The following is a 54755-nucleotide window of genomic DNA, read 5'->3' as shown; positions in this document are numbered from 1 at the left end:
GACGTTCGTCGAGGGCGGCATCGACACCGACTGGCTGGAGCGGATTTCCACGGTCAGCGAAGAACTCGCGTCGACATCGCTGGAGGAGGCGATCCGGTGGATCAACTACACCATCGAGAGCGAGCTGCTGATGAACCAGATTTTGGAAGCGAGCAAGCGGATTTCGGCGTTGGTCGCCGACGCCAAGCAGTATTCGCAGCTGGACCGCGCCCCGTTCCAGGTGGCCAACATCCACGAATTGCTGCGCTCCACACTGGTGATGTTCGCCGACCGGTTGACCAAGGACGGAAGCAGGGGCACCAAAGCGATCACCCTGGTGAAGGATTTCGACCAGTCGCTTCCCGAAATTCCCTGTTACCCAGGTGATCTCAACCAGGTGTGGACCAACATCATCGACAACGCCATCGCCGCGATGCGCGACACGGGCGGCACGCTGACCGTCCGCACCGGCCGGGAGGGCGAGAACATGGTTCGCGTCGAGATCTGCGACACCGGGCCCGGGGTGCCCGAGGAAGCCCGCGAGCACATCTTCGAGCCGTTCTTCACCACCAAGCCGTTCGGCGAGGGCACCGGCCTCGGGCTGGACCTGGCGTTCAACATCGTCGTCAAGAAGCATCGCGGGGACCTGCGCGTCGAATCGGTGCCCGGCGACACCCGGTTCATCGTGCTGCTACCGCTGGAAGTCCCGCCGGTCGCGGACCCGGAGCCGGTCGAATCGGTGGAATAGGGCCGCCGCCGCGCCGGTTGGGAACAACCATGACCGATGCAGCGAGCAAGCCCAACCTCGGCCGGTTCGGATCGTTCGGACGCGGCGTCACGCCTGAACAAGCCAAAGACATCGAAGCCCTGGGCTACGGGGCCGTCTGGGTGGGCGGCTCTCCCCCCGCCGAGCTGGCCTGGGTGGAGCCCATCCTCGAAGCGACGACCACCCTGCAGGTGGCCACCGGCATCGTCAACATCTGGACGGCCGCGGCCAAGCCGGTAGCCGAGTCATTCCACCGCATCGACAAGGCCTACCCTGGCCGCTTCCTGTTGGGCATCGGCGTCGGCCATCCCGAGGCGCACGCGGAGTACCGCAAGCCCTACGACGCGCTGGCCGAGTACCTGCAACAACTCGACGACTACGGCGTGCCCGCCCACCGCCGCGTGGTGGCCGCGCTCGGACCCCGGGTACTCAAGCTGTCCGCGGAGCGCGCCGCCGGGGCGCACCCGTACCTCACCACCCCCGAACACACCGCGCAGGCGCGCGAGCTGATCGGCCCGTCGGCGTTCCTGGCGCCCGAACACAAAGCCGTGCTGACCACCGACGTCGAGAAGGCCCGCACGGTGGGCCGCAGGGCGCTCGACATCTATTTCCAACTGGCCAACTACCGCAACAACTGGAAACGGCTCGGTTTCACCGACGAGGAAGTCATCAAGCCGGGCAGCGACCGCCTGATCGACTCGTTGGTCGCCTACGGCACGCCGGAGGCGATCGCGGCCCGATTGAAAGAGCACCTCGACGCGGGGGCCGACCACGTGCCGGTGCAGGTCCTGACGAAGGATGAAAACCTGGTGCCGGCGTTGGCCGAATTGGCGGGGCCGCTCGGACTGAGCTGACAGACGCGGGAGGGGACGTAGATGACCGAGGCAGTAGCACTCAAACCCGACCTGGGCCGGTTCGGCGTCTGGCTGCCCAGCCGATCCATCACCGCAGAACTGGCGGCGCGGATCGAGTCACTCGGCTACGGCGCCGCCTGGATCGGTGGTTCGCCGGACGCCGAGCTGTCGTGGGTGGAACCGGCCCTGGCGCAGACCTCCTCGCTGCAGCTGGCCACCGGGATCATCAACATCTGGACGGCGCAGGCCGCGGCCGTCGCCCGGTCCTTCCAGCGCATCGAAAAGGCTTATCCCGGAAGGTTTTTGCTCGGGGTCGGCGTCGGGCATCCCGAGCACACCCAGGAGTACGTCAAGCCGTACGACGCGCTGGCCTCCTACCTCGACGAGCTCGACGCCGCGATGGTGCCCACCAGCCGCCGCGTGCTCGCCGCGCTCGGGCCGCGCGTGCTGCGGCTGGCGGCCCAGCGCAGCGCCGGCGCGCACCCGTATCTGACCACGCCGGAACACACGGCCAAGGCCCGCGAACTGGTTGGCAAGTCCGTGTTCCTCGCGCCCGAACACAAGGTGGTGCTGACCACCCCGGACCAAGAAGGGGCGGAGGCAGCCCGCGCCATCGGGCGCAGGTATGCCGACTTCTACCTGGACCTGAGTAACTACGTGAACAACTGGCTGCGGCTCGGGTTCACCGAAGCCGACGTCCGCAAGCCGGGCAGCGACCGGCTGATCGACGCGGTGGTCGCGTATGGCACGCCGGAGGCCATCGCGCAGCGACTCCGCGAACACTGCGACGCCGGAGCCGACCACGTGGCCATCCAGGTGCTGGACAGCCAGGACGACGACGCGCTCGTTTCGGCGCTCAGCGAACTGGCCGGGCCGCTGGGGCTGACTGCCGCAAGCTGACCCGTCCGCTCGGTTAGGGTTTGACCATGCGGTTACTGGTCACCGGCGGCGCGGGGTTCATCGGCGCGAACTTCGTGCACAGCACCGTCCGCGAACACCCCGAGGACTCGGTGACGGTGCTCGACGCCCTGACCTACGCCGGGCGGCGGGAGTCGCTGGCCGACGTCGAGGACGCCATTCGGCTGGTCGTCGGGGACATCTGCGACACCGAGCTGGTCTCCGGGCTGGTCGCCGAGTCCGACGCGGTCGTGCACTTCGCCGCGGAAAGCCACGTGGACAACGCGCTGGACGACCCGGGCCCGTTCCTGCACACGAACGTGGTCGGCACGTTCACCATCCTGGAAGCCGTCCGGCGCCACGGCGTGCGGCTGCACCACATTTCGACCGACGAGGTCTACGGCGACCTCGAGCTCGACGACCCCAACCGGTTCACCGAATCGACGCCCTACAACCCGTCGAGCCCGTATTCGGCCACCAAGGCGGGCGCCGACATGCTGGTCCGGGCGTGGGTTCGCTCCTACGGCGTGCGCGCGACGATCTCGAATTGCTCGAACAACTACGGCCCGTATCAGCACGTCGAGAAGTTCATCCCGCGCCAGATCACCAACGTGCTCACCGGCCGGCGGCCCAAGCTGTATGGCAGCGGCGCCAACGTCCGCGACTGGATCCACGTCGACGACCACAACAGCGCCGTGCGGCGCATCCTGGAAATGGGCGAAATCGGCCGCACCTACCTGATCAGCTCGGAGGGCGAACGCGACAACCTCAGCGTGCTGCGCACGCTGCTGAAGATGATGGGCCGCGAACCCGACGACTTCGACCACGTGTCCGACCGCGTCGGCCACGACTTGCGCTACGCCATCGACCCGTCGATGCTCTACGACGAATTGTGCTGGGCGCCAAAGCATACCGACTTCGAGGAGGGCTTGAGCGCCACCATCGACTGGTATCGTGCGAACGAATCGTGGTGGCGCCCTCTGAAGGACGCCGCGGAAGCCCGTTACGAAGAGCGTGGTCAATGAGATGAAGGTGCGCGAACTCGCCGTCCCCGGCGCCTGGGAGATCACCCCCACCCTTCGGGGCGATTCCCGCGGCATGTTCTTCGAATGGCTTACCGACCGCAGCTTCGCCGAGTTCGCCGGTCACCGGTTGGATGTGCGGCAGGCGAACTGCTCCGTTTCGTCCGCGGGGGTGCTGCGCGGCCTGCATTTCGCCGAGCTGCCGCCGAGCCAGGCGAAATACGTCACCTGCGTACGCGGCGCGGTGTTCGACGTCGTGGTGGATATTCGCGAGGGTTCACCGACGTTCGGGCAGTGGGATTCGGTGCTGCTCGACGACCAGGACCGCAGGACGATCTACATCTCCGAAGGCCTGGGGCACGGCTTCCTTGCTTTGCAGGACGATTCGACGGTGATGTATCTGTGCTCTGCGGAGTACAACCCCCAGCGCGAACACACCATTTGTGCGACCGACCCGGCGATCGGGATCGACTGGCCGCTGGTTAACGGCGTCGTCCCCAGCCTGTCGGACCGCGACGCGGCGGCGCCCAGCCTCGAAGAAATCCGCCGGGCGGGGCTTTTGCCCAAGTGGGACGAGACGCTGGAGTTTGTCGACGGGATGCGTAACGAATAATCATTACGAGCAATTGACGCTGACCAGGCGTTCGGTTGGTTATCTCATGCGCAAGACGCATCAGATCCAATTTTGGCAAAGTAGCCCCCACCCGGCCCCGATAAATGGTGGAATCGGTGATGCGGGGGGTGTGAATTGACCTTTGTGGTGGTCAGAGGCGATACGATGGCGTCGAGCAACGGCGCTCGGGCGAAGGGGGCCGATGAAGCTAGCGCAGGTCTTCGATCCGCGGAGCAACGCATTGAACGCGTGGCGCCTGCTGCTGGCGGCCGAGGTGATCTTTATTCACTCGTGGGGGGTCACGGGCCGCAACCCCACGAACAGGCCGGTTTATCAACTTCTACTCTGTGTGGGGGTTGACGGGTTCTTCGCGATCTCGGGGTTCCTGATCACCGCCAGTTGGCTCAGCAACCCGCGGGTCCGCGACTATTTCGCGGCCCGTGCGCTTCGCATCCTCCCTGGCTTCTACGCGTGCTTGATCGTTACCGCGTTTGTCTTCGCCCCGCTCGGGGTGGCAATGCAGGGCGGTTCGGCCACCAGGCTTATATCCTCCGGCGCGCCGTTGGAGTTCGTCTTGGAGAACAGCGCCGTGGCACTAGTCAAGTTCGATATCGGCGGGACGCCGCAAGGGGTTCCGGTCGCGGGTGTCTGGAACGGGTCACTGTGGTCCCTCGTTTGGGAAGTGATGTGCTATCTGATCGTTGCCGTCATCGGCGTGGTCGGACTTGCTAGTCACCGGTGGGTTTCTCCCGCCATTCTGGTGGCGGCGCTGATCGGGGCGTCGCTAATGCCGCCCCTGGCCTCTCCGGAGGAACTGGCTCACCAGCAAGGCAATGCGCTCGTCCCCCTCTTATTCTTGGCCTGCCGAACCGCCATCATGTTTTCGGCGGGCGCGCTCCTATACCAATGGCGGGACAGGATCCCCGCTCGCTGGTCCCTCGTTGGAGTGAGCTTGGTCATCGTTGCGTTGTCCAGCCTGCTGCCCGACTACCGTATGGTGGCCGCCCTTCCGCTGGCTTATGCCATCGTTGTGTCGGGCGCCTTGATCCACAATAAGCGCCTGAGATTGCGCACGGATCTCTCCTATGGCGTCTACATTTACGCATTCCCAATCCAGCAGCTGCTGGTCATCGGCGGGCTGAAATGGCTAAATCCGTTCGTGTTCTTCGTCGTTGCCACGGCAGCGACCCTGCCGCTGGCCGCGGCAAGCTGGTTTTTCGTCGAGAACCCCGCGCGGTCGCTCAAACGTCGTCTCAGGCGAAAGTCACCTGCCCTCCGAGAGCAGACAAAGCAAACGGTGCTCGTGGTGTCCACAGAGGTTCGAGGTACCGCACTTCCTCCTGAATTCCGGGGCACCGCCTAGTTGCAGCCCGATACGATGGCGCGGACGGCGCTGGGCATAGACGACAAGCGGAGGCGAATGAAGCTCGGACTGGTATTCGATCCGCGAAACAACGCGCTGAACGCATTCCGGCTGGCGCTGGCGGCCGAGGTGATGCTGTTCCACTCGTGGCCGATTACAGGACGCATGCCACCCGCGGCGATTCTTCAGCTGTTCTTCTCGGTGGGCGTCGACGGCTTCTTTGCGATCTCCGGCTTTCTCATCACCGCCAGCTGGCTCAACGACCCACGAGTCCGCGACTATCTCGTTGCTCGAGCCCTGCGCATTCTTCCTGGGTTTTACGTTTGCCTATTCGTGACCGCCTTCGTCATTGCTCCGATAAGTGTTGCGATTCAGGGCGGCTCGGCCCTCAAGCTCCTGCTGTCCAGCGACCCGCTCGAGTACGTCTGGAAGAACGCCGCAGTGGCCTACCTTCATCAGGGTGTCGGTGCCACACCGAGCGGGATCCCGGATGCGGGAAAATGGAACGCCTCCCTGTGGTCCCTCATCTGGGAACTGATGTGCTACCTGGTTGTCGCACTCATCGGCGTCATCGGACTCGCCAATCGCCGCTGGGTGTCCCCTGCAATTTTGGTCCTAGCGGTGTTCGGGGCGTTGCTATTGCCGCCCCTGACATTTCCCGGGGTATGGACCATCCCGCAGTTGGCTGTGCGATCGGCGATCATGTTTGCGGCCGGCGCGGTGCTGTATCAGTGGCGCGACGTGATTCCCGCCCGATGGTCACTGGTCGCGGTGAGCGTGGTGATTGTCTTGTTGGCAGGCCTGTTGCCCGATTACCGCGTGGTGGCTGCCCTTCCGCTGGCTTATGCCGTCATCGTCTCGGGCGCCTTGATCCGCAACAAGCGACTGAGATTACGCACGGATCTTTCGTACGGCGTCTACATCTACGCGTACCCGATGCAACAGTTGCTCGCGGTCTGCGGACTTATCTGGCTGCATCCGATTGTGTTCTTTCTCATTTCGGCGCTGGCCACCCTGCCCTTGGCGGCGCTGAGCTGGTTCTTGGTCGAAAAGCCCGCGCAGACTCTCAGATCTCGCCTCAAGCGGAAGTGGTCTGTTCGCGACCTCGCCGAAGTCGGCGAACTCCCCGATCCCGCCGAATCGCCAGCTCCCCCGCCCACAGCAGCACCGTCAACGCCTCCGCGGTCACCGTAATCGCGGCATACGGCGCCGGTTCCCAACCTCGCTCGACAAACCCCTGCAGCCCAACGGTCCTCGATAGCGCGAACGCGACCAGCGAGCCGCCCGCCACGGCGGCCGCGGCCCACCGCAGCCATTCGGGGCCCCCGAGCAGGATCAGCAGGGCGAGGGCGAACGAGGCGCTGGCCTGAACCAGAAACGCGGCGCCGATGTCCGGGATGTGGCGATAGCCATGGACATACAGGTAGGCGTGGCCGGCGGCGCTGACGACCAGTGACACGGCCAGGCCGAGGCGAATCAGCAGAGTCATTGCAGGGCCTGCTCTTTCAACGCCAGGACGGTCTCGCCCTTGGTGTAGCTCACCTCGCGGATGCCGAGCGCGTCGCGGAGCTTGCCCGCGGGCAGGGTGACCGGCTTGGGCGCGGGCCCGTCGCCGGGCTTCGGCAGCGGATACGCGGTCGTAGTCCCGCTGTAGAACGTCACCTTGCCCTCCGTCTTGGAAAAGAGTTGGTGCACATGCCCGTTCAGGCAGGTGACCGACGAGAACCGGCGCAGGTAGGACAGCGCCTGGGTCGCGTCGTCGGTGCCCCAGCCCCAGTTCGGGTACATCGCGAACAACGGGATGTGGCTGAACACGATGACGGGGGTGTCGCTCGACAGCCGCGCGACGTCCTTCTCGACGAACTCCAGCTGGTCGGTCCCCAGGTGCCCGAGTTTGTGCAGGTTCAACGTGTTGACCAGTGCGATCACGTGGACGCCCGCGGTGTCGAAGCTGTACCAGCCGTCACCGGCGGATCCGGCGCCGAAGGCGCTGCGGTACTTCTGGCCCGCGTCGTCGACGGAGTCGTGCTCCCCCGGAACGGTGAACACGTGCGGCGTCTTCAAGGCGGTCATCATCTGCTTCACCTGGTCGAACTGCTCGGGGCTGGACAGGTGCGTGAGGTCACCGGTATGCACCACGAAATCCGGTGTGTAGCCGAGGTTGTTGACCTGGTCGATGGCGTGGCCGAATGTGCCGGCGACGTCCGGGTTGGGTGCCCCGGTGAAGCCGATGTGGCTGTCGCTGATCTGCGCGAACCGCAGGGCGGGCCGGGCGTGGGTGTGCTCGGTGGCGGCCGCGCCGGCGACGTGCGAAATGACCTCGCCGCCAACCACGGAGAACCCGACCGCCGCGCCGAACCAAGCCGTGTGTCGCATCAGCTGGCGGCGACTCATGTTCGGGTTCACCGGGTCACCACCACGGTCCCGTGCATCATCGGGTGGATCGAGCACACGTAGTCGAAAGTGCCCGGGTCGGTGAAGGTGTGGGTGAAGGTGGCACCGGTCCCCATCCCGGGCGAGTGGAACGACCCGTCGCTCGCGGCCACGGTGTGGGGCTCTTCGTCGCGGTTGGTCCACGTGACCGTGGTGCCCGCGGTGACGGTCAGCGTCACGGGCGCGAATGCGAAACCGTCGATGTTGACCTGGTTGCCGGTCGCCGGCGCCGCCGGTGCGGTGACGGACGTGGAACCCATGGACACGCCGGGACTGGAGCCGGCGGCCGGCCGCGAAGCCGAGCAACCCGCCAGCACCGCGGCGACGGCCAGCGCGGCCGCCGAAAGTTTTGTAAGCGTCATGCCCATAGATAGGGCGACGCGTTACACCACTCAGGCGGGCTGGTCGGGACGCGGGGGCGCGAACACCTCGATGACGCCGTCGGCCTCGCGAACCAACAACGGCGGCAACGGCTTCGGGGCGATCGGCAACTGATGGGTGAGCACCTGCCCGGTCGGCGAGAAGGACGTCGAGTGACAGGGGCAGCGCAGCGTGTCGTCGGGCGCGTCGAACCACAACCGGCACCCCTGATGGGTGCACACGCCGGAGACGGCCTGGGGTTTGCCGTCGACACGGCGCACGAATCCGCTGACCGAACCCAGGTCGAACGGGTGCATGACCCCGTCGGTCACCTGCGAGCTGGCCGCCACGCGCTGCCACGTCCCGGCGTTGGGCGTGAGCGGCGCGTTGTCGGCGGCCGGGACACCACCGCTTTCACCGGTGACCAGCGCGCGGTCGATGGACAGCGCGGTGACCGCGGCGGCCGCCGCGGCGGACGTCCCGACGATGACCTGGCGGCGGGTGCTGCTGTGTTTGGGCGCCGCTTCTCCGCGGCCGTCGGACATCTGTTCGGCGATGCGGCGATGCAGATCGTCGAGGAACTCCGGGCGCGGCGCGTCGCCCCTGCGCCCGGCCGCGCGCAGTTCGATCGCCGTGCGCAGCTGCGCCGCCTCGAAGTCGTCGGGGGCGAACGGCCTGGGCCGGCGGCCCCGCAACAGGTCGTCGACGTATCGGCGTAACCCGCGGGCGTTCATGGTGCGCCCCCCTCGCTCACCTGTGCCGCCAGCCGCAGCGCGCGATGCTGTAGCACCTTGGCGTTGGCGACGCTGACCCCCAGCTCCGCGGCGGAGTCCTTGATCGAATGACCCTGCAGGAAGCGCAGTTCCAGGATGTGCCGGTAACGGTCCGGAAGGTTGTCCAGGACCCGGGCGACACGCTGCGGCGCCGTGCTGATCGCCTCCTCGCTTTCCGGTGGCTGTTCGATGTCGTCGATCGAGGTTATCTCCCGGCCCAGCGTCTCCCGCCAGTGCGCGGCCAGCACCGTTCGCGCGGTGACCCGCAGGTACGCGCGCACCTCGCCGACGCTCGCGGTCAGCCGGAGCGGCCGCAGCGCCGCCAGGAAGACCTCGGCGGTGAGGTCCTCGGCGTCGGCCCGGTTGCCGACACGCGCGAACAGCGTGCGATACACCCAGGACGCGTTGTCCTGGTACACCGCTTCCCAATCGGGATAGCCATCGTCAATGCCGCTGTCGGGCACCGCCCGCAGCGGCCGTTTGACGGGTTCGTTTCCTGCCGCCACGTGCCTCCTCCACCCGATGAATATCGAGCCGGGTTACACCGGGTATCACGGTGCCGCGAGCGAGGTTTGTTCACTGAGCAGTTCGTCGAGTTTGGCGGCGGTGGCCGAGAATACCGACTTGGCGATGCTGAGTATGCGTTCACGGACGCGGGGCTTCGCCGACGCCGGCGGCAACAGGTGGCCGATCAGGTGACCGAACAGGTCCAGGCGCGCCGCGGACATCCAGGCGGTCAGGTCCGGGTCGTCGAGCCAGCGCAACTGATTGGCGTAGTCGGCCCGCGCCAGCCGCAGCCAGTCCGTGTCGGTGTCGGGATGCGGCAACGGCACGCACAGCTCGTTCTTGACCGGGTCGTCGTGATACGCGGCTTCGACGTGGGCGATCAGCGCGGCGCTGAAGATCTGCTGGCAGCCGCGAACGGCTTGCAGCGTGATGTGTCCGGCACCGAAAATGGGTGTCGCCGGCCGCTTTTCGGCGCCGTCGGCGGTGCAGTCGATGTACAGGTCGTCACCGCCGCGCATCACCGTGCCGCCGTCGAGGACGATTCGGTCCGCGTCCACGCGCCGCACGTGGCCCATTCGGACCACGTCGCCGATGCGGCGGAGCTGATCGAGTTCCAGCCGGGTGACGGTCGCGCAGCGGTACATGGTGGGCCGGACCGCCGGGTCGACGCGCAGCAGCAGGCCGGCGTCCTCCTGCCTCGCGAACAGGTCCTCGACCGACGTGGCGTCCCAGATGGCCCGCAGCTGCGCGGTGAAGCTGTTCTTGATGACGTCGGCGAACAACGACCCGGGCTGCATCGTCGCCCGATCCAGCAGCCACGAGTCGCGGGGCACGATCCAGGTCAGCCGCTCCGGCGCGATGCCCTGGCCGAGCAGCCACAGGCACGTGTCGATGCCGGTCTTGCCGGCGCCGACGATCACGTACCGCTGGTGCGCGCCGAGCCGTGGCAGGTCGCCGGGGGGCACGCAGGCGACGCCGGGTGCGACCGCGTAGGGGGGCGGGCGCATGGCCGGCACCGTGACGCGCATGTAGGTGGCGTCGACGACGCGGCGCGCCACGGTGACGGTGTAGTCGTCGCCCGCGAGCGTGGTGAAGCGGCCTTTTGCGCCTTCCTGGCCGCGGTACTCGCTCATCGGGAAGTAGGTGACCCGCCCGGTCGCCAACAGCTGCCGGCGCATCACGTGGTCGTAGTAGGCGCACACCTCCCCGGCGGTGGCCAACTCGTAAAGCCCCTGATTCCAACCGATTCGGTCAATCGAGTCGCTGCCCAGCGGCAGCGAGTTGACGCCGTAGAACGCCGAGGGCTGATGCAGGCGGACGAACGGGTAGGCCATGGTCCAGTGCCCGCCCGGCTGGTGGTTGCGATCGACCAGCACCACGCGGGCGTCCGTCTCGGATACCAGCGTGTCGACGAACGCCATGCCCATGGCGCCCGCGCCGACCACCAGGTAGTCGGCCTCGATGGTGTGCATACGCCTGAAGGCTAGCGCGCTCAGCCGATGTCGGCCGCCGCGGCGCGGAGGTCATCGAGGGCCTTGAGGGCCAATTCGGCGAGGTCCTGGTCGTCGTCCCCGGCAAGCCATTCGGCGTAGGCCTCCTTGAACGCGAGCACGCCCAGCTCGGCGGCCAGGGCCGCGACCCTCTTCGGCACGCCCCGCGCGCGCAACGCGTCGGCCGTGGCCGCGGCGAGGCCGACCTGTTTGAGCGCGTCGCGCTCCTGCAGCTCGGTGCTGCTGGCGATGACGGCCTGCAGCCGGGGACCCAGCTCGCGATTGAACGGCGCCAACGGCCCGGCCGCCCGCTGTAGCCCGGCGGCGACCGCGGCGAGCGGGCTTGCATTCGGGGGCGCCGAGGCGATGCCCTCGGTCAGCAGTCGCGCGAGGGTCTCCTGGCCGGCCGCCAGCACCTCGCGCTTGTCGGGGAAGTACCGGAAGAAGGTGCTTTTCGTCAGGCCGGCCCGATCGGCGATCTCGGCGACGGTGGTCCGGTCGTAACCCTGATCGGAGAACAGCTGCAGGGCGGCGGCGACCAGCCGCGCGCGCGCATCCGGTTCCCAACGGGGCATCCGGTCATCGTAGCGATGCGACATTTGTCCCATCACTCTGCTAGCGTGATGAGACATAAGTCCCATCACTCGAGGAGATGCTCATGCGCGTGTTCGTCACCGGCGCCACCGGCGGGATCGGTTCGGCAGTCGTGCCCGAGCTCATCGGCGCGGGCCACCAGGTCTTGGCGTTGGCGCGCTCCGACGCGTCGGCCCGGGCCGCCCGAGCCCTGGGAGCCGACGTGCTGCCCGGCGATCTTGATGACCCGGACAGCCTGCGCACGGGCGCCAAGGAGTCCGACGGGGTCGTTCACCTCGCCTTCCTGCACTTCGACGATTTCGAGAAGGCGGTCGCCCAGGAAGCCGGCGCGGTCGAGGCGTTCGGCGCCGCGCTCGACGGGACCGGCAAGCCGTTCGTGATGGCGTCGGGCACGCCCCCCGTCCCGGGTCGCGCCTCCACCGAGCGGGATGCGCCACCGACGGAGGGCCCGATCGGCGGGCGTGCCCACAACGCGCACGCCGCCCTGGAACTGGCCGCCCGAGGCGTCCGTTCGGCGGTGGTCCGCCTCCCCCGCTCCGTCCATCGGGCCGGCGGCCCCTGCGGTTTCGCCTCCCTGCTCGTCGAGGCCGCCCGACGAACCGGGGTGTCCGGATACGTCGGCGACGGCACCCAGCGCTGGCCCGCCGTGCACGTCCTCGACGCCGCCCGCCTGTTCCGCCTGGTCCTCGAGGAGGCCACTCCGGGGACGGTGGCGCACGCCGTCGCCGACGAGGGCGACCCGATGCGCGCGCTCGCCGAGGCGATCGGCGGCCAGCTCGGTCTCCCCGCGGCGTCGGTCCCCGCCGAGCATTTCGGACCCCTGGGCGCCGTCTACGCCCTGGACCAGCCGGCCTCGAGCGAGCTGACCCGCGAGCGATTCGGCTGGCAGCCCACCCATCCGAGCCTGCTGGCCGACCTGGAGGCCGGAAACTACCCCAGCTGAAATACCGCGTCCTTGCGACGCCCGGCGGCGGTTACTAGGATATCCAAGTATCCGCCTCTCACGCGCGTACGAACCCGAGGACACCATGAGCACACAGATCCCCCACTTCATCGACGGGCAGCGCACCGCCGGCCAGTCCAGCGGCACCGCCGACGTCTTCAACCCCAGCACCGGCGAGGTGCAGGCGCAGGTGGCGATGGCCGGCAAGGCCGACGTCGACGCCGCGGTGGCCTCGGCCGTCGAAGCGCAAAAGGATTGGGCCGCATGGAATCCGCAGCGTCGTGCCCGGGTGATGATGCGTTTCATCGACCTGGTCAACGACCACATGGACGAGCTCGCCGAGCTGCTGTCCCTCGAGCACGGCAAGACGCTGGCCGACGCGCGCGGTGACATCCAGCGCGGCATCGAGGTCATCGAGTTCGCCGTCGGCATCCCCCATTTGCTCAAGGGGGAGTACAGCGAGGGCGCCGGCCCCGGCATCGATGTCTACTCGCTGCGCCAGCCCCTGGGCGTGGTCGCGGGCATCACCCCGTTCAACTTCCCGGCCATGATCCCGCTGTGGAAGGCCGGACCCGCCCTGGCGTGCGGGAACGCGTTCGTCCTCAAGCCCAGCGAGCGCGACCCCTCGGTCCCGGTGCGGTTGGCGGAGCTGTTCGGAGAGGCGGGCCTGCCGCCCGGCGTCTTCCAGGTGGTGCACGGCGACAAGGAGGCCGTCGACGCCATCCTGCACCACCCCGACATCCAGGCCGTGGGCTTCGTCGGCAGCTCGGACATCGCGCAGTACATCTACGCGACGGCCGCGGCCACCGGCAAGCGTTCGCAGTGCTTCGGCGGCGCCAAGAACCACATGATCGTGATGCCCGACGCGGATCTCGACCAGGCCGTCGACGCGCTGATCGGAGCCGGCTACGGCAGCGCCGGCGAACGCTGCATGGCGATCAGCGTCGCGGTGCCGGTCGGCGAGCAGACCGCGAACCGCCTGCGCGCCAGGCTGATCGACCGGATCAACAACCTGCGGGTGGGCCACAGCCTGGATCCCAAGGCCGACTACGGTCCGCTGGTCACCGAGGCCGCGCTGGCGCGTGTGCGCGACTACATCGAGCAGGGCGTGGCCGCCGGAGCGGAGATAGTGATCGACGGGCGCGAACGCGCCAGCGACGACCTGACCTTCGACGACGCCAGCCTCGAGGGCGGATTCTTCATCGGCCCAACGCTGTTCGATCACGTCACCCCCGACATGTCGATCTACACCGACGAAATCTTCGGGCCGGTGCTGTGCATCGTGCGCGCCCACGACTACGAAGAGGCGCTGCGGTTGCCGTCGGAGCACGAGTACGGCAACGGCGTCGCGGTCTTCACCCGCGACGGCGACGCCGCGCGTGACTTCGTGTCCCGGGTCCAGGTGGGCATGGTCGGTGTCAACGTGCCGATCCCGGTTCCGGTGGCCTACCACACGTTTGGCGGTTGGAAGCGTTCCGGCTTCGGCGACCTGAACCAGCACGGCCCGGCGTCGATCCAGTTCTACACCAAGGTCAAGACCGTCACGTCGCGGTGGCCGTCCGGCATCAAGGACGGCGCCGAATTCGTGATTCCCACGATGGATTAGGGCACTATGTTCACCCTGAACGACGACGAACGGGTCATCACCGAAACGGCGGCCGCGTTCGCCGCCAAACGAATCGCCCCGCACACGCTGGAATGGGACGCGGCCAAGCACTTTCCGACCGACGTGCTGCGCGAGTCCGCCGAGCTCGGCATGGCGGCGATCTACTGCCGCGAAGACGCCGGCGGCAGCGGGCTGCGCCGGCTAGACGGGGTCCGCATTTTCGAGCAGCTGGCCATCGCGTGCCCGACGATCGCGGCGTTCCTGTCGATTCACAACATGTGCGCGTGGATGATCGACAAGTTCGGCACCGCCGAACAGCGCAAGGCGTGGGTGCCGCGGCTGGCCGCGATGGACGTCATCGCCAGCTACTGCCTCACCGAGCCGGGCGCGGGTTCGGACGCCAGCGCGTTGAGTACGCGCGCCGTCCGCGAGGGCGGCGACTACGTGCTCGACGGCGTCAAGCAGTTCATCTCCGGCGCGGGGGCTTCGGACGTCTACGTCGTGATGGCCAGGACCGGCGGTGAGGGTCCGCGCGGAATCTCGGCCTTCGTCGTCGAAAAGGGCGCGCGGGGGCTGAGTTTCGGTGCGCTGGAAGAGAAGATGGGCTGGCACGCGCAACCCACCGCGCAGGTGATCCTGGAGGGTGTGCGAGTGCCCGCCGAGGCCATGCTGGGTGGCGCGGACGGCGAGGGCGCCGGCTTCGGCATCGCGATGAACGGCCTCAACGGCGGCCGGCTCAACATCGCGGCGTGCTCGCTGGGCGGCGCCCAGTCCGCCTTCGACAAGACGGGCGCCTATGTCCGGGAACGGGCGGCGTTCGGCAAAGCCCTGCTCGACGAGCCCACGATCCGGTTCACCCTGGCCGACATGGCCACCGGGCTGGAAACGTCGCGAATGATGTTGTGGCGGGCCGCGGATGCGTTGGACAACGACGACCCAGACAAGGTCGAGCTGTGCGCGATGGCCAAGCGCTACGTCACCGACACCTGCTTCGAGGTCGCCGACAAGGCCCTGCAGCTGCACGGCGGCTACGGCTACCTGCGCGAGTACGGCCTGGAGAAGATCGTCCGCGACCTACGCGTGCACCGCATCCTGGAGGGCACCAACGAGATCATGCGGGTGGTCGTCGGGAGGGCCGAGGCGGCGCGAGTGCGGGCGAGCGCGTAGAAAGGCGACCATGACGAGCATCGCTTTCCTCGGCCTGGGCAACATGGGCGGACCGATGTCGGCGAACCTGGTGGCGTCGGGGCACACGGTGCGCGGCTTCGATCCGGTGCCCGCGGCCGTCGCGGCTGCGGCCGGCAACGGTGTCACGACGTTCGACAGCGCGGCCGACGCCGTGGCCGGGGCCGACGTGGTGATCACCATGCTGCCCAACGGCGACCTGGTGAAGCGCTGCTACACCGATGTCCTGCCGGCCGCCAAACCGGGCGCGTTGTTCATCGACAGCTCGACCATTTCGGTCAACGACGCCCGCGAGGTACATGCGCTCGCCGAGTCGCATGGCGTGTCGCAGCTCGACGCGCCGGTCTCCGGGGGCGTGAAGGGCGCCGTCGCGGGGACGCTGGCGTTCATGGTGGGCGGCGACGACGACGCCCTGGAGCGGGCCCGGCCGGTGCTGGAGCCCATGGCGGGCAAGGTCATTCACTGCGGCGCGGCGGGCGCCGGCCAGGCCGCCAAGGTGTGCAACAACATGGTCCTGGCGGTGCAGCAGATCGCCATCGGCGAGGCGTTCGTCCTGGCCGAGAAACTCGGGCTGTCGGCGCAGTCCCTCTTCGACGTCATCACCGGCGCGACCGGCAACTGCTGGGCCGTGCACACCAATTGCCCGGTGCCGGGCCCGGTGCCCACATCTCCGGCCAACAACGACTTCAAGCCGGGGTTCGCGACCGCCCTGATGAACAAGGACCTGGGCCTGGCCATGGACGCGGTGGCCTCGACCGGGTCGGCGGCGCCGCTGGGCAGGCACGCCGCCGAGATCTACGCCAAATTCGCGGCCGACCACGCCGACAAGGACTTCAGCGCGGTCATCGAGATGCTCCGCTGATGGCTAAGAGCCGTCGTCTGACCGGTGCTCGGCCAGGGCGCCCCGGACGAAGGTGGCAAGGGCGCGCGCGGTCAGGTTGGCTTTCAGCGACCCGTTGGCCGCGCGTTGCAGTGCCAATCCGTGCGAGAGCGCGATTTGGGCGACACCGAATTCATACGGGCTGAGGGTCGATTCGATGCCGAGGCGGTCGAAGTGGAGGCTGATGAGCTCTCCAAGCCGGCGCCGATAGGACTCGTATATGGCACCGAACTCGTCGGCCTTGGCTCCACCGCGCATCGTATAGAGCTGGAATTCGGTGCTGAGTAGGCACCAGCTGCTGTCCTCGCCGAGAACCCGGTAGCGGCGTTCGATCGCCGGCGCCAGGTCGGAGGCGGACTTGATGCGATCAAGGGCGCGCCCCAGAGTGTCGATCTCCGCGTCGAGGTGGCGGCGGATCAGTTCGAGGAACAGGTGGTCCTTGGACTCGAAGTTGGAATAGAAAGCGCCGCGCGAGAATCCGGCCTCTTCGGCGATGACGTCGATCGGCGCCGCTTCGAAACCGACGCGGCAGAACACCCGGCCGGCGGATTCGATGAGCCGTTGCCTGGTTTGTTCGCGTTGCTCGGTCCGGGTCAAGCGAGCCACTCGCTACCTCCTGATCGCGTGTAGGCGCACCATCTGCAGTTGACACCGAGGTGACAGAGATGCATTCTCATACGCAAGTGTATCTTAATTTGCAGATGTATTCGCGCTTTCGGGCCCACCAGAGAGGGTGCACGCGTGATCGACCAGGATGAGGTCCCCCGGGCCGCGGAGTGGATCGAGCAAAACGAGACCCTGACCAGCCGGCGGGGTCACCGCATCGCCTTCCGGCGCCGCGGTGCGGGTCCGACCGTCCTGCTGCTGCACGGCTTTCCGACCTGGTCCTACGACTTCGCAGCCGTGGCCACCGAGCTCGCGCGGGACCACGAGGTCATCACACTGGACTTCCTCGGCTACGGTGCCTCGGACAAGCCCAACCCCTACGAGTATTCGGTGGCGGAATCGGCTGACATCGTCGCGGACCTCACCGCCCACCTCGGCGTGGCTTCGGTGAAGTTGGTGATTCACGATTACGGCGGAATCGTGGGGCAGGAACTCATCGACCGCGCCAATCGGGGCCGGCTCGGTTTCACCATCGACAGTGTCATCGTCTTGAACTCCGGGATCGTCTACAACGCGTATCGACCGACGCGGCTGCAAAGACTGCTGATCCTGCCGGTCGTAGGCCGAGTGCTGGCCGCCCGCGTCGACCCCGGGCGGGTCCGGTCCGGACTCGACGCCGTGCGCGGATCACGGCTCACCGACACCGAATTCGACGACTTGTGGCTGGGCATGTCGCGTGCAGGCGGTCACAAGCTCGCGCACCTTCTGATCAAGTACAACGCCGAACGGGCGGTCCATCACGATCGGTGGGAGGCCGCATTGGCGAATTGGCCGGGTCCGCTGCATCTGGTGTGGGGGCTTGAGGATCCGGTATCGGGTCGACATGTCCTCGACGCGGCGGCGAAAGTACTGCCCCGCGCCAGGGTGACCAAGCTTGCCGGTGTGGGTCACTACCCGCAGTCCGAAGCCGCACAACGCGTCGCCACGGCCATCCGGGCGGCCTGATCGCGCGACGTGTTCAGAAATCGCCGGCGTCGCGACGCAGCGACTCGATCGACGAAACCAGCGCCCGCGCTTCGCTTTCGGACATCCCGATATCGGCGAACACCTGCTCGTTGAGCGTGACGGTGGCGTCCTCGACCGTCGAGCGGCCCAGCTCGGTGATCTGCACCAGGGTGGTGCGCCCGTCGGTCGGATGCGGCACCCGCTGCACGAGCCCGTCGGCCTCCAGCCGGCGGATCGCGTGGGTCACGCTGGTGACGTGGACCTGCAGGCGGTCGGATGCCTTGGTGATCGGCAGCGCGCCGGTGCGGCTGAACGCCAACAGCCGCAGCAACTCATAGCGGGAGAAGCTCAGGTCGTAGGGACGCAACGCCGTCTCGACGCGGGCCAGCAGGATCTGGTGCGCCCGCATCACCGACGTCACCGCCACCATCCCCTGCGCGACGTCGGCCCACCCGGAGCGCTCCCAGTTGTCGCGCGCCGCGGCGATCGGGTCACGCTTCGGCGGTCGTGAGGCAGCCACGCCCCTTCATACCGCACTTGGCGCGCGAGCGCGGCCTTTCCCCAGCGCGGACAGCACCGCCAGCGTCGACGCGCGGTTGCCCACGGTGATCCGCGCGCCGCCGTCGGGGTAGCAGCGCACCCGCGGGCCGCCGCCGGCGAAGACCTCCTGCCACGGCCCACCCCTCGGGGGCAGGTACATGAAGTTCGCGTGCGCGTCGGTGGTGTAGACGCCCAGCGCGCTCAGCCGCATCCGGAGATAACAGCGCTCGGAGTTGATCATCCGGACCCGTTGCAGCAGTTGGCCTTCCGCGCCGTACGAGGCGGCGACCGCGACCAGACTGGTGATCGGGGCGCCGAACGGCGGTTGCTGGGACCACAGTCTGGCGGCCAGCTCCCGCGATGCCACCGCATATCCGACCCGCAGCCCCGCCAGGCCGTACGCCTTGGAGAAGGTCCGCACCACCACCACATTGGGAAAGCGGGCGAGCAACGCCGACACGGCGATGCGATGCTCGGGCGCGGTGAACTCGATGTACGCCTCGTCGAGCAGGACGGCGGTGTCGCGCGGCACGCGCCGCAGGAACGCCGAAACGGCAGCCGCGGACTCCAGCGTTCCGGTGGGGTTGTGCGGGCGGCACAGCGCCACCACCCGGGCGTCGGCGGCGGCGCGGGCCAGGCCATCGAGGTCGTTGTGACCGTGCTCGTCCAGGGGGACCGTCCGCGGCCGCAGCCGCGCCATCCGCGCCAGGATCGGGTAACCGTCGAAGGTGGGTGCCGACATCGCGATCGTGTCGCCCGGGGCGGTCAGCGCGTGCAGGGCCTGCTGCACGACACCCGTCGCGCCGGCGCCCGGCACCACCTGCTCGGCGGGCACCCCGATGTGGTCGGCGATCACGGCGCGCAGCCGCTCGGGCAGGAATTCCGGGTAGCGGTGCGCCGCCTGCACCGACCGCATCAGCGCCGATCGGACCTCCGGTAGCGGCGGGAACGGATTCTCGTTGAGCGACAACGCAAGCGGATCCACCGCGGCCGGTAACGGACCGCAGCTGTCGTCGGGGGCCGGGCTTGGGGCGGCCTGCATCAGCCCCGGCCCCCCCAGCGCACGGCCGCCGCACCGGCGAAGTCGCCGGCGTGCGCGAAGGCGGCCATCATGACGACGTCCCCGGCCGCGAGCTGCCCCTCGGAGATCGCGCGGTCCAGGTTGACCGGGATGCCGGCACCGAACAGGTTGCCGCACTCGTCAAAGGTGTCTCGATGCCGTTCGGGGGGCAACTCGAGCGCCTCACGCCAATTGCGCAGGAACACGCGGTTCGGCTGGTTGGTGACCAGCAGGTCGATCTCCTTGGCGGGCAGCCCGATTCGGTCGCACACAGCCAGCGCCACCTCGGGAACCTGGCGATTGCCGCGGGCCAGTACCTTGGTGATCTTGCTCTCGGTGAAGCCGATGCTGCCCTCGCCGGGGCCGGCCTGCCACCACTTGCGGGGCGGGTCGTAGGACAGGGTCATCTCACCGGCGTACTCGCCGTAGGTTCGGCACTCGACGTCGAGGATGGGTGATCGATCGCTTACCGTGACCAGGCCCACGGCCGCCCCGTCGCCGGGCACCGCGGACTGTGCCTTGCGGCGAATGGTCGGCTGATCGAAGAACTGCCCCGCCGCGTTCTGCGCGATGGCGATAAGTGCGGTGTGCCCCGCGCCGGAGGTGAGTAGTTTGCGAGCCACGTTGAGCGCCAACACGAACGCCGCACAGCCGCCGTTGTTCAGGTCCAGCACCCAGGACGGCCGCATGCCCAGCCGGTGCGCGATGCCGCCGCCCTGGCCGTAGAAGGCCATGTCCGGTACCTGGGTGTGGGTGATGAGCACGTCGGCGCCTTCGACCACGTCGTGGCCGTGCCGCTCGATCAGGCCCTGCGCGGCGCGCTCGATCATGTCGATCGAACTCTCGTCCGGCGCGACGTGATGCCGCAACTTCGGGGCGCGGAACATGACGTTCTCGCGAAGGGCGTCGGATTCGGCGAATTGTGCGTAGTAGTCGGCGCCGATCGGCTCGCCGGGCAGATAGGTGGACACGTCGATCAGGCTGACGCTCATGGTGTTACCTCATCCATTTCGGCGTCACCGGCAGGCCGTTGCGGTGGCGGTATTCGGCGATGGCCTTGAGATTCTGCAACTCCAGCGCGTGCCCGGCGCCGAACATGTCCCAGAAGTCGCCCACCCACACCGGGCGCTGTGCCGGCGCGGTCTCCGGGTAGGGGTTGCGGTCGTAGAACGGGTGGTGGCAATTGGTCCACAGCACAACCGATCCCGGCTTGTCCAGGACGACCTGCGCATCGATGACGCGCATCAGGTACACCATCCACAGGTGCTTGCCCTGATCCCACGCGCAGTGGTAGTCGACGGTCCGCGCCTGGGCGTTGGCGACGGTGCGCGTGTAGATCTCGGTCTCCGAACCCAGCCGGTCGTAGGCCAGCCACAGGCCGGGCTCGTCGGTGGTCGTGAAGCCGCGCAGGCTGTAGGTCCACTCCTCGAGGCTGCGGGTATCCGACATGTACTCGTAGAGCTCGTCGGGCGGGCACGCCACGTAATCGTTGACCGTGCAGTACTGGCCGAAGACCTGGTCGTGCGGGTACACCGACCGCATCATCTCCATGATGATCGGGGTCGCCTGCTCCCGCGGGCTGGTCTCGATGCGGACCACGCCGTCGATGGGGGTGGGAATATCCTCAAGCGCTGGCAGCGACATCGGCCCGGTTCTCCTTTACGGTCGAAACCTGTTCTGCAACCACCGCGTTGCTGGGCAGCGCGGCGAGAAATGGTGCGAACGGCGGCATTTCGTCGGCGGCGCACTCGACGCTGACCACAGCCGGGCCCGCAACTTCCAGCGCCACCCGAATCGCCGCGGCGAATTGTGCGGGTTCGCTGACATCTACCGATGTCAGCCCGGGAAACATGGCCGCCAGGCCGCTTCCCAGCGCGCTCGGCCGGAAACGGTTGTAGCTGTAGCGGTCGCCGTAGAACAGCTGCTCGCGGGTCACGCACATGGCGTGGGCGTTGTTGTTGAACAGGACGAACGTCACGGGAAGCTGGTATTGCACCGCCGTGTGCACCTCCAGGCCGTGCATGAAGAACGCGCCGTCGCCCGCGATCACCACGGTGCGTCCGCCGGCCCGACCGCCGTTCGCACGGCCGAACGCCATCCCGATCCCGGCCCCGAAGCTGTAACCCATGCCGCCCATGCCCAGCGCGGCCACGAACCTGCCGCCGCGCCGCGCCGGGAGGTAGTGGATGGCGGCGGCACCGGTGTTGCCGGCGTCGACCACGATGTCGACCGCGTCGGGAAGGGTCCGGTCCAGCACCGCCATGGCGTCGCGGTAACGCACGCCCGGGCCGGGGCAGGCCGGCGGCGTCAGCTCGGTGCGCCGCACCACGTCCGGCACGCGCAGGCCGTTCGGGCGGCCGTGACCGCGCAGCGCCTGGGTCAGCAGGCGCAGCGAGCCGCGCAGGTCGTCGGTGTGCACGTGGGTGCAGCGCGGATGGGGCCGCGCCGACCCGATCGACAGGGTTCGCACGCCGGCCAGGGCGTCGTCCAGGCCGCCGCGCGCGGTGACCGTCAGCCGGGTGCCGACGATCAGGCACACGGAACTGGCGGCCACGGCATCGGCCACGCTGGGGTGGCCCATCACGCCGGTCACCCCGAGCGCCGACGACGACCCGAATCCCGGCGTGCCGGCCACGTCCTTGGCGTCGGGGACGGTGGCCACCCGGGCGCGCAGCAGCGCGCGCAGGTGCTCGAGCTCGGCCCGGGCGTCGTCGCGGGCCACCTGCTCGCCGGCGATGATCGTGACCTGACCGGTGGCCCGGCGCAGTTCCGCGGCGATGACCTGCGGGTTGCCGATCGGCGCGCCGAGGTCGGCCGGACGCTCGGCGCCATCCTCGACGGGCACGTGGGCCTGCTGAATGTCCTTGGGCAGCAACAACACCGCGGGGCCGCCGGTGCGCGCGGCGGAGACCGCCCGGGGCAGCGCCGACACGATATCGGCCGGCGCGAGCACCCGCTCGCACGACACCGACACCGCCGAGAACAGCGCCTGGGCATCCAGGGCGCCGTTGCGCCCGCTGGTGTCCTGGAAGCTGCCCCGGCCGTCCATCGTGGTGGGGGCCTGGCCGACCAGGGCCAGCACGGGAACCCGGCTGGCGAACGACTCGCCCAGGCCGGCGACGAGGTTCAGCGCTCCCCCACCGGACGTCGACGCCACCACGCCGAGGCCGGCGCCGCTGCGGCTGTACCCGTCGGCCATGGTGGCCGCCGAGAACTCGTGCTTGGCCAGCACCGCGGTCACCTCGGGCCGGTAGTGCGCGGCGTCGTAGAGGTCCTCGATGTTGGCGCCGTCGACACCGAAGATGTGGTCCACCCCGAGCGCCGCCAGTTGGCCGACGACGTGATCGACCACCCGGTAGTTGCCGAACATGTCTTCAGACACGAACCGGGTTCTTGATCGGTTCACCCCGGCGCGTGAACCGTCTGCGGGCGGCGATCGTGGTGCCTAGATGACCATCGAGCTGCTGGACGTGGTGCGCGAGTACCGGGTCGGCGGTCAAGCGGTGCGGGCGATCGACGGGATCAGCCTGCGCCTCGCGGGGGGCGAGTTCGTGTCGGTGGTCGGGCCCTCCGGCGCCGGTAAGAGCACCTTGTTGCATCTGCTCGGCGCGCTCGACTCCCCGGATTCGGGCTCGATCACGTTCGACGGCGAGGAGATCGGCCGCCTGGGCGACGAACAGCAGTCGCGATTCCGCCACCACCGGATCGGTTTCATCTTTCAGTTCTTCAACCTGTTGCCGACGCTGTCGGCCTGGGAGAACGTCGCGGTGCCCAAGCTGCTCGACGGTGTCCGGCTGGGCAGGGCCAAGCCCCAGGCGATCCGGTTGCTCGACCGCGTCGGGTTGGGCAACCGCATCGAGCACCGGCCGGCGGAACTGTCCGGCGGCCAGATGCAGCGGGTCGCGGTGGCGCGGGCGTTGATGATGGATCCGCCGCTGATCCTCGCCGACGAGCCCACCGGCAACCTCGACTCGACGACGGGCGCCGCAATCCTGGAGCTGCTCGCCGAGGTGGCACACGAGGACGGCCAAGGGCGGCTGGTGGTGATGGTGACCCACAACGCCGACGCCGCGGCGGCGACCGATCGGGTGATCACGCTGCAGGACGGACGGGTCGGGTCCGACGTGCCGGCGGTCCCCGCGTGATGATCACGGCGGCCGCGAGCCGACTGCGGGTATTCAGCCTGCGTGAACTCGCCGTGCATCGCCGCCGCACGTTCGCGTCGGTCGCCGTAATGGCCGTGTCCGCAACCTATCTGGTCGCGATCTTCGGCATCTTCGGATCGATCACCGGATCGGTCAACCGGCTGGCCGACGGGATCGCCGGTGTGGCCGCACTCGAGGTCTCGGGCAGCACCGACGCCGGGTTTCCCGACACGATACTGGCCGACGTGGCCGCGGTGCCCGGAGTCGCCACGGCGGCGCCGATGATCCGGACCTCCGCGACCACGCCGACCGGTCCGGTGCTGCTGCTCGGCGCGGATGCGAGCACCGCCGCGCTGGGCGGTGCCCTGAAGGACGCGGTCGCACGGCCGGTGCAGGCGCTGTCCTCGGCGCCCGACGGGGTCCAGGTCGGGCCACGGGTCGGCTACACGAAAGGCCAGACGCTGCAACTGGGTTCGGGCTCGGTCAGGGTCAGCGAGGTGCTCGCGGGCAAGCAGTTCGCCGATCTCAACGGCGGGCATTACGTCCTCGCACCGCTCGCCCTGGCGCAGAGCGTCAGCGGCCGCCCCGGTCAGCTCGACTCGATACTGATCGCCACCAGGCCGGGCGCCGATGTGGCCGCCGTGCGCGCCGCGGTCACCGCGGCGGTGAACGGTCGCGCCCTGGTCGCCGCCCCGAGCGTTCGGGCCGCCCGCGCCGGCGACGGCGTCAAGCTGATGAACTACATGGCCCTGCTGGGGGCGGCGGTCGCGTTGGTGGTCGGAGCGTTCCTGATCTACACCACGATGACCATGGCGATCACCGCGCGCCGGCCGGTGATTTCCATGCTGCGTGCGATCGGCGGCCGGCGCGTGACGATCGTCGGCGACATGATCGGGGAGGCGGCGACCCTCGGCCTCATCGGCGGCGCCATCGGTTCGGGGCTCGGAATCGTGGCCGGGCACATCGCGATTCGCCGATTGCCCCCGGCGATGACCCAGGGGCTCGAGGCCAGGGTCGAGTATTGGCTGCCGGGCTACGCCATTCCGCTGGCCCTCGCGGCCACGGCGCTCACCAGCGTGGTCGCTTCCGCGATGGCCGCGCGCCAGGTGTACAAGGTCGCGCCGATCGAGGCGCTGGCGCCCGTCGGGGCGTCGGCGGCGGACGTCGTGCCGCGATGGCTGCGTGGCGTCGCCGGGGCCGGCGCCGTCGCCGTGTTCGCCGCGTCGATCTGGATCGTCATCGGCCAGCGCGGCACCCTCGCGTTCGCCGCGATGGCCGCTCTGCTGAGCGCCGAGATCGCGCTCGGCTTCGCGCTCAGCGCCGCCCTCGTCAAGGCAACGGCCGCCACGGCCCGCTCGTTCGGATCGGTCGGGGCGCTCGCGGCGGCCACGGTCGAGCGCGCACCGCGGCGGGTGTGGGCGACGGTGATGACCGTGTGCATCGGTGTGGTCACCACCGTGGTGATCACCGGCACCAACGCCGACATGATCCGCTCGGCCCGCGGCATGTTGTCCCCCGTCGCCGACGCCGCCGTGTGGGTGAGCGCGGATCCCCCCGACAGCTACCCCACCGATCCTCTGCCGCAAGGCCTTTCGGAGCGGGTCGCCGCAGTCCCCGGGGTCGCGCGGGTGACCGAGGGGGCATTCGGGTTCGCCGTCGTCGGGGGCACCCGCGTCCTGCTCGACGGCTTCTCCGGTGGCACCCATGATGCGCTCTTCCGCGCGCTCGACGAACGCCTGCGCGCCGACGTGCTCGCGGGCCGGGGCGTGGTGCTCACCCAGAATCTCGGTGCGACGCTGCATGTCCGCGCCGGCAACCGGCTGCAGTTGCAGACACCGCACGGCCCGCGCGAGGCCGCCGTGCTGGCCCTGGTGCCGTTCTTCTCGACCGTCATCGGCACCGTGGGTATCGATCTCGACCACCTGCGGGCGTGGTTCGACCGCCCGGCCGCGACGACGTTGCAGATCACCGCCGCACCCGGGACGGATCCGAAGCGGCTGCTGTCGGACGTCCGCCGGGTGGTGCCGGCGCCGAACCAGGTGTACGACGGCCGCGCGGCGCTGGCCGGGCTTGAGGCCCCGCTGCATCAGAGCATGTTCATCGCCAACGCCGTGTGGGTCATCGTCGTCGCGGTGGCCGCCGTCGCGCTGCTCAACACGCTGACCCTCTCGGTGACCGAACGCCGCCGCGAGATCGGCGTGCTTCGGGCCATGGGGTCCAGCCGCCGGTTCACCCTGCGGACCGTCCTGGCCGAGGCGGCTGGAATCGGTTTGGTGGGCGGCCTTTTGGGGCTGTTGTTCGGCCTGACCGACCAGTGGCTGTTCAGCCTGATCAGCGGGGACATCATGAATTTTCCGGTCGGCTTCCGCCTGAGCCCGATGGCCCTGGCCTTCACCGCGGGTGCGCTGACGATCTGCTTGCTCGGCTCGCTGCCACCGGCGCGGCGGGCGGCCCGGCTCAACATCATCGAGGCCGTCAGCGTGGACTGAGCGTGGCGAACCCCTGCAGATGGGGCTTGCAGGGGAAGGGGACCGGCGTGCGCGGGATGGTGTGCAGCGCGGTGGTGTCGAACCCGGCCGCGGCGATGGAATCCAGGGTCCGCCGGTTCGGCTCGCATCCGGCGGCCAGCCACGACCACGGCTTCGCGACCAGGTCCTGGAAGCGGCCGGTCGTGCCGTCCCCCCGCACATGCTCGAGGACGACGAGCCTTCCGCCGGGGGTGAGCACGCGGCGGATCTCACCCAGCGTGGCGGCCACGTCGTCGACCGAGCACAACACCAGACCGATGTGCACCGAGTCGAAGCTGTTGTCCGGGAAGGGGATCGACTCACCGGTCCCCTCCACGATGTCGACGGCGACGCCGTGGCGACCGGCGAGCCGGGACGCCATCCGCCGGAACGGCGCCTCCGGCTCCACGGCGGCGACCGACGTCACCGCCGCGGGCAGGAACCTCAGGTCGGTTCCCGGCCCGAGGCCGAGCATCAACAGCCGGCCGGTCGCGTTGCTCAGCGCCGCGCGCCGGTACCGGTGATAGAACAACCGGTCGAAGACCGGCTGGCCGAACCGATATACATAGGGGAACAACGGATTACGACGAGTCACCGGCCGCCCAGGTCCATCCGGAACGGCGGGTATTCGTCGCGCATCAGGGAAACGTACACGGCCACCCGATACCGCCAGCGGACGATGCCCAGCAAGAGATCGGACATGCCCCCCGGGATGGTCCCGGTGCACAACAGCGTCACCGCGGTGACCACGCACAGCAGCTGCAGCAGCGGCTCCATCGACCAGCAGAGCAGGACCTGCGGGATGGCCAGCAGCCATTTCACCAGCACGGCCCAGTTCTTCAGCCGCTCCGGATAGTCGACCTGCAGATCGCCCGGATAGTCCGGCCGCGACGAGAGCGTGAACGGCGGGTACCTGTCCGTGCTGTTCATCGGGAACCGGAAATTCATCACCCGCCACGACCAGCGCAGCACGCCGACGTTGAAGTCGAAGATCGGCCGCGGGTACCGCCCGGTGAACAGGATGGCGACGCCCGCGACGATTGTCGACAGCGGGTAGATCAGGTACAGCCCGATCAGGATCGGGTAGTGCGGCACCGCCAGCACGCACCACTTCACCAGCCAAAGCCAGCGTGACGGGGCGTCGAAATCGCCTCGCACCCTGACGGATTCGTCGTTCATGAGCTGGATCGGCTGGTCGTCGCCGCCCCCATCTCCCGGTCGATTTCCGCGGAAATCCGGCGGTGGCTCGTCCACAACAGAAACATCGTAAGCGCGCGGGCCTGCAGCCGGTCCGGGATCAGCGCGGCCGGCCGCAACACGATCTCACCGTGCGATACCGGCAGCGATGCGACCCGCGACACGGCCATCACCCTGCGCCGCCGGGTCCTCTCATACCTGCGCAGCGCACTCGATACGCCCGCGCCGGTCGCCCGATCCGAGAGGGCCTTGCACAGCACCATGGTGTCGAGCAGGGCCTGGTTGGTCCCCTGCGCCAAGGTCGGCGGCATCGTGTGCGCGGCGTCGCCGAGCAACGTGATCGGGCCGCGCCCCGCGGGCGGCATCGGATGCCGGAAATGCGGGTACGGCGAGGGCGCAAGGTCGTCGTCGGTCAGCGCCGCCAACACCCGATCGACGGCGTCGGACCACCCGGTGAAATGGGAACGGATCGTCTCGATCGGACGGTGCGGCCGCACGAACTCGTGCGACCACGGCAGGTCGAACCACCACTGCACGTCGGAACCCCCGGCCGGCCACAGGCCCAGGTTCCCCCGCTCGCCGACGACCATGAGCGCGGTGTCCCTGTCCGGGATCTCCGCGAGGCTGATCAGCCCCTGCCAACTGCACCAGCCGGTGGGCTTGGCCGCCCGGCCGCCGACGGCGTCGCGGACCATCGAGTGCAGGCCGTCGGCGCCGATCACCACGTCACCCTCGACCGAGCCGCCGTCGCCGAACTCGACCCGGACGCCGCCGTGCGTGCCGGCCAACGCCACCGCCCGGCAGTCGCAGCGGACGCGGTCGGCCGGAAAGCCGTCCAGCAACCGCTCCAGCAGCACCCGGCGCGGAACCATCCGGACGGGTCCGCCCAGCCGGTCGGCCAACGCGGTCACGTCCAGCGTGGCCAGCGGGCGGCCCGTGGACGTCACGGCCCGCACGGTGGACAGCAGCTGACCGGCCCCGTCCATGTCGACGCCCAGCTGACGGAGCACCGTATCGCCGTTGGACCAGATCGTCACCGCACCGCCGGGCGCCCGGAGCTCGGGCCGCCGCTCGAAGACCGTGACGTCGTGCCCGTCCCGCAGCAATCCCCGGGCCACCGAGATGCCGCCCACACCGGCGCCCACCACCAGCACCCGAAGGGAGCGCCCGTGGCCAGACACGTCAGGGCCTTACATCGAGCGCTGCAGCAGGACTTGGCCGCTGTCGGCGGCGACCACCTGCACGGCGGCGATCTGGTCGACCGGCGTCGAGATGCTGCCCGCGGGCGTCGCGGTGTGCCCCGGCACGGCCACCCAGGTCGCCAGCCGCGTCTGGCTGCCGTCGCGACCCACCACGACCATCGCCAGCGTGTCGTGGTGCGCGTTCAACGGCGCCAGGCACACACACCGCAGGTTGATCGCTGTGCCCCAGTGCTGGCTGGACAGCTCCACCGAGGAGGTCAGCAGCGTCGTGCCCACCTGCGCCATCGGCTCCGCGGAGGCGGCCACCTGCTGCGACGAGGTCGACGAATAGCCCTGCACGCCGACGAACACACCGATCGCCAGCACCACGGCCGCGGCCGACGAGGCAACCCACGTCACGATGCGCGTGCGACGCCGGCGCCAGCTCACCTTGGCCAGCAACGACGTCAACAGCTCCGGCGACATCTCCGGTGTCGCCGCCAACGATTGCGCCGGGTCGTTCATCGCGGCGACTTCCTCGCGGCTCAGCTGCGAGAGCAGGGCCGGCACACCGCTCAGGTCGGCGACGGCCTCCCGGCAGGCCCGGCAGTGCGCCAGGTGCGCCTCGAATTCGCGACGCTCGGCGGCCGACAACGAGCCCAACACGTATGCGGCGTCCCACATCACGTAAGGGTCGTCGGGCGGGCCGATCCCCCGTAGCGGCGCCTTCATGTCATCCATTTCCTCTTCACCCTTCAAGCTTTCGGAGCCCCTCAGCGGGTGACTCCAAGTTCCTGCAGAGTGAGCCGCAACGCCCGCACGGCGTAGTGTAATCGCGACTTCACCGTTCCCTCGGCAATGCCGAGGTCCGCAGCAATCTGTGCGGTCGTCCATCCGCGGTAGTAGGACCGCTCGATCACGGCCCGGTGCTCCACGGACAGCTGCGCCATCGCGTCGGCGATCAGCAGCTTGTCCAGCGCGGCGTTCACCTCGTCGGGCGTCGACCGCTCGGGTGCGCCGGCCTCGTCGGTCGAGGCGACGATGTTGCGGAAACGGGCGCTGCGCCGGTCGTCGATGATCATGTTGCGCGCGACCGTGAACAGCCACGCCCGCGCCGAGCGCTCGGTGTCCCCGACGACCTCCGGGTGCTGCCAGGCTCGCAACAACGTCTCCTGGACCACGTCCTCGGACATGCTCGCGTCGCCGGTCAACCGGAGCGCGTAACGCCACAAAACCGCTGCGTGCTCGTCGTAGAGCGCCTTCATCAGGGCGGCTTCGGCAGCTTCCGACGCCCCACGAGTGCCTGCCACACGAGCCACTCCATCACCTCCGACTACTGAAACGAGTCGAATGGCGGCTCGGTTCAATCGCCGCGACCCGCCGCACCCCGGCTCCGCCGCGCTTGCGATCGCGACCCGGTTCAATCGCCGCGACCCGCCGCGCCCGGCTCCGCCGCGCTTGCGATCGCGACCCGGTTCAAACGGCGCGACCCGCCGCGCCCGGCTCCGCCGCGCTTGCGATCGCGACCCGCCGACCCGCCGGTTTAGGCCAGCGTCAGGATGCGCGGACCGGCGTCGGTGACGGCCACGGTGTGTTCCCAGTGTGCCGCACGGGAGCCGTCGGAGGTGGTGACGGTCCACTCGTCGTCGAGCACCACGGTCTTGCCCGTCCCCAGCGTCAGCATCGGTTCGATCGCCAACACCGACCCCGGCGCCAGCAGCGGGCCGCGCCCCGGCGAGCCCTCATTGGGCAGGAACGGGTCCATGTGCATGTGCCGGCCGATGCCGTGGCCGCCGTAGCCCTCCACGATGCCGAACGCGAGCCCGTGCCGGCCCTCGGCCGCGCGCGTGCCCGTTTCGATGGCGTGCGAGACATCGGTCAGCCGGTTGCCGGGCACCATCGCCGCGATCCCGGCCTCCAGCGATTCCCTGGTCGCGTCGCAGAGCGCCTGGTCGGCCGCGTCGAGGGTCCCGACGCCGAATGTGATCGCGGCGTCGCCGTGCCAGCCGTCCAGCACCGCGCCGCAGTCGATGGACACCAGGTCACCCGGCGCCAAAATCTCTCCGGCCGACGGGATCCCGTGCACCACCCGCTCGTTCACCGAGGCGCAGATCGAGGCGGGGTAACCGTGATAGCCGAGGAACGAGGGGATCGCGCCCGCCTCCCGGATCACCGACTCGGCGATCTGGTCGAGGCCCAGGGTCGACACGCCGGGAACCGCGGCCCCCCGCACCGCCTGCAGCGCCGCCGCGACCACCGCCCCCGCCGCCGCCATCGCGTCGAGTTCGTCGGGGGTGCGCTGCGGCACGATCTTGCGACTCCGCAGCCGGGCCAGCGGGCGCACGATTACTTGCCCAGCGCTTGCAGGGCGCGGGCGAACACCTCGTCCATGGTGCCGACGGCGTCGACCGTCTTGAGTTCGTCGCGGTAGTACTCCAGCAGCGGCGCGGTCTCGTCGCGGTAGACCTTCATCCGGTTCAGGATGACGTCGTCGGTGTCGTCCGCGCGGCCGCGGGCCTTGAGCCGTTCCAGCAGCTCGTCCTCCGAGACGCGGAACTCGAGCACCGCGTCGATGTCAGCGCCCCGGCGTTCGAGCATCCGGTGCAGCGCCTTGGCCTGCTCCGTCGACCGGGGATACCCGTCCAGGACGAAGCCGCCACCAGCGTCGGAATCGCTGAGGCGGTCGTCAACGAGCTGGTTGGTCAGCTCGGAGGGCACCAGATCACCGGCGTCCAGGTAGCGCTTGGCCTCCAGGCCGAGCTTGGTGCCGTTCTCGATGTTGCTGCGGAAGAGCTCACCGGTGGAAATGTGCGGGATCCCGAGCTTTTCGGAGAGCTTCTGGGCCTGCGTTCCCTTGCCCGCCCCCGGCGGCCCGAGCAAAACGACTCTCACTTCAGGAACCCTTCATAGTTGCGCTGCATCAGCTGGCTTTCGATCTGCTTGACCGTATCCAAACCGACACCAATCATGATCAAAACCGCGGTACCGCCGAACGGCAAATTCTGAACCGCTCCGCCATTGCCTATCTGCAGGAACAAGTTGGGCAGCACCGAGATCGCGCCGAGGTAGATCGAGCCCGGCAGGGTGATACGGCTCAGCACATAGCGCAGGTAATCGGCGGTGGGCTTGCCCGGGCGAATGCCGGGAATGAAGCCGCCGAACTTCTTCATCTCGTCGGCACGTTCGTCGGGGTTGAACGTGATCGACACGTAGAAGTACGTGAAGAAGATGATCAGCCCGAAGTAGATGCTGATGTAGATCGGATCGCTCGGATCGGACAGGTAACTGCCGACGAACTTGTCCCACCAGCTGTTGCCCACGCCGCCGCTGCCGCTGCGGATCAACTGCGTGATCAGGTGCGGGATGTAGATGAGCGACGACGCGAAGATCACCGGGATGACGCCGGCCTGGTTGACCTTCAGTGGCAGGTAGGTCGACGTTCCGCCGTACATGCGCCGGCCCACCATGCGCTTGGCGTATTGCACGGGGATCCGGCGCTGGCCCTGCTCGACGAACACCACGCCGACGATGATGACCAGGGCGGCGACGCAGACGGCGGCGAAGATCGCCCCGCCGCGGCTGTCCAGGATGGTCTTGCCCTCGGACGGGATGCGCGCCGCGATGCCCACGAAGATCAGCAGCGACATGCCGTTGCCGATGCCGCGCTCGGTGATCAGCTCACCCATCCACATCACCAGCGCCGCGCCGGCCGTCATCACCATCACGATGACGACCAGCGTGAAGATGCTCTGGTCGGCGATGATGTCCAGCGAGCAACCCTGCAGCAGCCCGCCGTTGGCCGCCAGCGCCACGATGCTGGTCGCCTGCAGGATGGCCAGCGCGATCGCCAGGTAGCGGGTGTACTGCGTCATCTTGGCCTGGCCGGACTGGCCCTCCTTGCGCAGTTCCTCGAACCGCGGGATGACCACCGTGAGCAGCTGCACGATGATGCTGGCGGTGATGTAGGGCATCACCCCCACCGCGAACACCGTCAGTTTCAGCAGCGCACCGCCGGAGAACAGGTTGATCAGCGAATAGATCTGGCCGGCCGCGCCACCGCTGGCCTCCTTGATGCACTGCTGGACGTTCGGGAAATTGACGCCCGGGGACGGCAAAGCGGCGCCCAGCCGATAGAGAACGACGATGCCCAGCGTGAAGAGGATCTTCCGTCTCAGGTCGACTGTCCGCAGCGATGAGATGAAAGCCGAAAGCACTCTTCCTCCTGCGCAGCCGGGGGGTCTCCTGCATTCCGCGCCCAACACCCGCAGGCCAGGACGTACGGCCGCTTTATCTAAAGCGCGTAAAACCGTGTACGAGACTAACAGCTGGATTGGGTGACGCCGTCCACGGCCGTCGGCGACCGCCCATAAATGCACAGGAAGCCGTAAGCCACCGGAGGTAGAGTTCAGTTGGCTCGTTGCATTTGCTAAATAAATAGGAGCACCATGACACGCACTGACCAAGACAGCTGGGACTTGGCCTCCAGCGTCGGTGCCACGGCCACCATGGTCGCCGCGGCCACGGCGCTGGCCAGCGAGGGCACCGACCCGATCATCGACGACCCGTTCGCGGCGCCCCTGGTGCGAGCCGTCGGGCTGGAGTTCTTTCGCCGCCTGGTCGACGGTGAGTTGGCCCCGGGGGACGTCCAAGACGGCGAGCGGAACCTGCAGCTGGAAACCGATTCGATGGCCGTGCGCACCCGCTTCTTCGACGACTTCTTTCTCAACGGCGCCCGCGACGGCATCCGCCAGTCGGTGATCCTCGCGGCCGGCCTCGACGCGCGCGCGTACCGGTTGAGCTGGCCGCCCGGCAGCGTGGTGTACGAGGTGGACCAGCCCAAGGTGGTCGAATTCAAGACCGCCACCATGGCCGAGCTGGGCGCCACTCCCACCGCGGAACGCCGGACCGTCAGCGTCGACCTGCGCGACGACTGGCCGGAAGCGTTGCGGCGCAGCGGTTTCGACCCGGCACAGCCCACGTCGTGGAGCGCCGAGGGGCTGCTGATGTACCTGCCGCCCGAGGCCCAGGACCGGCTCTTCGACAACATCACCGAGCTCAGCGCCCCCGGCAGCAAGCTGGCGACCGAATTCCACGGCGATTCGGGCCGGACGATGACCGAACGCGCCAATCAGTTCAACGAGCGGTGGGCGAACCTGGGCTGCGACATCGACCTGTCCGGGCTGTTCTTCGAGGGCGAGCGCAGCAACGTCGTCGAGTACTTGTCAGGCCGCGGCTGGCAGGTCAGCACACGCGAGCGCCGCGAGTATTTCGCCGACTACGGTCTGGTCTTCCCCGACGACGACACGTCGCAGCTGCGCAACATCGTCACCGTCTCCGCGACGCTGAGTTAACCCGATGGCGGCGACCCGCTAGCTGGGCCTGGCGGCCGGGGCACGCACCACCATCGGCACGGCGGGGAAGCACCACGCCATCTCGGTGCGCGACTTGCGCAGCGCGGCGGTGCCGTAGCCCTTCTTGCGGTGTTCGGGGTGAATCCAGATCCGCACGTTAACCTCGCCGCCGAGCAACTCGCCGAACACCATTCCGACCTTCTCGCCGGAGTCGACGGCCACGAACCAGGCGGCCTCCTCGTCGTCGAGCCGTCCGAGCGCCGCGCTGATCTCGTCGTCGAGGTTACCGGCCGGCCCACCGGAACCGTCGCCCGCCGCGCCCATGTCCTCGGTGCGGGCGGCGAAGATGTCGCGGTCCTTATCGGCGGAAAAGGGCCGCAGTTCCAGGGTCTCCCCGGAGCTGGCCGGCCGCTCGCCGAGGGTGAAGCTCAGCTGCTTGTTCAGGTCCTCGAGTTCGGTCAGGATCTTGCGGCGCGAGTCGATGGTGAGCTGGTCGAACGACATTCCCATCACCGCTTCGGCGGCCACGTGGGAGGTGTCGAGTAGCCGGACGATCGCCTCGACCGCGGCCGCCTTGTTCTCGGACTCCACGACGACATCGGCGATCTCGTGCCGCCGTTCAAGGGCTTTCAGCAGAGCATCGGCGATCTCGCGACGGGCGGCTTTGCGGTCGTGGTCGGTCATTGCACCAGCCTAGAACGCCGGTGGGGGAAGCGCGCTACATCGCCGGTTTCCCAGCTCCAGGAACCGTCGGTAGCGGTCCTCGACCGGGGCCGCCCAGGCGGGGTCGGGTTCGACGACGCGCTCGGTGCGGGCCCAGCGCGCGGCGTCGGCGATCGAGGTTTCCAGGCCCGCCGCGATCCGCGCGAGGAAGGCCGCGCCCAGCGCCGCCCCCTCGGGAACCGCGGACACCTCGACCGGCCGCCCGGTGGCGTCGGCGATGGCCTGCATCCACGGCCCGACCCGGGTGCCGCCGCCCGTGGCGACGATCCGCGCCGCCGGCGCCCCGCCGAGCTCGATGAGCTGGCGGACCACGAAGCCGGACGCCTCGTAGGCGGCCCGGCGCAGCGCGGCGGCGTCGTGGGTGAGGTCGAGGGCTTCGAGCACGGCCCGGCGATCCGGGTCGTGGAACGGGGTGCGCTCCCCGCGGATGTAGGGCGACCACACCGGCACCCGCCCGGGCAGCGCCGCGGCCGGGTCGGCGGGTGCGACGACGCGGTCCACCCAACCGAGGAACAGCCCGCCGGCATTGCTGGCCCCGCCGATCTGGTTCTTGCCCGCGGCCGTGTGGGGAATGGTCCACAGTCCGGGCACCTGCCGGGGCTCTGCGATGGTGGTCCACACGATCAACGTGGTGCCGCACAGCACCAGCACGTCGCCGTCGCGGTCGGCGCCCGCCACGATCTGTTCGCACAACGCGTCGATCGCGCCGATCCCGAGCGCGGCGCCGCCGCCCCGCACCCGCCCGACGGCGGCGCCCATGCTCTCCACCCGGGGCATCTGGTCGGGCCGGGCGCCCCGTTCGGCGCACGCCTCGGGATTCCAGCCGGTCCCGTCGAACAGCGGGTAAGCGGTGGCGGCGGTGGCGAAGTCGATCACCGCCTCGCCCGCCAGCGCGTAATTGGCCACCGCGGGCGCCGGCCAGTACCCGGCCGCGCCGCGCGCCTCGCCGGCGGTCCAGCGCAGGAACTCGGCGGCCTCGCCCAGCGCGGGCAGCGGCTGCGCGTCCTGTTCCGGAACCCGGCCGCGTTCGTCGCCGTAGAGCAGCCCGGGCGTCATCGGCGCACCCTCGGCGTCGACGGCCGTCAGTGACGGCACCATCGCCGACACGGCGACCGCCCTCGCGTCCGGACGGTCCAGCTGGTCGAGCGCCACCACCGGTCCCCGCCGCCACGCCTCGTCCGCGTCGTGCTCCAGCCGGCCGGGCGTCGGCACCCGCAATTGGTGCGGGATCCGCGCCCGCGCCGTCACCCGGCCGTCGGCGTCCGCGGCGACCGCCTTGACCGCGGTGCTGCCGACGTCGATGCCGATTGTGACGCCTTCACGTGACACGGGCGTCACCGTACGCCAGCATTGGGGTTCGTGACGTCAAGACCGCGCGCCCTGGTGACCGCCCCGCTGCGCGGGCCGGGCTTCGCCAAGCTCCGCGAACTCGCCGACGTCGTCTACGACCCCTGGATCGAGCAGACACCGCTGCGGATCTACAGCGCCGAACAACTCGCCGAGCGCATCACCGCCGAGGCCGCCGATGTCGTTGTGGTGGAAAGCGACTCGGTGGCCGGCCCGGTCTTCGGCCTGGGCCTGCGGGCGATCGCCTCCACCCGCGGCGACCCCAACAACGTCGACATCGCCGGCGCCACCGCGGCCGGGATCCCGGTGCTGAACACCCCGGGCCGCAACGCCGACGCGGTCGCCGAGATGACGGTGGCGCTGCTGTTGGCCGCCACCCGCGGGCTGCTGCCCGCGGACTCGGATGTCCGCAGCGGCAACATCTTTCGCGACGGAACCATCCCCTATCAGCGGTTCCGCGGCTGGGAGGTCGCCGGGCGCACCGCCGGGCTGGTGGGCCTCGGCGCCGTCGGCCGCGCCACCGCGTGGCGGCTGTCCGGCCTGGGCCTGCGGGTCATCGCCCACGACCCGTACAACGACGAGGCCCGGCACGGCCTGGACGAACTGCTCGCCGAGGCCGACGTCGTCTCCATGCACGCCCCCGTCACCGACGACACCGTCGGCATGATCGGCGCCGAGCAGTTCGCCGCCATGCGCGACGGCGTGGTCTTCCTCAACACCGCCCGCGCCCATCTGCACGACACCGACGCACTCGTCGACGCGCTGCGCGGCGGCAAGGTGTCCGCCGCCGGCCTGGACCACTTCGTCGGCGAGTGGCTGGCATCCGATCACCCGCTGGTCGGCATGCCCAACGTCGTCCTGACGCCCCACATCGGCGGCGCCACGTGGAACACTGAGGCTCGGCAGGCGCAGATGGTGGCCGACGACCTCGAGGCGCTGCTGGCCGGCATGACGCCCGCCCACGTCGTCAACCCGGAGGTGCTCGGCCCATGAGATCCGTAGACAACCCCGAAACGGCGGTGCTGGACGCGGCCAAGGACATGCTGCGCAGGGGCCTGGTCGAGGGAACCGCGGGCAACATCTCCGCGCGACGCTCCGACGGCAACATCGTCATCACGCCGTCGTCGGTCGACTACCGCGACATGCAGCTCGACGACCTCGTGCTGATAGACGCGGACGGCGCCGTGCTGCAGGCGGCCGAGGGCCGGTCGCCGTCCTCGGAGCTGCAGCTGCACCTGGCCTGTTACCACGCGTTCGACGACATCGGCAGTGTGATCCACAGCCACCCGGTGTGGGCGACCATGTTCGCCATTGCGCACCAGGCGATTCCGGCCTGCATCGACGAGTTCGCGGTGTACTGCGGCGGGGACGTCCGCTGTGCCGAGTACGCCGCGTCGGGCACGCCGGACGTCGGCGCCAACGCCGTCAAGGCGCTCGACGGCCGGGGCGCCGCATTGATCGCCAACCACGGCCTGGTGGCGGTGGGGCCGCGCCCGGACAAGGTGCTGCACATCACCGCCCTGGTCGAGCGGACCGCCCAAATCGTTTGGGGCGCAAGGGCCCTCGGTGGCCCGGTGCCCATCCCCGAAGACGTCAACCGCAACTTCGCCGCCGTCTACGGCTACCTGCGCGCGAACGCCTGATGCGCCCGGTCCGGTTCGGCCGCGCGAGCGTGGCGCGGGTACTCGAACTCCGATTCGACTTGGGGGCGCAGTTTTTCCCGCACACGCCGCCGTCGGGCTGGCGGGACAACGCCGACCTGCTGGAGCCCGACTTCTTCGACCCGTCGACCGACCAGTGGCACATCGCGATCCAGAGTTGGGTGATCGAGGTCGACGGGCTGACCGTCGTGGTGGACACCGGCGTCGGCAACGACCGCTCGCGCCCGCACATGCCGCCCCTGGACCACCTGAACACCGGATTCCTGGGCGCCCTGCGGTCCGCGGGCGTCGACCGCGCCGCGGTGGACGTGGTGGTCAACACCCACATCCACTCCGACCACGTCGGGTGGAACACGATGCTCGAGGACGGCGCGTGGGTCCCGACCTTCCCGAACGCCCGCTACGTCGTCCCGGCCGCCGACTACCGCCACTTCGCACCCGACGGCCCCGCGGCAGCGCGCACGCCGCGCAGCGAGGAGGAGGCGGCCCAGCAGCGCGGCGACCAGCTCGTGTTCGCGGACAGCGTCGCACCCATCGAAGGCCAGCTCGTCCAATGGTCCGACGACTACGAGATCAGCCCGTCGCTGCGGCTGCGGCCCGCCCCCGGACACACGCCGGGCTCCTCGGTGCTGTGGCTGGACGCCGGCCAGCCGGCCGTGTTCGTCGGCGACCTCACCCACAGCCCACTGCAACTCCGCCGGCCCGCCGACGCCTGCGCCTTCGACATCGACGCGCCCGCCGCCGCGGTGACCCGCAGGCGGATCTTCACCGAGGCGGTCGGAGCGAATGCCGCCGTGATCCCCGCGCACTACCCCGGCCACGGCGGCGCCACGATCCGCGCCGTCGACGATCAGTTCGACATCGACCGCTGGCTCGACATCGATACGGTGTGAGGCATGGCGCCGTACCGAGTGGTCCAGTGGTCGACCGGCAACATCGGCAAGCGCGCGCTCGGCGTCCTGCTGGACCGCGACGACTTCGACGTGGTCGGCGTCCACGCCTTCGGGCCGGACAAGGTGGGCCGCGACGCGGGCGAGCTGGCCGGGCAGGCCACGGTCGGCGTCGCCGCCACCGACGACGCCGACGCGCTGATCGGGCTTCGCCCCGACTGCGTGTGCTACATGCCGCGAGCCATCGACTACGACCTGGTGCTCAGGATGCTGCGCGCCGGCATCAACGTCGTCACCACGGGCGACTTCCTGACCGGCACCCATCACCCGGTGGAGCTCCCGGCGCTCGAAGAGGCGGCGCAGCGGGGCGGTGCGACCTTCCTCGGGACCGGGTTCGAGCCGGGCTTCATCAACGTCGTCGCCGGCTTCCTCACCGGCGCGTGCCGGCGGGTCGACAAAGTCACGCTCGTCGAAACGCTGGACTGCACAACGTATCCCGTGTGGGACGTATGGAAAGTGCTGGGATTCGGCAAGACACCGCGGGAGCCGGTGACGCACATCGACCCGGCGACGCAGCGATACGGCCTCGGTTACTTCGAGACGCTGGACATGATCGCCGCCATGCTCGGTGTGCAACTCGACGCCAAGGAGGCGTTCGTCGAACCGGCGGTGCTGACCCGCGATCTGGAGCTGGGGTGGGTGGACTTCGCCGCCGGCACCATCGGGGGGCAGCGCCGCACCTATCGCGGCCTGCTCGGGGGCCGGCCGGTGGTCGAGCTTGCCATCTGCTGGACGATGAGCAACGACGCGCTCGACCCGCAGTGGAGCGACCCCGAGGGGTTCAGCGTGGTGATCGAGGGCAAACCGCGCGTCGACGCGACGATCCGGTTCGGCGAGGCCGGGCAGGACGCGATGACGGTGCTGATGGACAGCACCGCCGTGGCCGCGGTCAACGCCATCCCGTTCCTGTGCGACGCGGGGCCAGGCGTCATCACGCCGACCGACCTGCCGATCACGGGATCTAAAGGGGCGCTAACGGTTTGAACCGCGCCACACGCGCGGCGCGACGCCATGCGTACGGCCGAACAGCCGGCTGAAGTAGCCGGGGTCGCCGATCCCGACCCGCCCCGCGACCTCCGCGATCGGCAGGTCCGTTTCGGCCAGCAACGTCCGGGCCTCGGCCATCCGGCGCTCGATGATCCACTCCTGCACCGTGCGTCCTGTGCGGCGACGCACCACTGTGGTCAGGTGTCCCGCCGTGATGCCGAGTTCGCCCGCCACGTCGCGCAGCGACAACGGCTCGGCGAGGCGACGGTCGATCACCTCGAAGACCTCGGCCAGCAGTGGCTCGCCGCTGCGTCGCAGGTCGCCGACCACGTCGACCGCCAACCGGGAGAGGTCGATCAGCAGCAGCGTGAGATGCGCCAGCGACGCCTGCTGGTAACCCTCTCGGCGCGTATTCAATTCGGTTTCGATCGACGCGATGGCGCCCTCCCACGCCGACCGGCGGTCGGCGGGGACCTCCAGCCGCAGCAGTCCTCCGGATCTGCCGTGCAGGAACGGGAACAGCAGCGGATGCGCCCGCCACGCCGGCCATGGCGATCGCCCGGCCTCGCCAAGCGCCGCGGGATCGAAGAACACCCCGACCCCGACATCGATAAGGCCCACAACCTGGGCGGGGTCGATCACGGCGCCGGCCGCCAGTACATACACGACGCCCGAATCGGGGGTGTACCAGAGCGCCGGGAATTCGTGAATGTGGCGGCGTTGCTCGGGCAAGTCTTCCCGCCCGGCCCGTAGCACCGACACCGGAGGCGTGTCCGGACCGGTCCGATACTCGTAGATCGGCACGCCCCTGCGGTGCCGAATCATCCGGGCGGGTTGGGTCATGGTGCGAAATATCGTCCTAGTTTTGCCAAAGATCGGCCACCTTGCCTGTGAATCAGCGTCTCATCATGAAGTGTATGACGAAACATCATCCACATGACTACCTCCCGGCCGCCGGACACGACGCGCTGCTGCCCTGCTACGACCTGTTCGCCCGGCTGTTGGGAATGCCGAAGGTCTACAACACCCTGATCGCGCAGGCCGAACTCGCCGACGGCCAGCGTGTACTGGAAATCGGCTGCGGCACCGGTAATCTCACCACCCGCGTCAAACGCGCCCACCCCGCCGTCGACGTGACGGGATGTGACCCGGACCCGAGGGCACTGGACCGGGCGCGGCGCAAATCAAACGACATCCGCTTCGAACAGAGCTACGCCGAGCGGCTGCCCTACACCGACGGCGAGTTCGACCGGGTGTTGTCGTCGATGATGCTGCACCATGTCAGCGCCGACGCGAAAGCCACTGCCGCGCAGGAGATCTTCCGGGTCCTGCGCCCGGGCGGCCGGCTGCACCTGGTCGACATCGGCGGCGACGCGTCCGCCGACCACGGCCCGCTGGCGCGGCTCATCAGGCGCAACCCGCACGCGGCCGGCAACCTCGGCGACGCGATCCCCCGACTGCTGAGCGCCGCGGGGTTCGAGTGCGCCGAGCTCGCGTCGACGCCCCACCGCGTCCTGGGGCAATTGAACTACTACCGCGCCACGCGCCCCTGATCAATCCGAAGGCTGCGAAACACCCTCATGCGGTGGACATTGATTCGATAGAACAGGCCCGGGAACCGGCGGTACAAGTGCCAAATGACCTGAACCGCAGCGGGAAACACGATCAGCGGCCGGTTGCGGTCCACACCACGCAGTATCGCGCGGGCCGCGGCCGGCGCGCTCATCTGGGGCATCAGGTAATGAGTGCGCCGGCTCAGCGTCGCCACCCGCTCGCGCGGCATGTTGACCACGACCATGTTGTCGTAGATTTTCGTCTTCATGTCGCCCGGGCATGCCGCACTGACCCGCACGCCGAGGTCCGCTCCCTCGGCGCGCAGCGAAAGCGAAAGTCCCACGATCCCATGCTTGCTGGTGCAGTAGGGAACGTTGCCCGGCTGCGGAACCAGCCCACTGAGCGATGAAATGTTCACGATGTGGCCGTGGCCCTGGCGCGCCATGACCTGATACGCGTGCATCGTCCCGTAGACCACGCCGAGCAAGTCGACGTCGAGCACGCGGCGCCACTGCTGCATCGAGAGGTCGCGCGAATCCCCGCCGATCGCGATGCCGGCGTTGTTGATCATGTAGTCGACGCGTCCGTATTCGGCCACTGCGCCGTCGACCAGCTTGGCCACCTCGGTTTCGTCGGCCATGTCCACCCGCACGGCGGCTGCGTCCGCCCCGCTTTGCTCGAGGCGCCCCGCCACCTGACGGGCGGCGTCGCCGTCGACATCGGCGACCACGACCGTGGCACCGCGACGCCCGAGCTCCTCACTCAGCGCCTCGCCCAAACCCATCCCGCCGCCGGTGACGATCGCCACCGCGCCCTCGAACCGCTGCATGACCCAGTCCTCTCCGGTGCGCCCACGCCAGAAAAATTACATCTGGTATAAGCTTACATTTAATGTAATAATTGGAAAGGATCGATCACGGCCGACGGGACAAGCCTGCGGGAACGCAAGCGGCAGCGGACCAGGCGGGAACTGATCATCGCGGCCATGCGCCTGTTCGAGGCGAAGGGCTACGAACGGACGACGGTGGCCGAGATCGCCGCGGCCGCAGGCGTTTCCACCAAGACCTTCTTCAACTACTTCACGAGCAAGGACGAAGTCCTTTTCCCGCACCTGGCGCGGCGGATCGACGCCGCGGTTGCGCTGATCGAGCGGCGCGGACCGGATGCCCCGATGGCCGAGGTGCTCGTGGCCGCAATGCAACACATGCTGGCCGACGCCCTCACCGAGGAGGTCGAGGGTGGCCTGGCCGGAGTCCGGCTGCCGATGATCATGTCGGTGCCCGCCGTCCAAGCGGCCACGCTGCATCGCTACTTCCTCGCCGAGACCCAACTCGCCGGAGCGCTGCAGGGCGCCTATCCCGACACGCTCGACCCGACGGCCGCCGCGGCCGTCATCGGCTCGGTCATGGGGGCGGCGATCGCCGCTGCGCTGGTGTGCCTACAGGGGGGTGACGACGGCCAACAGCTGCGCGTCGCGGTCGAACGCGCCATCGACATCGCGATCAACGGGGTGCGCGACATCCGGACTAGCGCAGGTCGAACGCGACCTTGACGGCGCCGCTGTCGGCCTGGTTGGCGATCGCCAGGAACGCGTCGCGCCATTGATCGAGCCGAAAGGTGTGTGTCAGCATGGGGCGCAGGTCGATTCGGCCGCCGGCGGCCAGGTCGAGGTAGTGCGCGATGGCGTGCTTGCGCCGGCCCTCGACCTCCTCGACGCCGAAGGCGTTGGAGCCCACCAGGGCGATCTCCTTGAAATACAACGGACTCCACTCCCAGCGGCCCGGCGCGTTCACGCCGGCCTTCACCAGCGTCCCGCGGGAGCGGAGCACCCGCACGCCCACCTCGAAGGTCTCCGGCTTACCGATGGTGTCGTAGACGACGTCCACGGCCCCGGGATGCGCCATCGGCAGACCCAGCAGCGGCCGCCGCAGACGGCCACCGCCCCACGCGACCACCTCCTCGATGACGGCCTGGCGCGGCTCGTGATCCAGCACCAGGGCGGCCCCGAACCGTCGGGCCAGTTCCTTCTGAGCCTCGAACCGCGCCACCACCGCGACGGCCACGCCCGGGTAGAGCGCCCGCAGGATGGCTACCGCGCACAGCCCCAGCGAGCCGGCGCCGTACACTAGGACGCGGCCCGATCCCGGCGGCGGGTGGCGGGTGATCGCATGCAGGGACACCGAAAGCGGATCGGCGAACACGGCCGCCTCGTCGGGGATGGAATCCGGCACGCCGAACAGCATGCTGTCGTGGGCCGGCATCAGCTCGGCGTAGCCGCCGGTCACGTCGGCCGAGACCCCGGTGTGAATGCCGGGCTTGATGTCGCCGTCGGTGAAGCTCCAGCACAGGCTGTAGTCGCCGTCCTCGCAGGCCGGACAGGGCGGGGAGATGCCGCGGGGCCCGCAGGACAGCCACGGGTTGAGCACCACCCGCTGCCCCACTTCCACTCCACGGGCGTTCGGGCCCAGCGCCACCACGTCGGCGACCACCTCGTGGCCCATGACCTGTGGGAAGGAACAGAAGGACGACATCGCGTTGTCGGCGTCGCCCTCGCCGAAATCCATCAGGATCTGCTTGGAGTCCGAGCCGCAGATGCCGGTCAGCCGTGGCCGGGTGAGCACCCAATCATCATGCGGCAGTTGCGGTTCCGGCACGTCGCGCAGCGCGGTCGGGGTGCAGCCCAAATTTGCGGTGAGCGTGTTGGCCCCGTCGGGCACCTCGAACGGCTCCGGCGGCACGCCATACACCAGCGCCCTCATCGGGGAGCCATCCCCGCCGCGCCCGCGATGAACGCGTCCAGGTCGGCGTTCTTGGCGTCGACGACCGCCTTCATGTCCGGCACATAGTGTTCGAAGCCGTCGCCGTCCAGCGCCGCGATGATGCCGTCGGCCACCTCGTCGGCGGGCACCTTGGGCCCTTGGTACAGGGGTTCCTCACTGCCGGGGTGGTCCCAGATCTCGGTGTCGACGGGACCCGGCTCGATCAGCTTCACCGAGACGCCGGAGCCGTACAGGTCCACGGCCATCGCCTCGCTCCAGCCGCAGAGCGCGAATTTGCTTGCGCAATAGGCGGACTCGTGAATGATGCCGAGCCGGCCGCCGACGCTCGACACATTGACGATCAGGCCGGATCCACGGGCCACCATGCGCGGCAGCAGGGCCAGCGTCAGCCGCATCGGTGCGAAGAAGTTGACCCGCATCACGTCTTCCACCTCGCCGGGGGTCAGCGCGGTGACCGGGCGGCGCTTCGGGACGGCGGCGTTGTTGATCAGCACGTCGACGCCACCGAGCTCGTCCCAGGCACGTGCGGCCAGGCCATCCAGCGCGGCGGTGTCGGCCAGGTCGGCCACCCACATCGCCGACGTCGGCGACGTGCGCCGGCAGTCGGCCAGCACCTCGCCCAGCCGGTCGCGGCGGCGCGCGACCAGCCCCACCACCGCCCTCCCGGCCGCCAACCGGCGGGCCAGGGCCGCGCCCAGCCCGGACGACGCACCCGTGATGAGTACCCGATCAGCCATCAGTCCAGGTTGCCGCGAATCGCGGGAAGCGTACAGTGGTAGAAGCTTGTTATATTGGCTAAATATTAGCTTAACTACTTCTGAATTGGGGCAGACATGACTTCTACGCGGTACGAGGGCGACACCTGGGACCTGGCGTCCAGCGTCGGGGTGACCGCGACGATGGTCGCCGCCGCCCGCGCCGTGGCGACCCGCGCCGACCGTCCGCTGATCAACGACCAGTTCGCCGAGCCGCTGGTCCGGGCCGTCGGCGTGGACCTGCTCACCCGGCTGGCGACCGGCGAGGTGAACCCGGACGAGCTGAACGACGCGCACGACGGCGCGACCGGTTCGGCCGGCGCGATGTCCCGCATGGCGGACAACATGGCGGTGCGCACCAAGTTCTTCGACGAGTTCTTCCTCGACGCGACGCGGGCGGGCATCAAGCAGGCCGTGATCCTGGCCTCCGGCCTGGACGCCCGCGCCTACCGGCTGGACTGGCCGGCCGGGACCGTCGTCTACGAGGTCGACCAGCCACAGGTGATCGACTTCAAGTCGCGCACCCTGGCCGAACTGGGCGCCGCGCCCACCGCCGACCGCCGGGTGGTCGCCGTCGACCTGCGCGACGACTGGCCCGCCGCGTTGCGGGCCGCCGGATTCGACCCCGCCCAGCCGACCGCGTGGAGCGCCGAGGGCCTGCTCGGCTACCTGCCGCCGGAGGCGCAGGATCGCCTGCTGGACACCATCACCGACCTCAGCGCGCCGGGCAGCCGCGTGGCCGTCGAAAGCGCGCCCAACCGGGAGCCCGGGGACGAGGACAAGATGAAGGAACGCATGCAGCACATCTCGGAACGCTGGCGTGCGCACGGTTTCGACCTGGACATGGCGGGGCTCGTCTACTTCGGGGACCGTAACGAAGCGGCGCCCTACCTCGCCGACCACGGGTGGCGGCTGAACAAGGTCAGCATCCGGGAGTTGTTCGCGGCCAACGGCCTTCCGCCACTCGAGGACGACGACATGCGCATGGGCGAGATGCTCTACGTGAGCGGCACGCGATGAGCCAGGGACGTAGCGACGGCGACAGCTGGGGACCCGCGTCCAGCGTGGGCGCGACGGCCACCATGGTGGCGGCATCGCGCGCGGTGGCCTCGCAGGGACCCAACGCGCTGCTCGACGATCCGCTGGCCGAGCCACTGGTCCGCGCCGTCGGCCTGGAGCCCTTCATCCGCATCGTCGACGGGCACGTCGACTTCGAGGACGACCCGCTGTTCAACCGCAAGTCGCGGGCCGAGCAGATCACGGTTCGCACCCGGTTCTTCGACGACTTCTTCACCGGCGCCACCAAAGACGGTGTGCGACAAGCGGTCATCCTGGCGTCCGGCCTGGACACGCGCGCCTACCGGTTGCGGTGGCCGGCGGGCACCGTCGTCTACGAGATCGACCAGCCGCAGGTCATCGCGTTCAAGACCGACACGCTGGCCGGCCTCGGCGCCGCCCCGACCGCCGAGCGCCGCACGATCGCCATCGACCTGCGCGACGACTGGCCGGCCGCGTTGCGCGACGGCGGCTTCGACGTGGCCCAACCGACCGCGTGGAGTGCCGAGGGGCTGCTCCCCTACCTGCCGCCCGAGGCCCAGGACCGGTTGTTCGACAACGTGACCGCGCTCAGCGCGCCGGGCAGCCGGCTGGCGACCGAACACGTGCCGGACCCGAACGTGTTCTCCGAGGAGCGATTGCAGCGCATCAGCGAACGGTGGCAGCGTCTCGGTCTCAACCTCAACGCGGCCGACCTGTTCTACCGCGGCGAGCGCAACGTCGTCGTCGACTACCTCAGCACCCACGGCTGGCGGGTGACGACCCATCCGGCGCGAGAGCTCTACGCCCAGAACGGGTTCGACTTCCCCGCGGACGAGATGGCGGCCACCTTCGGCGAGTTGAGCTACGTCGCCGCGACGCTCGCGTAGCGGGTTGGCTAGGGTTGCGCCTATGTCACGCGCTCACGACGACGAGTGGGATCTGGCGTCCAGTGTGGGCGCGACCGCGACCATGGTGGCCGCCGGGCGCGCCATGGCCACCAAGGATCCCCGCGGCCTGATCCACGACCCGTTCGCCGAACCGCTGGTGCGCGCGGTGGGGGTCGACTTCTTCACCAAGATGATGGACGGCGAGCTCGACCTCGACGCGATCGAGAACACCTCGCAGGTGCGCATGCAGGCGATGGTCGACGGAATGGCGGTGCGCACCAAGTATTTCGACGACTACTTCATGAACGCCACCGCCGCGGGGGTCCGGCAGGTGGTCATCCTCGCATCGGGGTTGGATGCGCGCGCCTACCGGCTGCCGTGGCCCGATGGCACGGTGGTCTACGAGATCGACCAGCCCCGGGTCATCGAATTCAAGACGGGCACATTGGCCGGCATCGGCGCCGAACCGACCGCGACGCGGCGCACCGTGCCGATCGACCTGCGCGCGGACTGGCCGGCGGCGCTGAAGGCGTCCGGATTCGACCCGACCGCGCCGACGGCGTGGCTGGCCGAGGGTCTGCTGATCTACCTGCCGCCCGAGGCCCAGGACCGGTTGTTCGACAACATCACGGCGCTCAGCGTGCCCGGCAGCACCATCGCCACCGAATTCGTGCCCGGAATCATCGATTTCGATGCCGACAGGGTGCGGGAGATGTCCGGTTCCTTCCGCGACCACGGCGTGGACATCGACATGGCGTCGCTGGTCTACGCCGGCGAACGCAACCACGTCCTGGACTACCTGCGGTCCAAGCGGTGGGACGTCGAGGGCACCACCCGGACGGAACTGTTCCACCGCCAGGGCATCGAGGTGCCGCCACCGCAAAACGACGACCCGCTCGGCGAGATCATCTTCATCAGCGGCGGCCTCACCGGCTAGCCGCTAGAACCGCGACGGCCCCGGCCACAGCACGCTGGCGCCGCTCAGCGCCTGTTCGACGTTGTCCACGATGCCGCTGACGGTGCGGCCGAGCAGCGCGGCCAGCGCAGCCGGCAGCGAAGCGGCGGCCGGTTGCGACGAGGCCCGGGGTCGCACCATGTCCAGCAGCGACGAGCTCGGATAGCTCACCACGCGGACATCGGTGTCCGCGTCCAATCCGGCCAGGATCTTGGCCCGGCGCACCGCGGTGCGGAAACCGCCGAGCTCGTCGACCAGGCCCCGCTCGAGGGCGTCAGCGCCGGTCCAGATGCGGCCCTGCGCAACGCGATCGACGGCTTCGGCGGTCAGGTTGCGCGCCTCGGCGACCCGCTGCACGAAGTCCGCGTAGAACAGGTCCGCCTCGGCCTCCCGGTGTGCCTGCTGTTCGGGCGTGAACGGCGCGTCGATCGACCACGCGTCGGCATTGGCGTTGGTGCGCACCGTGTCCGACCCGACGCCCAACCGGTCCAACAGGTCGCGGATCACCAACTTGCCGGTGATGACACCGATCGAGCCGGTGACCGTCGCGGGGTTGGCGACGATCGCGTCGGCCCCCATCGAGACGTAATAGCCGCCGGACGCGGCGACCGCGCCCATCGAAGCCACCACCGGCTTGCCGCGCTTGCGGGCCTGGGTCACCTCGCGCCAGATGCTCTCCGAGGCGGTGATCGTGCCGCCGGGACTGTTCACCCGCAGCACGATCGCGGACACGGAGTCGTCGGCGCCGGCCTCCCGCAGCGCCGCTCCGATGGTGTCGCCGCCCGCGGTCGCGGTGCCCAGCGGCAGGAACTGGGGCCCGCCGCGGCCGTCGACGATCATGCCGTCGAGCGTGACGACGGCCAGGGTCGGCTTGGGCCGGCGACCGGGCACCGGCGGCTTGGGTGCGGCCAGCCGGGGGCGGGCCGCGCCCGCGTAGCGCGACAGGAACAGCCGCGGCGGGGCGGTCTCGTCCGAAACGTCCTTCACCCCAACCAGTTCGGCGATGCGCGCGTAGGCCTCATCGCGGAATCCGATCCGGTCGAGCAAACCGGCCGCGACGGCGTCGTCCCGCAACAGCGGGGCGCGGTCGGCCAGCGTGTCGAGGGCGCCCGGGTCGAGCTTGCGCGATTCGGCGATCGCCCGCCACGCCTGCTCCTGCAGGCTTTCCAGCATCCGGGTGACGGCCTCGCGGTGAGCCGTCGTGAAGCCGTGTTCGGTGAAACGGTTTGCCGCCGACTTGTATTGGCCGCGCGCGACGAATTGGGGTTCGATGCCCGCCTTGTCGAACGCGTCGCGCAGGAAGGTGGCGTTGCTGGCGAAGCCGATCAGCCCGACGCTTCCCGAGGGCTGCATCCACACCTCGCCGAACGCCGAGGCCAGGTAGTAGGACAGCGTGCCCGGATAGGTCTCGGCCCAGGCCAGTGACGGCTTGGCGGCGGTGAAGGCGGCGATGGCCTCGCGCAGCTCCTGCACGGCCGCCGGCGGCGACGCGGCCAGTTGCACGCGGGCGATCAGCCCGGCGACCCGCGGGTCCTCGGCCGCGCGATGGATGGCGGCGATCGCGTCGCGCAGCGCCATCGGCCTGCCGCCGGTGAAGAGCGCCAGCGGGTCGAACCCCGTCGCCTCGGGTGGGGCCGAGCGCAGGTCGAGCTCGAGCACGCAGCCGTTGGGCACGCCGTGGTGGCGGGCGGTGTCGACGCGCCCGGCCAGCGCGCGGACGTCGTCGACCCCGGGAAGCGAGGGCAGGAAGGCGAACATGTCTGCAGCGTACCGACACCGCGCCCGTACGGTGGTGGGGTGAGGTTCGCCATCGCCATCCCCCAGCTCGACTACGACCGGTTCGACGCCGACGGGCTGCGCGCCTACCTGCTCCGCGCCGAGGAACTCGGGTTCGAGGGCGGCTGGGTCCTCGAGCAGATCATCGGCGACGCACCGCTGCTGGCGCCGCTCGAGCTGCTGGCCTACTGCGCGGCCTGCACCGAGCGCCTTCGTCTGGGGGTCGCCGTCCTGGTGACGTCGCTGCACGATCCGCTGCAGCTGGCGTCATCCGTCACGGCGGTCGACCGGCTCAGCCACGGCCGGCTGGACGTCGGCGTCGGGACCGGCGGGGGCTTTCGCAGGTTCGCCGCGTTCGGCGTCGAAAAGGACACGTACATCTCGTATTTCACCGAGGGCCTGAAGCTGATGAAGGCCGCCTGGTCCGACGAGCCCCGGGTGACGTTCCACGGCCGGTTCCGCGACGTCGACGACGTGCCGATCCAGCCCAAGCCGGTGCAGCGGCCGCACCCGCCCATCTGGTTCGGCGGCCTGGCGCCCAAGGCCCTGGCCAGGGCGGTGCGCCACGGCGACTCGTTCCTGGGCGCGGGTTCGTCGACCACCGAGGCGTTCGCCGGGGCCGTCACCGTGGTGCGCCGCGAACTCGGCGAACAGCAAAGGGATCCGGCGCGTTTCACCATCGGCAAGCGCGTCTACCTGATGGTCGACGACGACGCGGCGCGCGCCCGGACCCGCGTGCTCGCGGGCCTGAGGCGGATCTACGGCACGATGCCCGGCGTCGAGGACGTGCCGGTGTCCGGCACGCCCGACGACGTGGTGCGCGGGCTGCGTGCGGTGATCGACGCGGGCGCCGAGTACCTGCTGCTCAATCCCGTGGGCGTCGACGTCGGCGAGAACCGCGAAGAGATGGAACGCCTTGCCGCGGAGGTCATTCCGCGGCTGGCTTGATCAGAGCTCGGTGACCGAGCCGCCCGCGGCGGTGATCTTCTCGCGGGCGCTGCCGCTGAACTTGTGCGCCGTCACGTCGACCTTGACTGTCAGCTTGCCGTCGCCGAGGACCTTGACCAACGCGTTCTTGCGGACCGCGCCCTTGGCCACCAGGTCGTCCACGCCGACGGAGCCGCCCTTCGGGAACAGCCGATTGATGTCGGCGACGTTGACGATCTCGTACTCGGTGCGGAACCGGTTCCGGAACCCCTTGAGCTTGGGCAGCCGCATGTGAATCGGCATCTGCCCACCCTCGAAGGTGGCCGGCACGTTCTTGCGGGCCTTGGTGCCCTTGGTGCCGCGGCCGGCGGTCTTGCCCTTGGACCCCTCACCGCGGCCGACGCGGGTGCGGGCCGTCTTGGACCCGGGCGCCGGCTTCAGGTCGTGCAGCTTGATGGTCACTGTGTCTCCTCCACCTCAACGAGGTGATTGACCACCGCGATGAGGCCACGGGTCTGTGGGTTGTCCTCACGGATCACCGAGTGGCGGATCCGCCGCAGGCCCAGCGTGCGCAGGCTCTCCCGCTGCTTCCAGCGGGCCCCGATGGTGCTGCGCACCTGGGTGATCTTCAACTGGCTCATTGCGGTGCCGTTCCCTCGCGCGCGGCACTGGCGGCCAGCGCTTCACTTTCACGTCGCGCCCTCAGCATTCCGGCCGGGGCGACATCCTCGATGGGCAGTCCGCGCCGGGCGGCCACCTCCTCGGGACGCTGCAGCAGCTTGAGCGCGGTGACGGTGGCGTGCACCACGTTGATCGCGTTGTCGCTGCCCAATGACTTGGCCAGGATGTCGCGCACCCCAGCGCATTCCAGCACCGCACGCGCCGCGCCACCGGCGATCACACCGGTACCGGGGCTGGCCGGGCGCAGCAGCACCACACCGGCGGCCGCCTCACCCTGCACCGGGTGCGTGATCGTGCCGCCGATCAACGGCACCCGGAAGAAGCCCTTGCGCGCCTCTTCCACGCCCTTGGCGATGGCGGCCGGAACTTCCTTGGCCTTGCCATAGCCGACGCCGACCATGCCGTTGCCGTCGCCCACGATGACCAATGCGGTGAAGCTGAAGCGCCTACCACCCTTGACCACCTTGGAGACACGGTTGATGGCGACGACCCGCTCCAGGTAGTTGCTCTTGTCGCCGTCGCGGTCGCGGCCACCACGGCCGCCCCCGTCGCGCCGACCGCGGCTGTCGCGGTTGTCGCCGCGCGAGTCGCGGTTGTCGCCGCGGGCCTCGGGGCCGCCGGCTGACTGTTCCGCCATTATGCGGTCCTTCCGGTCTTGTTCAGGCTCTTGATCATCTAGAAACTCAATCCGTTCTCGCGCGCGGCATCGGCCAGCGCCGCGATCCGTCCGCCGTAGGTGTACCCGCCGCGGTCGAAGACCACGGAGTCGACGCCGGCGGCCTTGGCGCGCTCGGCGATCAATTGCCCCACCCGCACGCTGCGGGCCTTCTTGTCGCCCTGCAGGCCGCGCACGTCGTCCTCGATCGACGACGCGGCGGCCACCGTGGTGCCGTTCTCGTCGTTGACCAGTTGCACGTGAATGTGTCGCGCGGAGCGGTTGATGACGAGCCTCGGACGCTCCGGGGTGCCCGCGATCTTCTTGCGCAGTCGGGCGTGCCGGCGCAGCCGGGAGACCCGGCGAGTTGCGGACACGCTCTGCCCCACCGGCTTTCGCGCGGCGGTGTCAGCTTGTTTTTGCGCCATGACTACTTACCTGTCTTTCCGACCTTGCGGCGGATCTGCTCACCCTCGTAGCGCACGCCCTTGCCCTTGTACGGGTCGGGACGGCGCAGGCGGCGGATGTTCGCCGAGATCTGGCCGACCTTCTGCTTGTCGATGCCGGAGATGGAGAACTTCGTCGGTGACTGGACCGCGAACGTGATGCCCTCGGGCGCCTCGATCACCACGGGATGGCTGTAGCCCAGCGCGAACTCGAGGTTGGCGCCCTTGAGCTGCACGCGGTAACCGACCCCGAAGATCTCCATCTTGGTGGTGTAGCCCTCGGTTACGCCGGTGACCAGGTTGGACACCAGCGTGCGCGACAGCCCGTGCAGCGAGCGGTTGCGCCGCTCGTCGTTGGGGCGGGCGACCACGATCGCGCCGTCCTCGTTGCGCTCCACCGTGATCGGTTCGGCCACCGTCAGATTCAGGCTGCCCTTGGGCCCCTTCACCTCGACGTGCTGACCGTCGATCGTTACGTCGACCCCGGCGGGAACCGGAACCGGCTGCTTACCAATGCGCGACATGTCTACTCCCTCACCACACGTACGCGAGGACTTCGCCGCCCACGCCCTGTCTGGCCGCCTGGCGATCCGTCAGCAGGCCCGAGGATGTCGAGATGATCGCCACGCCCAGGCCGCCGAGCACGCGCGGCAGGTTGGTGGATTTCGCGTACACCCGCAGACCGGGCTTGGACACTCGCCGCAGTCCGGCGATGCTCCGCTCCCGGCTCGGTCCGTACTTGAGCTGGACGATCAGCGACTTGCCCACCCGAGCGTCTTCGGTCCGGTAATCGCTGATGTAGCCCTCACTCTTGAGGATCTGGGCGATGTTGGCCTTGATCTTGGAGTGCGGCAACGTCACCTCGTCGTGATACGCCGAATTGGCGTTACGCAGACGTGTCAAGAAGTCTGCGATCGGATCCGTCATCGTCATGACAGCGTTGGTACCTTCCTCGCGGTGGTTCCCGGTTCGGGCCTGTCGCGCACCTGTTCTGGGTTGGTCTTGGGGTCCTGGCTCTTACCAGCTGCTCTTCTGCACGCCGGGCAGCTCGCCCGCGTGCGCCATCTCGCGCAGGCAGATCCTGCACAGGCCGAATTTGCGGAACACCGCGCGTGGGCGGCCGCACTTGTTGCAGCGCGTGTAGCCGCGCACCGCGAACTTCGGCTTGCGGTTGGCCTTGTTGACCAGTGCCTTCTTCGCCATCTACTCAGTTCTCCTTGAAGGGAAAGCCGAGGGCCCGCAACAGCGCTCGTCCTTCGTCGTCGGTCGTCGCCGAGGTGACGACGTTGATGTCCATGCCGCGGACCCGGTCGATCTTGTCCACGTCGATCTCGTGGAACACCGACTGCTCGGCCAGGCCGAACGTGTAGTTGCCGACCCCGTCGAACTGCTTGGGCGACAGGCCGCGGAAGTCGCGGATACGCGGCAGCGCGATCGAGGTGAGGCGGTCGAGGAACTCCCACATCCGGTCCCCGCGCAGCGTGACCCGGGCACCGATCGGCATACCCTCGCGCAACTTGAACTGCGCGATCGACTTGCGCGCCCTGCGGATCTCGGGCCGTTGCCCGGTGATCAGCGCCAGGTCGTTGACCGCGCCGTTGATCAGCTTCGCGTCCCGTGCCGCGTCGCCGACCCCCATGTTGACGACGACCTTGGTGACGGTCGGGATCTGCATGACGTTCCCGTAGCCGAACTGCTGCTGCAACGAATCACGAATCTCGTTGCGGTAGCGCTCTTTCAGGCGCGGCTGCACCTTCTCAGTTGTCGTCATGCTAGATGTCCTTGCCGTTGCGCTTGGAGATGCGGACCCGCTTGCCGGTCTCCTCGTCGACCCGGTAGCCGACGCGGGCGGGCTTGCCGTCCGAGTCGACGACCATCACGTTCGAGACGTGGATCGGGGCTTCCTGGGTGACGATTCCGCCCGACTGAGCTCCGCGCTGGTTGCTCGAGATCGCGGTGTGCTTCTTGATCCGGTTGACGCCCTCGACCAGGACCCGGTTGCGTTCCGGGTAGGCCTGCAGCACCTTGCCCTTGGCACCCTTGTCCTTGCCGGCGATGACCAGGACGGTGTCGCCTTTACGGACCTTCATTTACAACACCTCCGGGGCGAGCGAGATGATCTTCATGAACCGCTTCTCACGCAGCTCGCGGCCGACGGGCCCGAAGATGCGGGTCCCGCGCGGGTCGTTGTCCGGCTTGATGATCACCGCGGCGTTCTCGTCGAACTTGATGTAGCTGCCGTCCGGGCGGCGACGCTCCTTGACCGTGCGTACCACGACGGCCTTGACGACGTCCCCCCGCTTGACGTTGCCGCCGGGGATGGCGTCCTTCACGGTGGCGACGATGACATCACCGATGCCGGCGTAGCGTCGCGACGAACCACCGAGCACCCGGATGCACAAGATCTCCTTGGCGCCGGTGTTGTCGGCGACCTTCAGCCGCGATTCCTGCTGAATCACTCGATCTCCTGACCTGGTTGCGTGTGCACGGCAGGACGCAGGCCAAAGCCCACCAAAAAACCTGACATGCGCGGTCTTTGTCACCGAAGGGCACGCGGGGCCGATTCGCACCGGCCGAGGTCTGCCCAAGGCAACCCCTAGAGTCTAGGGGACGACCAGCTCAGAGCCAAATTCGCGGCCAGGACGGCCTCAGGGCCGGTTCGAGGGAGCGCCTTCCCCGATTCTGCGGATATCGCCGAGGTGGTGCACGCCCTCGTGCATCGCCTGGCGCACCAGCCAGCGGGCGGTGCGCCGCTCGCCCGGCAGCCGGGTCCCGG

The 54755-nt window shown here is 69.1% G+C and carries 63 protein-coding genes; 25 read left to right on the top strand and 38 right to left on the bottom strand.

Going from position 1 to position 54755, the window contains the following annotated elements; all coding sequences use genetic code 11:
* Positions 1-130: 130 nt before the first annotated feature.
* From A5691_RS29080 to A5691_RS05390, 7 genes are all read left to right on the top strand, one after another.
* Positions 131-727, top strand: coding sequence for a sensor histidine kinase (locus tag A5691_RS29080; protein ID WP_369830452.1), 597 nt, complete (start codon positions 131-133; stop codon positions 725-727).
* 29 nt (positions 728-756) lie between these two features.
* Positions 757-1599: an LLM class F420-dependent oxidoreductase gene (locus A5691_RS05415; protein ID WP_067754415.1), complete on the top strand. Its 843-nt coding sequence runs from the start codon at positions 757-759 to the stop codon at positions 1597-1599.
* A gap of 21 nt (positions 1600-1620) precedes the next feature.
* Positions 1621-2499: an LLM class F420-dependent oxidoreductase gene (locus tag A5691_RS05410; protein ID WP_068017793.1), complete on the top strand. Its 879-nt coding sequence runs from the start codon at positions 1621-1623 to the stop codon at positions 2497-2499.
* Between the two features lie 26 nt (positions 2500-2525).
* The gene (gene rfbB / locus A5691_RS05405; RefSeq protein WP_068017796.1) at positions 2526-3521 is read left to right on the top strand and encodes a dTDP-glucose 4,6-dehydratase; all 996 of its coding nucleotides are present in this window, start codon (positions 2526-2528) and stop codon (positions 3519-3521) included.
* A gap of 1 nt (position 3522) precedes the next feature.
* Positions 3523-4131, top strand: coding sequence for a dTDP-4-dehydrorhamnose 3,5-epimerase (rfbC, locus tag A5691_RS05400; RefSeq protein ID WP_068017799.1), 609 nt, complete (start codon positions 3523-3525; stop codon positions 4129-4131).
* Positions 4132-4333: 202 nt separating this feature from the next.
* The gene (locus A5691_RS05395) at positions 4334-5494 is read left to right on the top strand and encodes an acyltransferase (RefSeq protein WP_068017802.1); all 1161 of its coding nucleotides are present in this window, start codon (positions 4334-4336) and stop codon (positions 5492-5494) included.
* A 57-nt stretch (positions 5495-5551) separates the two neighbouring features.
* Positions 5552-6688 carry an acyltransferase gene (locus tag A5691_RS05390; RefSeq protein WP_082950153.1) on the top strand — a complete coding sequence of 379 codons (1137 nt, stop codon included), beginning with the start codon at positions 5552-5554 and terminating at the stop codon, positions 6686-6688.
* Here the strand turns inward: A5691_RS05390 and A5691_RS05385 are convergent.
* From A5691_RS05385 to A5691_RS05355, 7 genes are read right to left on the bottom strand one after another with little or no spacing between them, the layout of a single operon-like run.
* Positions 6573-6983 (bottom strand): hypothetical protein, encoded by a 411-nt coding sequence (locus A5691_RS05385; protein WP_068266458.1) that lies wholly within the window; start codon positions 6981-6983, stop codon positions 6573-6575. The two genes, A5691_RS05390 and A5691_RS05385, sit on opposite strands and share 116 nt — an antisense overlap.
* The gene (locus tag A5691_RS05380) at positions 6980-7888 is read right to left on the bottom strand and encodes a metallophosphoesterase (RefSeq protein ID WP_067754595.1); all 909 of its coding nucleotides are present in this window, start codon (positions 7886-7888) and stop codon (positions 6980-6982) included. Before A5691_RS05380 ends, A5691_RS05385 begins: the two co-directional genes overlap by 4 nt.
* Positions 7889-7896: 8 nt before the next feature.
* On the bottom strand, positions 7897-8295 hold the full coding sequence (locus A5691_RS05375) for a cupredoxin family copper-binding protein (protein WP_068017804.1): 399 nt from the start codon (positions 8293-8295) through the stop codon (positions 7897-7899).
* A 24-nt stretch (positions 8296-8319) separates the two neighbouring features.
* The gene (locus A5691_RS05370; protein ID WP_068017807.1) at positions 8320-9021 is read right to left on the bottom strand and encodes a Rieske (2Fe-2S) protein; all 702 of its coding nucleotides are present in this window, start codon (positions 9019-9021) and stop codon (positions 8320-8322) included.
* Entirely contained in the window at positions 9018-9566 is a 549-nt protein-coding gene (locus A5691_RS05365; protein ID WP_067754388.1) for an RNA polymerase sigma factor, read from the bottom strand. Before A5691_RS05365 ends, A5691_RS05370 begins: the two co-directional genes overlap by 4 nt.
* 45 nt (positions 9567-9611) lie before the next feature.
* Positions 9612-11039: an NAD(P)-binding protein gene (locus A5691_RS05360; RefSeq protein WP_068017810.1), complete on the bottom strand. Its 1428-nt coding sequence runs from the start codon at positions 11037-11039 to the stop codon at positions 9612-9614.
* Between the two features lie 20 nt (positions 11040-11059).
* Positions 11060-11632 carry a TetR/AcrR family transcriptional regulator gene (locus tag A5691_RS05355; protein WP_067754589.1) on the bottom strand — a complete coding sequence of 191 codons (573 nt, stop codon included), beginning with the start codon at positions 11630-11632 and terminating at the stop codon, positions 11060-11062.
* An 83-nt stretch (positions 11633-11715) separates the two neighbouring features.
* Between A5691_RS05355 and A5691_RS05350 the strand changes: the two genes are divergently transcribed.
* From A5691_RS05350 to mmsB, 4 genes are all read left to right on the top strand, one after another.
* The gene (locus tag A5691_RS05350) at positions 11716-12594 is read left to right on the top strand and encodes an SDR family oxidoreductase (protein ID WP_067890229.1); all 879 of its coding nucleotides are present in this window, start codon (positions 11716-11718) and stop codon (positions 12592-12594) included.
* 85 nt (positions 12595-12679) lie between these two features.
* Positions 12680-14200, top strand: coding sequence for a CoA-acylating methylmalonate-semialdehyde dehydrogenase (locus A5691_RS05345; RefSeq protein ID WP_067890219.1), 1521 nt, complete (start codon positions 12680-12682; stop codon positions 14198-14200).
* Positions 14201-14206: 6 nt separating this feature from the next.
* Positions 14207-15367, top strand: a complete 1161-nt coding sequence (locus A5691_RS05340) for an acyl-CoA dehydrogenase family protein (protein WP_067754382.1) — start codon at positions 14207-14209, stop codon at positions 15365-15367.
* A 10-nt stretch (positions 15368-15377) separates the two neighbouring features.
* Entirely contained in the window at positions 15378-16247 is an 870-nt protein-coding gene (gene mmsB / locus A5691_RS05335) for a 3-hydroxyisobutyrate dehydrogenase (RefSeq protein WP_067754380.1), read from the top strand.
* A 3-nt stretch (positions 16248-16250) separates the two neighbouring features.
* Here mmsB and A5691_RS05330 read toward each other — a convergent pair whose 3' ends face one another.
* On the bottom strand, positions 16251-16871 hold the full coding sequence (locus A5691_RS05330; RefSeq protein WP_082950150.1) for a TetR/AcrR family transcriptional regulator: 621 nt from the start codon (positions 16869-16871) through the stop codon (positions 16251-16253).
* A 135-nt stretch (positions 16872-17006) separates the two neighbouring features.
* On the opposite strand from A5691_RS05330, the gene A5691_RS05325 reads away from it, so the two are divergent.
* On the top strand, positions 17007-17876 hold the full coding sequence (locus A5691_RS05325; protein ID WP_197499229.1) for an alpha/beta fold hydrolase: 870 nt from the start codon (positions 17007-17009) through the stop codon (positions 17874-17876).
* 13 nt (positions 17877-17889) lie between these two features.
* Here A5691_RS05325 and A5691_RS05320 read toward each other — a convergent pair whose 3' ends face one another.
* From A5691_RS05320 to A5691_RS05300, 5 genes are read right to left on the bottom strand one after another with little or no spacing between them, the layout of a single operon-like run.
* The gene (locus A5691_RS05320) at positions 17890-18396 is read right to left on the bottom strand and encodes a MarR family transcriptional regulator (RefSeq protein ID WP_067754374.1); all 507 of its coding nucleotides are present in this window, start codon (positions 18394-18396) and stop codon (positions 17890-17892) included.
* Between the two features lie 6 nt (positions 18397-18402).
* Complete coding sequence (locus A5691_RS05315) at positions 18403-19458, bottom strand: histidinol-phosphate transaminase (RefSeq protein ID WP_067754371.1); 1056 nt, start codon at positions 19456-19458, stop codon at positions 18403-18405.
* Positions 19458-20468, bottom strand: a complete 1011-nt coding sequence (locus tag A5691_RS05310; protein ID WP_067785580.1) for a 3-oxoacyl-ACP synthase III family protein — start codon at positions 20466-20468, stop codon at positions 19458-19460. The genes A5691_RS05315 and A5691_RS05310 overlap by 1 nt, the downstream gene beginning before the upstream one ends.
* A gap of 4 nt (positions 20469-20472) precedes the next feature.
* On the bottom strand, positions 20473-21120 hold the full coding sequence (locus A5691_RS05305; protein WP_067754365.1) for a hypothetical protein: 648 nt from the start codon (positions 21118-21120) through the stop codon (positions 20473-20475).
* Positions 21101-22846, bottom strand: coding sequence for a thiamine pyrophosphate-binding protein (locus tag A5691_RS05300; protein ID WP_067785577.1), 1746 nt, complete (start codon positions 22844-22846; stop codon positions 21101-21103). The genes A5691_RS05305 and A5691_RS05300 overlap by 20 nt, the downstream gene beginning before the upstream one ends.
* A gap of 79 nt (positions 22847-22925) precedes the next feature.
* Here A5691_RS05300 and A5691_RS05295 point away from each other — a divergent pair, with 79 nt between their 5' ends.
* Together A5691_RS05295 and A5691_RS05290 are read left to right on the top strand one after the other, a co-directional pair.
* On the top strand, positions 22926-23621 hold the full coding sequence (locus A5691_RS05295; protein ID WP_067785574.1) for an ABC transporter ATP-binding protein: 696 nt from the start codon (positions 22926-22928) through the stop codon (positions 23619-23621).
* Positions 23621-26110, top strand: coding sequence for an ABC transporter permease (locus A5691_RS05290; RefSeq protein ID WP_068017813.1), 2490 nt, complete (start codon positions 23621-23623; stop codon positions 26108-26110). The genes A5691_RS05295 and A5691_RS05290 overlap by 1 nt, the downstream gene beginning before the upstream one ends.
* On the opposite strand, the gene A5691_RS05285 is transcribed toward A5691_RS05290, so the two are convergent.
* From A5691_RS05285 to secY, 8 genes are all read right to left on the bottom strand, one after another.
* On the bottom strand, positions 26097-26723 hold the full coding sequence (locus A5691_RS05285) for a class I SAM-dependent methyltransferase (RefSeq protein WP_067754354.1): 627 nt from the start codon (positions 26721-26723) through the stop codon (positions 26097-26099). The two genes, A5691_RS05290 and A5691_RS05285, sit on opposite strands and share 14 nt — an antisense overlap.
* Positions 26720-27286, bottom strand: a complete 567-nt coding sequence (locus tag A5691_RS05280) for a DUF4389 domain-containing protein (protein WP_067778934.1) — start codon at positions 27284-27286, stop codon at positions 26720-26722. The genes A5691_RS05285 and A5691_RS05280 overlap by 4 nt, the downstream gene beginning before the upstream one ends.
* A 17-nt stretch (positions 27287-27303) precedes the next feature.
* Positions 27304-28506, bottom strand: a complete 1203-nt coding sequence (locus A5691_RS05275) for an NAD(P)/FAD-dependent oxidoreductase (protein ID WP_067778925.1) — start codon at positions 28504-28506, stop codon at positions 27304-27306.
* Positions 28507-28515: 9 nt separating this feature from the next.
* On the bottom strand, positions 28516-29247 hold the full coding sequence (locus A5691_RS05270) for an anti-sigma factor (RefSeq protein ID WP_067778923.1): 732 nt from the start codon (positions 29245-29247) through the stop codon (positions 28516-28518).
* 32 nt (positions 29248-29279) lie between these two features.
* Complete coding sequence (locus tag A5691_RS05265; protein ID WP_082950148.1) at positions 29280-29825, bottom strand: sigma-70 family RNA polymerase sigma factor; 546 nt, start codon at positions 29823-29825, stop codon at positions 29280-29282.
* 224 nt (positions 29826-30049) lie between these two features.
* Complete coding sequence (gene map / locus A5691_RS05260; RefSeq protein WP_067754341.1) at positions 30050-30850, bottom strand: type I methionyl aminopeptidase; 801 nt, start codon at positions 30848-30850, stop codon at positions 30050-30052.
* 2 nt (positions 30851-30852) lie between these two features.
* Entirely contained in the window at positions 30853-31398 is a 546-nt protein-coding gene (locus tag A5691_RS05255) for an adenylate kinase (RefSeq protein WP_067778917.1), read from the bottom strand.
* A complete protein-coding gene (gene secY, locus A5691_RS05250) occupies positions 31395-32720 on the bottom strand; it encodes a preprotein translocase subunit SecY (RefSeq protein WP_055405236.1) in 1326 nt (441 codons plus the stop codon). The genes A5691_RS05255 and secY overlap by 4 nt, the downstream gene beginning before the upstream one ends.
* A 231-nt stretch (positions 32721-32951) precedes the next feature.
* Here secY and A5691_RS05245 point away from each other — a divergent pair, with 231 nt between their 5' ends.
* Positions 32952-33857 carry a class I SAM-dependent methyltransferase gene (locus A5691_RS05245; protein WP_068266456.1) on the top strand — a complete coding sequence of 302 codons (906 nt, stop codon included), beginning with the start codon at positions 32952-32954 and terminating at the stop codon, positions 33855-33857.
* A gap of 18 nt (positions 33858-33875) precedes the next feature.
* Here A5691_RS05245 and A5691_RS05240 read toward each other — a convergent pair whose 3' ends face one another.
* Positions 33876-34541: a GNAT family N-acetyltransferase gene (locus A5691_RS05240; protein ID WP_067754331.1), complete on the bottom strand. Its 666-nt coding sequence runs from the start codon at positions 34539-34541 to the stop codon at positions 33876-33878.
* A gap of 9 nt (positions 34542-34550) precedes the next feature.
* A complete protein-coding gene (locus A5691_RS05235) occupies positions 34551-35909 on the bottom strand; it encodes an FGGY-family carbohydrate kinase (protein ID WP_068017823.1) in 1359 nt (452 codons plus the stop codon).
* Positions 35910-35939: 30 nt separating this feature from the next.
* Between A5691_RS05235 and A5691_RS05230 the strand changes: the two genes are divergently transcribed.
* Genes A5691_RS05230 through A5691_RS05215 form a run of 4 tightly spaced genes read left to right on the top strand, consistent with a single transcriptional unit; the run spans position 35940 to position 39522 of the window.
* Positions 35940-36920, top strand: a complete 981-nt coding sequence (locus tag A5691_RS05230) for an NAD(P)-dependent oxidoreductase (protein WP_068017826.1) — start codon at positions 35940-35942, stop codon at positions 36918-36920.
* Positions 36917-37570 carry an L-fuculose-phosphate aldolase gene (locus A5691_RS05225; protein ID WP_067778911.1) on the top strand — a complete coding sequence of 218 codons (654 nt, stop codon included), beginning with the start codon at positions 36917-36919 and terminating at the stop codon, positions 37568-37570. Before A5691_RS05230 ends, A5691_RS05225 begins: the two co-directional genes overlap by 4 nt.
* Positions 37570-38481, top strand: coding sequence for an MBL fold metallo-hydrolase (locus tag A5691_RS05220; protein WP_067754318.1), 912 nt, complete (start codon positions 37570-37572; stop codon positions 38479-38481). The genes A5691_RS05225 and A5691_RS05220 overlap by 1 nt, the downstream gene beginning before the upstream one ends.
* 3 nt (positions 38482-38484) lie before the next feature.
* Positions 38485-39522, top strand: coding sequence for a dihydrodipicolinate reductase (locus A5691_RS05215; RefSeq protein WP_067778908.1), 1038 nt, complete (start codon positions 38485-38487; stop codon positions 39520-39522).
* Here A5691_RS05215 and A5691_RS05210 read toward each other — a convergent pair.
* A complete protein-coding gene (locus tag A5691_RS05210) occupies positions 39511-40368 on the bottom strand; it encodes an AraC family transcriptional regulator (protein ID WP_067778905.1) in 858 nt (285 codons plus the stop codon). The genes A5691_RS05215 and A5691_RS05210 overlap by 12 nt on opposite strands.
* Positions 40369-40442: 74 nt before the next feature.
* Here A5691_RS05210 and A5691_RS05205 point away from each other — a divergent pair, with 74 nt between their 5' ends.
* The gene (locus A5691_RS05205; protein WP_369827118.1) at positions 40443-41078 is read left to right on the top strand and encodes a class I SAM-dependent methyltransferase; all 636 of its coding nucleotides are present in this window, start codon (positions 40443-40445) and stop codon (positions 41076-41078) included.
* Here A5691_RS05205 and A5691_RS05200 read toward each other — a convergent pair.
* The gene (locus A5691_RS05200) at positions 41057-41908 is read right to left on the bottom strand and encodes an SDR family oxidoreductase (RefSeq protein WP_067754307.1); all 852 of its coding nucleotides are present in this window, start codon (positions 41906-41908) and stop codon (positions 41057-41059) included. The two genes, A5691_RS05205 and A5691_RS05200, sit on opposite strands and share 22 nt — an antisense overlap.
* Before the next feature lie 156 nt (positions 41909-42064).
* Between A5691_RS05200 and A5691_RS05195 the strand changes: the two genes are divergently transcribed.
* The gene (locus tag A5691_RS05195; RefSeq protein WP_082950146.1) at positions 42065-42631 is read left to right on the top strand and encodes a TetR/AcrR family transcriptional regulator; all 567 of its coding nucleotides are present in this window, start codon (positions 42065-42067) and stop codon (positions 42629-42631) included.
* Here the strand turns inward: A5691_RS05195 and A5691_RS05190 are convergent.
* Positions 42606-43838: a zinc-binding dehydrogenase gene (locus A5691_RS05190; RefSeq protein WP_067778896.1), complete on the bottom strand. Its 1233-nt coding sequence runs from the start codon at positions 43836-43838 to the stop codon at positions 42606-42608. The genes A5691_RS05195 and A5691_RS05190 overlap by 26 nt on opposite strands.
* Positions 43835-44596 carry an SDR family oxidoreductase gene (locus A5691_RS05185; protein ID WP_067778893.1) on the bottom strand — a complete coding sequence of 254 codons (762 nt, stop codon included), beginning with the start codon at positions 44594-44596 and terminating at the stop codon, positions 43835-43837. The genes A5691_RS05190 and A5691_RS05185 overlap by 4 nt, the downstream gene beginning before the upstream one ends.
* Positions 44597-44692: 96 nt before the next feature.
* On the opposite strand from A5691_RS05185, the gene A5691_RS05180 reads away from it, so the two are divergent.
* From A5691_RS05180 to A5691_RS05170, 3 genes are read left to right on the top strand one after another with little or no spacing between them, the layout of a single operon-like run.
* Positions 44693-45634, top strand: a complete 942-nt coding sequence (locus A5691_RS05180; RefSeq protein ID WP_067778890.1) for a class I SAM-dependent methyltransferase — start codon at positions 44693-44695, stop codon at positions 45632-45634.
* A complete protein-coding gene (locus A5691_RS05175) occupies positions 45631-46539 on the top strand; it encodes a class I SAM-dependent methyltransferase (protein ID WP_067754286.1) in 909 nt (302 codons plus the stop codon). The genes A5691_RS05180 and A5691_RS05175 overlap by 4 nt, the downstream gene beginning before the upstream one ends.
* A 22-nt stretch (positions 46540-46561) precedes the next feature.
* Positions 46562-47476 (top strand): class I SAM-dependent methyltransferase, encoded by a 915-nt coding sequence (locus A5691_RS05170; protein ID WP_067754282.1) that lies wholly within the window; start codon positions 46562-46564, stop codon positions 47474-47476.
* Between the two features lie 3 nt (positions 47477-47479).
* Here A5691_RS05170 and sppA read toward each other — a convergent pair whose 3' ends face one another.
* Complete coding sequence (sppA, locus tag A5691_RS05165; protein ID WP_067778887.1) at positions 47480-49252, bottom strand: signal peptide peptidase SppA; 1773 nt, start codon at positions 49250-49252, stop codon at positions 47480-47482.
* Positions 49253-49291: 39 nt separating this feature from the next.
* Here sppA and A5691_RS05160 point away from each other — a divergent pair, with 39 nt between their 5' ends.
* A complete protein-coding gene (locus tag A5691_RS05160) occupies positions 49292-50218 on the top strand; it encodes an LLM class flavin-dependent oxidoreductase (protein ID WP_067778884.1) in 927 nt (308 codons plus the stop codon).
* Here the strand turns inward: A5691_RS05160 and rplO are convergent, their stop codons facing one another.
* The 10 genes from rplO to rplN form a co-directional block, all read right to left on the bottom strand.
* Positions 50219-50659 (bottom strand): 50S ribosomal protein L15, encoded by a 441-nt coding sequence (gene rplO / locus A5691_RS05155; RefSeq protein ID WP_067754270.1) that lies wholly within the window; start codon positions 50657-50659, stop codon positions 50219-50221.
* Positions 50656-50838, bottom strand: a complete 183-nt coding sequence (gene rpmD, locus A5691_RS05150; RefSeq protein ID WP_067754267.1) for a 50S ribosomal protein L30 — start codon at positions 50836-50838, stop codon at positions 50656-50658. Before rpmD ends, rplO begins: the two co-directional genes overlap by 4 nt.
* Positions 50835-51515 (bottom strand): 30S ribosomal protein S5, encoded by a 681-nt coding sequence (rpsE, locus tag A5691_RS05145; protein ID WP_067273089.1) that lies wholly within the window; start codon positions 51513-51515, stop codon positions 50835-50837. Before rpsE ends, rpmD begins: the two co-directional genes overlap by 4 nt.
* Positions 51516-51553: 38 nt before the next feature.
* A complete protein-coding gene (gene rplR, locus A5691_RS05140) occupies positions 51554-51922 on the bottom strand; it encodes a 50S ribosomal protein L18 (protein WP_073879405.1) in 369 nt (122 codons plus the stop codon).
* A 41-nt stretch (positions 51923-51963) separates the two neighbouring features.
* A complete protein-coding gene (gene rplF, locus A5691_RS05135; RefSeq protein ID WP_067754265.1) occupies positions 51964-52503 on the bottom strand; it encodes a 50S ribosomal protein L6 in 540 nt (179 codons plus the stop codon).
* A gap of 10 nt (positions 52504-52513) precedes the next feature.
* Complete coding sequence (rpsH, locus tag A5691_RS05130; protein ID WP_007167852.1) at positions 52514-52912, bottom strand: 30S ribosomal protein S8; 399 nt, start codon at positions 52910-52912, stop codon at positions 52514-52516.
* A gap of 84 nt (positions 52913-52996) precedes the next feature.
* Positions 52997-53182, bottom strand: a complete 186-nt coding sequence (locus A5691_RS05125) for a type Z 30S ribosomal protein S14 (RefSeq protein ID WP_067273083.1) — start codon at positions 53180-53182, stop codon at positions 52997-52999.
* Positions 53183-53186: 4 nt separating this feature from the next.
* Positions 53187-53750: a 50S ribosomal protein L5 gene (gene rplE, locus A5691_RS05120; protein ID WP_065441097.1), complete on the bottom strand. Its 564-nt coding sequence runs from the start codon at positions 53748-53750 to the stop codon at positions 53187-53189.
* Position 53751: 1 nt separating this feature from the next.
* Complete coding sequence (gene rplX, locus A5691_RS05115; protein ID WP_067273078.1) at positions 53752-54069, bottom strand: 50S ribosomal protein L24; 318 nt, start codon at positions 54067-54069, stop codon at positions 53752-53754.
* Positions 54070-54438: a 50S ribosomal protein L14 gene (rplN, locus tag A5691_RS05110; RefSeq protein WP_003403649.1), complete on the bottom strand. Its 369-nt coding sequence runs from the start codon at positions 54436-54438 to the stop codon at positions 54070-54072.
* Between the last annotated feature and the right edge of the window lie 317 nt (positions 54439-54755).

It is taken from the genome of Mycobacterium sp. E183, assembly GCF_001667735.1.
Classification (GTDB): domain Bacteria; phylum Actinomycetota; class Actinomycetes; order Mycobacteriales; family Mycobacteriaceae; genus Mycobacterium.
Note: the sequence above shows the minus strand (reverse complement) of the source record. Positions and strands in the feature narration are given on the sequence as shown.

What these genes read in the sequence shown, in the direction of transcription:
- A5691_RS29080 (WP_369830452.1), top strand. Translation starts at nt 131, where the DNA reads ATGAACCAGATTTTGGAAGCGAGCAAGCGGATTTCGGCGTTGGTCGCC.
- A5691_RS05415 (WP_067754415.1), top strand. Translation starts at nt 757, where the DNA reads ATGACCGATGCAGCGAGCAAGCCCAACCTCGGCCGGTTCGGATCGTTC.
- A5691_RS05410 (WP_068017793.1), top strand. Translation starts at nt 1,621, where the DNA reads ATGACCGAGGCAGTAGCACTCAAACCCGACCTGGGCCGGTTCGGCGTC.
- rfbB (WP_068017796.1), top strand. Translation starts at nt 2,526, where the DNA reads ATGCGGTTACTGGTCACCGGCGGCGCGGGGTTCATCGGCGCGAACTTC.
- rfbC (WP_068017799.1), top strand. Translation starts at nt 3,523, where the DNA reads ATGAAGGTGCGCGAACTCGCCGTCCCCGGCGCCTGGGAGATCACCCCC.
- A5691_RS05395 (WP_068017802.1), top strand. Translation starts at nt 4,334, where the DNA reads ATGAAGCTAGCGCAGGTCTTCGATCCGCGGAGCAACGCATTGAACGCG.
- A5691_RS05390 (WP_082950153.1), top strand. Translation starts at nt 5,552, where the DNA reads ATGAAGCTCGGACTGGTATTCGATCCGCGAAACAACGCGCTGAACGCA.
- A5691_RS05385 (WP_068266458.1), bottom strand. Translation starts at nt 6,983, where the DNA reads ATGACTCTGCTGATTCGCCTCGGCCTGGCCGTGTCACTGGTCGTCAGC.
- A5691_RS05380 (WP_067754595.1), bottom strand. Translation starts at nt 7,888, where the DNA reads ATGAGTCGCCGCCAGCTGATGCGACACACGGCTTGGTTCGGCGCGGCG.
- A5691_RS05375 (WP_068017804.1), bottom strand. Translation starts at nt 8,295, where the DNA reads ATGGGCATGACGCTTACAAAACTTTCGGCGGCCGCGCTGGCCGTCGCC.
- A5691_RS05370 (WP_068017807.1), bottom strand. Translation starts at nt 9,021, where the DNA reads ATGAACGCCCGCGGGTTACGCCGATACGTCGACGACCTGTTGCGGGGC.
- A5691_RS05360 (WP_068017810.1), bottom strand. Translation starts at nt 11,039, where the DNA reads ATGCACACCATCGAGGCCGACTACCTGGTGGTCGGCGCGGGCGCCATG.
- A5691_RS05355 (WP_067754589.1), bottom strand. Translation starts at nt 11,632, where the DNA reads ATGCCCCGTTGGGAACCGGATGCGCGCGCGCGGCTGGTCGCCGCCGCC.
- A5691_RS05350 (WP_067890229.1), top strand. Translation starts at nt 11,716, where the DNA reads ATGCGCGTGTTCGTCACCGGCGCCACCGGCGGGATCGGTTCGGCAGTC.
- A5691_RS05345 (WP_067890219.1), top strand. Translation starts at nt 12,680, where the DNA reads ATGAGCACACAGATCCCCCACTTCATCGACGGGCAGCGCACCGCCGGC.
- A5691_RS05340 (WP_067754382.1), top strand. Translation starts at nt 14,207, where the DNA reads ATGTTCACCCTGAACGACGACGAACGGGTCATCACCGAAACGGCGGCC.
- mmsB (WP_067754380.1), top strand. Translation starts at nt 15,378, where the DNA reads ATGACGAGCATCGCTTTCCTCGGCCTGGGCAACATGGGCGGACCGATG.
- A5691_RS05315 (WP_067754371.1), bottom strand. Translation starts at nt 19,458, where the DNA reads ATGCAGGCCGCCCCAAGCCCGGCCCCCGACGACAGCTGCGGTCCGTTA.
- A5691_RS05310 (WP_067785580.1), bottom strand. Translation starts at nt 20,468, where the DNA reads ATGAGCGTCAGCCTGATCGACGTGTCCACCTATCTGCCCGGCGAGCCG.
- A5691_RS05305 (WP_067754365.1), bottom strand. Translation starts at nt 21,120, where the DNA reads ATGTCGCTGCCAGCGCTTGAGGATATTCCCACCCCCATCGACGGCGTG.
- A5691_RS05300 (WP_067785577.1), bottom strand. Translation starts at nt 22,846, where the DNA reads ATGTTCGGCAACTACCGGGTGGTCGATCACGTCGTCGGCCAACTGGCG.
- A5691_RS05295 (WP_067785574.1), top strand. Translation starts at nt 22,926, where the DNA reads ATGACCATCGAGCTGCTGGACGTGGTGCGCGAGTACCGGGTCGGCGGT.
- A5691_RS05290 (WP_068017813.1), top strand. Translation starts at nt 23,621, where the DNA reads ATGATCACGGCGGCCGCGAGCCGACTGCGGGTATTCAGCCTGCGTGAA.
- A5691_RS05270 (WP_067778923.1), bottom strand. Translation starts at nt 29,247, where the DNA reads ATGGATGACATGAAGGCGCCGCTACGGGGGATCGGCCCGCCCGACGAC.
- A5691_RS05245 (WP_068266456.1), top strand. Translation starts at nt 32,952, where the DNA reads ATGACACGCACTGACCAAGACAGCTGGGACTTGGCCTCCAGCGTCGGT.
- A5691_RS05240 (WP_067754331.1), bottom strand. Translation starts at nt 34,541, where the DNA reads ATGACCGACCACGACCGCAAAGCCGCCCGTCGCGAGATCGCCGATGCT.
- A5691_RS05225 (WP_067778911.1), top strand. Translation starts at nt 36,917, where the DNA reads ATGAGATCCGTAGACAACCCCGAAACGGCGGTGCTGGACGCGGCCAAG.
- A5691_RS05220 (WP_067754318.1), top strand. Translation starts at nt 37,570, where the DNA reads ATGCGCCCGGTCCGGTTCGGCCGCGCGAGCGTGGCGCGGGTACTCGAA.
- A5691_RS05215 (WP_067778908.1), top strand. Translation starts at nt 38,485, where the DNA reads ATGGCGCCGTACCGAGTGGTCCAGTGGTCGACCGGCAACATCGGCAAG.
- A5691_RS05210 (WP_067778905.1), bottom strand. Translation starts at nt 40,368, where the DNA reads ATGACCCAACCCGCCCGGATGATTCGGCACCGCAGGGGCGTGCCGATC.
- A5691_RS05205 (WP_369827118.1), top strand. Translation starts at nt 40,443, where the DNA reads ATGACGAAACATCATCCACATGACTACCTCCCGGCCGCCGGACACGAC.
- A5691_RS05200 (WP_067754307.1), bottom strand. Translation starts at nt 41,908, where the DNA reads ATGCAGCGGTTCGAGGGCGCGGTGGCGATCGTCACCGGCGGCGGGATG.
- A5691_RS05195 (WP_082950146.1), top strand. Translation starts at nt 42,065, where the DNA reads ATGCGCCTGTTCGAGGCGAAGGGCTACGAACGGACGACGGTGGCCGAG.
- A5691_RS05190 (WP_067778896.1), bottom strand. Translation starts at nt 43,838, where the DNA reads ATGAGGGCGCTGGTGTATGGCGTGCCGCCGGAGCCGTTCGAGGTGCCC.
- A5691_RS05185 (WP_067778893.1), bottom strand. Translation starts at nt 44,596, where the DNA reads ATGGCTGATCGGGTACTCATCACGGGTGCGTCGTCCGGGCTGGGCGCG.
- A5691_RS05180 (WP_067778890.1), top strand. Translation starts at nt 44,693, where the DNA reads ATGACTTCTACGCGGTACGAGGGCGACACCTGGGACCTGGCGTCCAGC.
- A5691_RS05175 (WP_067754286.1), top strand. Translation starts at nt 45,631, where the DNA reads ATGAGCCAGGGACGTAGCGACGGCGACAGCTGGGGACCCGCGTCCAGC.
- A5691_RS05170 (WP_067754282.1), top strand. Translation starts at nt 46,562, where the DNA reads ATGTCACGCGCTCACGACGACGAGTGGGATCTGGCGTCCAGTGTGGGC.
- sppA (WP_067778887.1), bottom strand. Translation starts at nt 49,252, where the DNA reads ATGTTCGCCTTCCTGCCCTCGCTTCCCGGGGTCGACGACGTCCGCGCG.
- rpmD (WP_067754267.1), bottom strand. Translation starts at nt 50,838, where the DNA reads ATGAGCCAGTTGAAGATCACCCAGGTGCGCAGCACCATCGGGGCCCGC.
- rpsE (WP_067273089.1), bottom strand. Translation starts at nt 51,515, where the DNA reads ATGGCGGAACAGTCAGCCGGCGGCCCCGAGGCCCGCGGCGACAACCGC.
- rplF (WP_067754265.1), bottom strand. Translation starts at nt 52,503, where the DNA reads ATGTCGCGCATTGGTAAGCAGCCGGTTCCGGTTCCCGCCGGGGTCGAC.
- rpsH (WP_007167852.1), bottom strand. Translation starts at nt 52,912, where the DNA reads ATGACGATGACGGATCCGATCGCAGACTTCTTGACACGTCTGCGTAAC.
- A5691_RS05125 (WP_067273083.1), bottom strand. Translation starts at nt 53,182, where the DNA reads ATGGCGAAGAAGGCACTGGTCAACAAGGCCAACCGCAAGCCGAAGTTC.
- rplE (WP_065441097.1), bottom strand. Translation starts at nt 53,750, where the DNA reads ATGACGACAACTGAGAAGGTGCAGCCGCGCCTGAAAGAGCGCTACCGC.
- rplX (WP_067273078.1), bottom strand. Translation starts at nt 54,069, where the DNA reads ATGAAGGTCCGTAAAGGCGACACCGTCCTGGTCATCGCCGGCAAGGAC.